The sequence below is a fragment of the Klebsiella sp. MBT K-1 genome, assembly GCF_002556465.1.
GTDB lineage: Bacteria > Pseudomonadota > Gammaproteobacteria > Enterobacterales > Enterobacteriaceae > Klebsiella > Klebsiella grimontii.
The window spans coordinates 57,672-115,342 of record NZ_PDEL01000004.1; the positions used below are offsets into that span (position 1 = coordinate 57,672).

52 protein-coding genes and 1 pseudogene are annotated in these 57,671 nt (G+C 54.4%); 14 read left to right on the forward strand and 39 right to left on the reverse strand.

The window, feature by feature from the left end; genetic code table 11:
* The first annotated feature begins 168 nt into the window (after nt 1-168).
* From CMQ96_RS06795 to CMQ96_RS06825, 7 genes are read left to right on the forward strand one after another with little or no spacing between them, the layout of a single operon-like run.
* A complete protein-coding gene (locus CMQ96_RS06795) occupies nt 169-1,119 on the forward strand; it encodes a branched-chain amino acid ABC transporter permease (protein WP_004135279.1) in 951 nt (316 codons plus the stop codon).
* Nucleotides 1,120-1,129: 10 nt separating this feature from the next.
* Nucleotides 1,130-2,236: a branched-chain amino acid ABC transporter permease gene (locus CMQ96_RS06800; protein WP_004135278.1), complete on the forward strand. Its 1,107-nt coding sequence runs from the start codon at nt 1,130-1,132 to the stop codon at nt 2,234-2,236.
* Nucleotides 2,233-3,000 (forward strand): ABC transporter ATP-binding protein, encoded by a 768-nt coding sequence (locus CMQ96_RS06805; RefSeq protein WP_098066342.1) that lies wholly within the window; start codon nt 2,233-2,235, stop codon nt 2,998-3,000. Before CMQ96_RS06800 ends, CMQ96_RS06805 begins: the two co-directional genes overlap by 4 nt.
* The gene (locus tag CMQ96_RS06810; protein WP_098066345.1) at nt 2,993-3,712 is read left to right on the forward strand and encodes an ABC transporter ATP-binding protein; all 720 of its coding nucleotides are present in this window, start codon (nt 2,993-2,995) and stop codon (nt 3,710-3,712) included. The genes CMQ96_RS06805 and CMQ96_RS06810 overlap by 8 nt, the downstream gene beginning before the upstream one ends.
* Before the next feature lie 27 nt (nt 3,713-3,739).
* Nucleotides 3,740-4,897 (forward strand): branched-chain amino acid ABC transporter substrate-binding protein, encoded by a 1,158-nt coding sequence (locus tag CMQ96_RS06815; protein WP_064411389.1) that lies wholly within the window; start codon nt 3,740-3,742, stop codon nt 4,895-4,897.
* Between the two features lie 17 nt (nt 4,898-4,914).
* Nucleotides 4,915-5,397, forward strand: a complete 483-nt coding sequence (locus CMQ96_RS06820; protein WP_004137832.1) for an L-2-amino-thiazoline-4-carboxylic acid hydrolase — start codon at nt 4,915-4,917, stop codon at nt 5,395-5,397.
* Nucleotides 5,394-6,635 (forward strand): Zn-dependent hydrolase, encoded by a 1,242-nt coding sequence (locus CMQ96_RS06825; protein WP_064371467.1) that lies wholly within the window; start codon nt 5,394-5,396, stop codon nt 6,633-6,635. Before CMQ96_RS06820 ends, CMQ96_RS06825 begins: the two co-directional genes overlap by 4 nt.
* A 44-nt stretch (nt 6,636-6,679) precedes the next feature.
* On the opposite strand, the gene CMQ96_RS06830 is transcribed toward CMQ96_RS06825, so the two are convergent.
* The 4 genes from CMQ96_RS06830 to CMQ96_RS06845 form a co-directional block, all read right to left on the reverse strand.
* Complete coding sequence (locus CMQ96_RS06830; protein WP_170873311.1) at nt 6,680-7,702, reverse strand: ABC transporter permease; 1,023 nt, start codon at nt 7,700-7,702, stop codon at nt 6,680-6,682.
* 19 nt (nt 7,703-7,721) lie between these two features.
* Entirely contained in the window at nt 7,722-9,206 is a 1,485-nt protein-coding gene (locus tag CMQ96_RS06835) for a sugar ABC transporter ATP-binding protein (protein ID WP_004130130.1), read from the reverse strand.
* Between the two features lie 24 nt (nt 9,207-9,230).
* On the reverse strand, nt 9,231-10,154 hold the full coding sequence (locus CMQ96_RS06840) for a sugar ABC transporter substrate-binding protein (protein WP_004848507.1): 924 nt from the start codon (nt 10,152-10,154) through the stop codon (nt 9,231-9,233).
* Nucleotides 10,155-10,604: 450 nt separating this feature from the next.
* Nucleotides 10,605-11,624 carry a LacI family DNA-binding transcriptional regulator gene (locus CMQ96_RS06845; RefSeq protein ID WP_049088998.1) on the reverse strand — a complete coding sequence of 340 codons (1,020 nt, stop codon included), beginning with the start codon at nt 11,622-11,624 and terminating at the stop codon, nt 10,605-10,607.
* A gap of 99 nt (nt 11,625-11,723) precedes the next feature.
* Here CMQ96_RS06845 and CMQ96_RS06850 point away from each other — a divergent pair, with 99 nt between their 5' ends.
* Nucleotides 11,724-12,731: a Gfo/Idh/MocA family oxidoreductase gene (locus CMQ96_RS06850; protein WP_024358906.1), complete on the forward strand. Its 1,008-nt coding sequence runs from the start codon at nt 11,724-11,726 to the stop codon at nt 12,729-12,731.
* A 39-nt stretch (nt 12,732-12,770) separates the two neighbouring features.
* Here CMQ96_RS06850 and CMQ96_RS06855 read toward each other — a convergent pair whose 3' ends face one another.
* Nucleotides 12,771-13,802, reverse strand: coding sequence for a Gfo/Idh/MocA family protein (locus tag CMQ96_RS06855; RefSeq protein WP_098066348.1), 1,032 nt, complete (start codon nt 13,800-13,802; stop codon nt 12,771-12,773).
* Nucleotides 13,803-13,964: 162 nt separating this feature from the next.
* Between CMQ96_RS06855 and CMQ96_RS06860 the strand changes: the two genes are divergently transcribed.
* Nucleotides 13,965-14,840, forward strand: a complete 876-nt coding sequence (locus CMQ96_RS06860) for an extended-spectrum class A beta-lactamase OXY-6-7 (protein WP_098066351.1) — start codon at nt 13,965-13,967, stop codon at nt 14,838-14,840.
* 270 nt (nt 14,841-15,110) lie between these two features.
* On the opposite strand, the gene CMQ96_RS06865 is transcribed toward CMQ96_RS06860, so the two are convergent.
* The 12 genes from CMQ96_RS06865 to CMQ96_RS06925 form a co-directional block, all read right to left on the reverse strand.
* Nucleotides 15,111-15,524 carry a hypothetical protein gene (locus tag CMQ96_RS06865; RefSeq protein ID WP_004130120.1) on the reverse strand — a complete coding sequence of 138 codons (414 nt, stop codon included), beginning with the start codon at nt 15,522-15,524 and terminating at the stop codon, nt 15,111-15,113.
* A gap of 148 nt (nt 15,525-15,672) precedes the next feature.
* Nucleotides 15,673-17,190 carry a lysine--tRNA ligase gene (lysS, locus tag CMQ96_RS06870; protein ID WP_024358908.1) on the reverse strand — a complete coding sequence of 506 codons (1,518 nt, stop codon included), beginning with the start codon at nt 17,188-17,190 and terminating at the stop codon, nt 15,673-15,675.
* A gap of 267 nt (nt 17,191-17,457) precedes the next feature.
* Entirely contained in the window at nt 17,458-18,942 is a 1,485-nt protein-coding gene (dtpD, locus tag CMQ96_RS06875) for a dipeptide permease DtpD (protein WP_098066354.1), read from the reverse strand.
* A 59-nt stretch (nt 18,943-19,001) separates the two neighbouring features.
* Nucleotides 19,002-21,149: a lysine decarboxylase CadA gene (cadA, locus tag CMQ96_RS06880; protein ID WP_004130111.1), complete on the reverse strand. Its 2,148-nt coding sequence runs from the start codon at nt 21,147-21,149 to the stop codon at nt 19,002-19,004.
* 81 nt (nt 21,150-21,230) lie between these two features.
* Entirely contained in the window at nt 21,231-22,568 is a 1,338-nt protein-coding gene (gene cadB, locus CMQ96_RS06885) for a cadaverine/lysine antiporter (protein ID WP_024358910.1), read from the reverse strand.
* 364 nt (nt 22,569-22,932) lie between these two features.
* Nucleotides 22,933-24,465 carry a lysine decarboxylation/transport transcriptional activator CadC gene (gene cadC, locus CMQ96_RS06895; protein ID WP_098066357.1) on the reverse strand — a complete coding sequence of 511 codons (1,533 nt, stop codon included), beginning with the start codon at nt 24,463-24,465 and terminating at the stop codon, nt 22,933-22,935.
* Nucleotides 24,466-24,805: 340 nt separating this feature from the next.
* On the reverse strand, nt 24,806-25,669 hold the full coding sequence (locus tag CMQ96_RS06900; RefSeq protein WP_098066360.1) for a PfkB family carbohydrate kinase: 864 nt from the start codon (nt 25,667-25,669) through the stop codon (nt 24,806-24,808).
* Nucleotides 25,670-25,671: 2 nt separating this feature from the next.
* Nucleotides 25,672-26,529 (reverse strand): MurR/RpiR family transcriptional regulator, encoded by an 858-nt coding sequence (locus CMQ96_RS06905; protein ID WP_098066363.1) that lies wholly within the window; start codon nt 26,527-26,529, stop codon nt 25,672-25,674.
* On the reverse strand, nt 26,529-27,497 hold the full coding sequence (locus tag CMQ96_RS06910; RefSeq protein WP_098066366.1) for an ABC transporter permease: 969 nt from the start codon (nt 27,495-27,497) through the stop codon (nt 26,529-26,531). Before CMQ96_RS06910 ends, CMQ96_RS06905 begins: the two co-directional genes overlap by 1 nt.
* A gap of 32 nt (nt 27,498-27,529) precedes the next feature.
* Nucleotides 27,530-29,029 carry a sugar ABC transporter ATP-binding protein gene (locus CMQ96_RS06915; RefSeq protein WP_098066370.1) on the reverse strand — a complete coding sequence of 500 codons (1,500 nt, stop codon included), beginning with the start codon at nt 29,027-29,029 and terminating at the stop codon, nt 27,530-27,532.
* 16 nt (nt 29,030-29,045) lie between these two features.
* Nucleotides 29,046-30,086 carry a substrate-binding domain-containing protein gene (locus tag CMQ96_RS06920; protein ID WP_098066373.1) on the reverse strand — a complete coding sequence of 347 codons (1,041 nt, stop codon included), beginning with the start codon at nt 30,084-30,086 and terminating at the stop codon, nt 29,046-29,048.
* Nucleotides 30,087-30,149: 63 nt separating this feature from the next.
* Entirely contained in the window at nt 30,150-31,130 is a 981-nt protein-coding gene (locus CMQ96_RS06925) for a TIM barrel protein (protein ID WP_098066376.1), read from the reverse strand.
* A gap of 496 nt (nt 31,131-31,626) precedes the next feature.
* On the opposite strand from CMQ96_RS06925, the gene CMQ96_RS06930 reads away from it, so the two are divergent.
* A complete protein-coding gene (locus CMQ96_RS06930; protein WP_098066379.1) occupies nt 31,627-32,493 on the forward strand; it encodes a GNAT family N-acetyltransferase in 867 nt (288 codons plus the stop codon).
* An 8-nt stretch (nt 32,494-32,501) separates the two neighbouring features.
* Here CMQ96_RS06930 and CMQ96_RS06935 read toward each other — a convergent pair whose 3' ends face one another.
* The gene (locus tag CMQ96_RS06935; RefSeq protein WP_098066561.1) at nt 32,502-33,377 is read right to left on the reverse strand and encodes a LysR substrate-binding domain-containing protein; all 876 of its coding nucleotides are present in this window, start codon (nt 33,375-33,377) and stop codon (nt 32,502-32,504) included.
* Between the two features lie 138 nt (nt 33,378-33,515).
* Here CMQ96_RS06935 and CMQ96_RS06940 point away from each other — a divergent pair, with 138 nt between their 5' ends.
* From CMQ96_RS06940 to CMQ96_RS06950, 3 genes are all read left to right on the forward strand, one after another.
* Entirely contained in the window at nt 33,516-34,058 is a 543-nt protein-coding gene (locus CMQ96_RS06940) for a sugar ABC transporter (protein ID WP_098066383.1), read from the forward strand.
* Nucleotides 34,059-34,067: 9 nt separating this feature from the next.
* Nucleotides 34,068-34,895, forward strand: a complete 828-nt coding sequence (locus CMQ96_RS06945) for an MBL fold metallo-hydrolase (protein WP_098066386.1) — start codon at nt 34,068-34,070, stop codon at nt 34,893-34,895.
* Between the two features lie 172 nt (nt 34,896-35,067).
* Complete coding sequence (locus CMQ96_RS06950; protein WP_098066389.1) at nt 35,068-37,044, forward strand: glycosyl hydrolase family 28 protein; 1,977 nt, start codon at nt 35,068-35,070, stop codon at nt 37,042-37,044.
* 90 nt (nt 37,045-37,134) lie between these two features.
* On the opposite strand, the gene CMQ96_RS06955 is transcribed toward CMQ96_RS06950, so the two are convergent.
* Together CMQ96_RS06955 and CMQ96_RS06960 are read right to left on the reverse strand one after the other, a co-directional pair.
* Nucleotides 37,135-38,340, reverse strand: coding sequence for an MFS transporter (locus CMQ96_RS06955; protein WP_098066392.1), 1,206 nt, complete (start codon nt 38,338-38,340; stop codon nt 37,135-37,137).
* 391 nt (nt 38,341-38,731) lie between these two features.
* Complete coding sequence (locus tag CMQ96_RS06960) at nt 38,732-39,346, reverse strand: FMN-binding negative transcriptional regulator (RefSeq protein ID WP_098066563.1); 615 nt, start codon at nt 39,344-39,346, stop codon at nt 38,732-38,734.
* 329 nt (nt 39,347-39,675) lie between these two features.
* On the opposite strand from CMQ96_RS06960, the pseudogene CMQ96_RS06965 reads away from it, so the two are divergent.
* A pseudogene (locus CMQ96_RS06965) lies at nt 39,676-39,811 on the forward strand (integrase); the annotation flags it as partial.
* A 198-nt stretch (nt 39,812-40,009) separates the two neighbouring features.
* On the opposite strand, the gene CMQ96_RS06970 reads toward CMQ96_RS06965, so the two are convergent.
* From CMQ96_RS06970 to CMQ96_RS07060, 19 genes are all read right to left on the reverse strand, one after another.
* Complete coding sequence (locus CMQ96_RS06970; protein WP_098066395.1) at nt 40,010-41,068, reverse strand: hypothetical protein; 1,059 nt, start codon at nt 41,066-41,068, stop codon at nt 40,010-40,012.
* A gap of 86 nt (nt 41,069-41,154) precedes the next feature.
* On the reverse strand, nt 41,155-42,081 hold the full coding sequence (locus CMQ96_RS06975) for an arabinofuranosidase catalytic domain-containing protein (RefSeq protein ID WP_098066398.1): 927 nt from the start codon (nt 42,079-42,081) through the stop codon (nt 41,155-41,157).
* Nucleotides 42,082-42,090: 9 nt separating this feature from the next.
* The gene (locus tag CMQ96_RS28845) at nt 42,091-44,613 is read right to left on the reverse strand and encodes a hypothetical protein (protein ID WP_316497553.1); all 2,523 of its coding nucleotides are present in this window, start codon (nt 44,611-44,613) and stop codon (nt 42,091-42,093) included.
* A gap of 365 nt (nt 44,614-44,978) precedes the next feature.
* Complete coding sequence (locus tag CMQ96_RS06985; RefSeq protein WP_098066402.1) at nt 44,979-45,746, reverse strand: lysozyme inhibitor LprI family protein; 768 nt, start codon at nt 45,744-45,746, stop codon at nt 44,979-44,981.
* The gene (locus CMQ96_RS06990; RefSeq protein ID WP_098066406.1) at nt 45,739-46,443 is read right to left on the reverse strand and encodes a hypothetical protein; all 705 of its coding nucleotides are present in this window, start codon (nt 46,441-46,443) and stop codon (nt 45,739-45,741) included. The genes CMQ96_RS06985 and CMQ96_RS06990 overlap by 8 nt, the downstream gene beginning before the upstream one ends.
* 1 nt (nt 46,444) lies before the next feature.
* Nucleotides 46,445-47,863, reverse strand: a complete 1,419-nt coding sequence (locus tag CMQ96_RS06995; protein WP_098066409.1) for a ubiquitin-activating E1 FCCH domain-containing protein — start codon at nt 47,861-47,863, stop codon at nt 46,445-46,447.
* Entirely contained in the window at nt 47,860-48,192 is a 333-nt protein-coding gene (locus tag CMQ96_RS07000) for a hypothetical protein (RefSeq protein WP_098066412.1), read from the reverse strand. Before CMQ96_RS07000 ends, CMQ96_RS06995 begins: the two co-directional genes overlap by 4 nt.
* Entirely contained in the window at nt 48,189-48,905 is a 717-nt protein-coding gene (locus tag CMQ96_RS07005; RefSeq protein WP_098066415.1) for a hypothetical protein, read from the reverse strand. The genes CMQ96_RS07000 and CMQ96_RS07005 overlap by 4 nt, the downstream gene beginning before the upstream one ends.
* Entirely contained in the window at nt 48,902-49,939 is a 1,038-nt protein-coding gene (locus CMQ96_RS07010; RefSeq protein ID WP_098066418.1) for a hypothetical protein, read from the reverse strand. Before CMQ96_RS07010 ends, CMQ96_RS07005 begins: the two co-directional genes overlap by 4 nt.
* Complete coding sequence (locus CMQ96_RS28770) at nt 49,936-50,214, reverse strand: hypothetical protein (protein WP_021543263.1); 279 nt, start codon at nt 50,212-50,214, stop codon at nt 49,936-49,938. The genes CMQ96_RS07010 and CMQ96_RS28770 overlap by 4 nt, the downstream gene beginning before the upstream one ends.
* The gene (locus CMQ96_RS07020) at nt 50,211-50,921 is read right to left on the reverse strand and encodes a hypothetical protein (protein ID WP_021518669.1); all 711 of its coding nucleotides are present in this window, start codon (nt 50,919-50,921) and stop codon (nt 50,211-50,213) included. Before CMQ96_RS07020 ends, CMQ96_RS28770 begins: the two co-directional genes overlap by 4 nt.
* On the reverse strand, nt 50,921-52,801 hold the full coding sequence (locus CMQ96_RS07025) for a lytic transglycosylase domain-containing protein (RefSeq protein WP_098066421.1): 1,881 nt from the start codon (nt 52,799-52,801) through the stop codon (nt 50,921-50,923). Before CMQ96_RS07025 ends, CMQ96_RS07020 begins: the two co-directional genes overlap by 1 nt.
* A gap of 123 nt (nt 52,802-52,924) precedes the next feature.
* Nucleotides 52,925-53,527 (reverse strand): hypothetical protein, encoded by a 603-nt coding sequence (locus CMQ96_RS07030; RefSeq protein WP_098066424.1) that lies wholly within the window; start codon nt 53,525-53,527, stop codon nt 52,925-52,927.
* A gap of 3 nt (nt 53,528-53,530) precedes the next feature.
* Nucleotides 53,531-53,968 carry a hypothetical protein gene (locus CMQ96_RS07035; RefSeq protein WP_047935517.1) on the reverse strand — a complete coding sequence of 146 codons (438 nt, stop codon included), beginning with the start codon at nt 53,966-53,968 and terminating at the stop codon, nt 53,531-53,533.
* Nucleotides 53,969-53,971: 3 nt separating this feature from the next.
* Nucleotides 53,972-55,366 (reverse strand): hypothetical protein, encoded by a 1,395-nt coding sequence (locus CMQ96_RS07040; protein WP_098066427.1) that lies wholly within the window; start codon nt 55,364-55,366, stop codon nt 53,972-53,974.
* Nucleotides 55,367-55,370: 4 nt separating this feature from the next.
* Nucleotides 55,371-56,309: a hypothetical protein gene (locus tag CMQ96_RS07045; RefSeq protein WP_047684919.1), complete on the reverse strand. Its 939-nt coding sequence runs from the start codon at nt 56,307-56,309 to the stop codon at nt 55,371-55,373.
* On the reverse strand, nt 56,293-56,727 hold the full coding sequence (locus CMQ96_RS07050; protein WP_047684922.1) for a hypothetical protein: 435 nt from the start codon (nt 56,725-56,727) through the stop codon (nt 56,293-56,295). The genes CMQ96_RS07045 and CMQ96_RS07050 overlap by 17 nt, the downstream gene beginning before the upstream one ends.
* Nucleotides 56,724-57,152 (reverse strand): hypothetical protein, encoded by a 429-nt coding sequence (locus CMQ96_RS07055; RefSeq protein WP_047935513.1) that lies wholly within the window; start codon nt 57,150-57,152, stop codon nt 56,724-56,726. Before CMQ96_RS07055 ends, CMQ96_RS07050 begins: the two co-directional genes overlap by 4 nt.
* Entirely contained in the window at nt 57,149-57,631 is a 483-nt protein-coding gene (locus tag CMQ96_RS07060; RefSeq protein ID WP_098066430.1) for a hypothetical protein, read from the reverse strand. Before CMQ96_RS07060 ends, CMQ96_RS07055 begins: the two co-directional genes overlap by 4 nt.
* Between the last annotated feature and the right edge of the window lie 40 nt (nt 57,632-57,671).

The following is a 57,671-nucleotide window of genomic DNA, read 5'->3' on the forward strand; positions in this document are numbered from 1 at the left end:
TTGATTTTCTTAGCGCATTACGCTATCCAGCGATTTATTAAATTATATTTAAAATCATAATGTTAGTTAACCACACATTTATAATAAGAAAGAATATATGCGTATTTTACAATTTAATTCATTTGTTGGATGGTAGCTATTATTTGAGCATCTTGTCGGAACAATCAGTTGGACACACTCATACAACAAATCATCAACGGGGTCATGCTCGGCAGCATCTACGCCCTGATCGCGCTCGGCTATACCATGGTGTACGGCATCCTGCGCATTATTAACTTTGCCCACGGCGACATTCTGATGGTCGGCGCGTTGACCACCCTTTCCGGGATGCACGCCCTGAACGCGCATTTCCCCACTCTGCCGCCGCTGGCGCAGCTCGGGCTGGCGCTGCTGCTGGCCATGACGGTCTGCGCCCTGCTGGCGATGGCGGTCGAACGCTTTGCCTACCGCCGCCTGCGCAACGCCCCGCGCCTGGCGCCGCTGATCTCCGGGATCGGCGTCTCGGTGCTGCTGCAAACCGTGGCGATGATCGTCTGGTCGCGCAATCCGCTGATGTTCCCGCAGATCCTGCCAATGGATCCGATCGCCGTGACCCACGGCAGCGCAGCGCATCCTCCGGCTCTCATTACCGTCACCGGTATCGTCACCGTCGCGCTGGCCCTCACGGTGATGCTTGGCCTGTGGCTGCTGGTGGAATACACCCGCTTAGGCCGCGGTATGCGCGCGGTAGCGGAAAATCCACGCATCGCTACGCTAATGGGCGTTAACCCTAACGCGATTATCGCCCTCACTTTCGCCATCGGCGGCGTATTCGCCGCGCTGGCTGGCGTGATGATGGCCAGCAACTACGGCAGCGCTGGTTTCTCCATGGGCTTTCTGCCCGGCATTAAAGCCTTTACCGCCGCGGTGCTCGGCGGCATCGGCAATATTCGCGGCGCGATGATCGGCGGCCTGCTGCTGGGGCTTATCGAATCCCTCGGAGCGGGCTATCTCGGCGACCTGACCCACGGCGTCTTCGGCAGCAACTACCAGGATATTTTCGCCTTTATGGTGCTGATCCTGGTGCTGGTCTTCCGCCCGGCCGGTTTGCTCGGCGAACGCGTCGCGCACCGGGCTTAGGAGAAAAATCATGACAACGCTACAACTCGATACTCCTGCCGTCTCCCGCCGCTTCTGGTCCGGGATGACCCTGTTGGTCTGCGCGCTGCTGGTGGCGCCGATGGTCGCCAGCCAGCTCGGCGGCAACTACTGGGTGCGGGTCATCGACTTCGCCCTGCTCTACGTTATGCTGGCGCTGGGGCTGAATATTGTGGTCGGCTATACCGGCCTGCTGGATATGGGCTTTATCGCCTTTTACGCCGTCGGCGCGTATTTGGCGGCGCTGCTGGCTTCTCCGCATCTGCTGGACGTCTTCCCGATTTTAAATAGTTGGTTTCCGGACGGCCTGCACACCTCCTGGCTGGTGATTATTCCGCTCGCCGCGCTGGTGGCGGCAGGCTGCGGTATCGTGCTGGGCGCGCCGACGCTGAAGCTGCGCGGCGACTATCTGGCGATTGTCACCCTCGGGTTCGGCGAAATTATCCGCATCCTGATGCGCAACCTCGACCGTCCGGTCAACATCACCAACGGCGCAAAAGGCATCTCCGGGGTCGATTCGCTGAATCTGTTCGGCCTCAAGTTTAGCGGCGTTTATCACTGGTTCGGCTTTAAAGTCCCGGCGCTGTGGCTGTGGTACTACCTTCTGATGCTGGTGATTGTGGCGATTATTTTCGTCTGCCTGCGGCTGCAGCATTCGCGCATTGGCCGCGCCTGGCACGCCATCCGCGAGGATGAAGACGTCGCCCGGGCGATGGGCATCAACCTGCGTAACTACAAACTGCTGGCTTTCGCTATCGGCGCCTCATTCGGCGGCGTGGCGGGCGCGCTGTTCGGCGCATTTCAGGGCTTCGTTTCGCCGGAATCCTTTACCCTGCAGGAGTCGATTGCGGTGCTGGCGATGGTGGTGCTGGGCGGGATGGGGCATATCCCCGGCGTGATCCTCGGCGCGGTGCTGCTGACCGCGCTGCCGGAGCTGCTGCGCAGCCAGGCGGCGCCGGTACAGCAGGCGCTGTTTGGCGAAGTGCTGATTGACCCGGAAGTGCTGCGCCAGCTGTTCTACGGCCTGGCGCTGGTGCTGGTCATGCTTCTGCGCCCGCAGGGCATCTGGCCCGCGCGACATCAAGGAGCGAAAGCATGAGCCTGTTAAGCGTATGCCATATGACTAAGCGTTTCGGCGGTCTGAAGGCGGTCGACAACGTATCGCTGAGTATTAATCAGGGTGAAATCTACGGCCTGATCGGCCCCAACGGCGCGGGGAAAACCACCTGCTTTAACCTGATTACCGGCCTCTACCCGGCGGACAGTGGCGAGTTCGCTATCGGTGGCGAAGCCTATTTTCCGAGCAATATTGAGAAAGTGACCGCCGCGGGCATCGCCCGCACCTTCCAGAACGTGCGGCTGTTTAACAACATGTCGGTACTGGAGAACGTTATGGTGGGCCGCCACGTCCGCACCCGCAACGGCCTGTGGGCCGCGATCTCCCGTCATAAACGCGCCCGCGCCGAGGAGACGCAAACCCGCGAGCTGGCCTGGCACCTGCTGGACTATACCGGCATCTCGCAGTTCGCCCACTATCGCGCCTGCGACCTCGCCTACGGTCACCAACGGCGGCTGGAGATTGCCCGCGCGCTGGCCACCGAACCGCGCCTGCTGGCGCTGGATGAACCGGCGGCCGGAATGAACGCCGCCGAGAAGATGGCCCTTGGCGAACTGCTGCTGCGCATTCGTGACGACGGCAAAACGCTGCTGATGATTGAGCATGACGTCAAGCTGGTAATGGGGATCTGCGATCGCCTGATGGTGCTGGATTACGGCAAAACGTTAACCAGCGGCACGCCGGATACCGTACGCCGCGATCCGGCGGTGATCGCCGCCTGGCTGGGAGGCAATATCCATGTCTGATTTATTAACCGTCAACCAGCTTAGCGTCCACTACGGCGGCATCCAGGCGGTGCGCGACGTCTCATTCAGCGTTAAAGAGGGCGAGCAGACCACGCTTATCGGCGCCAACGGCGCGGGCAAAAGCTCCACCGTGCGCGCCATTACCGGGCTGGAACCCTTTAGCGGTGAAATTTTGTTTAACGGCAAGCCGATCCGCAAACATCGGGCCGAATCCCTGCTGCGCGAAGGACTGGTGATGGTGCCGGAAGGACGCGGCATCTTTGCCCGCATGACGGTGCTGGAAAACCTGCAAATGGGCGCCTGGCTCCGACGCGACGCGGCGGCGGTAAAGCAGGAGATGGGCGCCATCTTCGCTAATTTCCCGCGCCTCGCCGAACGCCAGCATCAGCTGGCGGGGCTGCTCTCCGGCGGTGAACAGCAACTGCTGGCGCTCAACCGCGCCCTGCTCAGCCAGCCGCGCCTGCTGATCCTCGACGAGCCGTCAATGGGCCTGGCGCCGCTGATGGTCGAGAACATTTTTCGCGTTATCGCCACCCTGCGCCAGCGCGGCGTCGCGCTGCTGCTGATCGAGCAGAACGCACGTCTGGCGCTGGAGGCGACCGACAGCGCCTGGGTAATGGATAGCGGCAGCATCGTCGAGCGCGGTCCGTCGCAGACGCTGCTGGCCGACGATCGTATTGCACAGATTTATTTGGGCGAAATGTCCGTTTAACACACCAACCAGCATCAGGGAAAAACAATGAAAACCGTAAAAATCAGCGCGCTCAGCGCCGCTATTCTGCTCAGTGGTTTTGCCTCATCCGCCGCGTGGTCCGCGGCCAGCGAAACCGTTATTATCGGCCTGGCTGGCCCGCTCACCGGCCCTTCCGCGCGTATCGGCAAGGATCTGGAAAACGGCGCGCAGCTGGCGATTGACGATATCAACAAGCAGCACCCGACCATCGGCGGCAAGGCGGTAACCTTCAAGCTGCAGTCGGAAGACGATCAGTCCGACCCACGCACCGCCGTTGCCGTCGCCCAGCGTCTGGTGGACAGCGGCGTCGCGGGCGTCGTCGGCCACTGGAATACCGGCACCAGCATTCCCGCTGCGCGGGTTTACCACGATGCGGGCATCGCCCAGGTCGCGCCGGTCGCCACCGGGCACGCCTACACCAAACAGGGCTTCGACACCAGTTTCCGCGTGATGGGCCACGACGATGACGGCGGCCAGTTTGCCGGACAGTACGCGGTACAAACCCTGAAGGCCAAACGCATCGCGGTCATCGATGACCGTACCGCCTTCGGCCAGGGGCTGGCGGATGAGTTTATTAAGTCGCTGGAAGCACAGGGAATCAATATCGTCGATCGCCAGTACGTCGATGACAAAACCGTCGACTTCAGCGCCGTGCTGACCGCGATCCGCAGCAAAAACGCCGACCTGATTTTCTTTGGCGGCGTCGATAGTCAGGCCGCCCCGCTGGCGCGCCGCATCAAACAGCTGGGCATGAACGCTACCCTGATGGGCGCAGGTGGCTTCGTTAGCCAGACCTTCCTCCAGCTGGCGCAGAAAGAGGGCGACGGCGTGGTGGCGCTGGAGCCGGGACTGCCGGTCGAGCGGATGCCGGGCGGTAAAGCCTTCGAGCAGGCCTACCAGTCGCGCTATCACACCCATATCGAACTGCACGCGCCGTTCGCCTATGACGCTACCCGCGTGCTGGTCGCGGCGATGGAAAAAGCCGACTCCGTCGATCCCGCCGACTATCTGCCCGCCCTGCGCGCCATTAACTACGCCGGCGTGACCGGACAAATCGCCTTTGATAAAGAGGGCAACCTGAAATCGCCAACCTTTACCGTTTATAAAGTCGTCGAGGGCAAATGGCAGCCGCAAACCGTACTCGGCGGCGCAACAACGCAGTAACGCAGTGAGGCAATGTGATGAGTGATCATAATGAGCTGGGCATTCTCGCCCGCCGCAAAATTGAAGCAGAAATAATCAAGCCGATTTACGACATCCTGGTACGCGAGATAGGTAAGGCTCGCGCCCAGGCGGTCATCGGCGAAGCGATTGAAAACGCCGCCATTGAGGCGGGAAAAGCGTTTGCCCGCCAGGAGCCTGACGGCGCGGATATTCGCAGCTTTGTCGCGCTGCAGTATCTGTGGGAGAAAGATAATGCCCTGGAGGTCACGGTGCTGGACGCCGACGACCAGCAGTATAACTACAACGTAAACCGCTGCCGCTACGCCGAGATGTATCACGAAATGGGCCTCGGCGAGATTGGCCACCTGCTCTCTTGCGCCCGCGACGATAAATTTATCGTCGGCTACGCCCCGGACGTGGAGCTGACCCGCACCACCACCATCATGGAGGGCGGTAAGTGCTGTGACTTCCGCTATCGCGTGCAAAAGGACAAGTCATGATAACCGTCAACGGCGCACGTCTGTGGTCGACGCTCAACGAGATGGCGCTGCTCGGCGCCACGCCGGCAGGCGGCGTGACCCGGCTGGCGCTCAGCGAAGAGGATCGTCAGGCGCGCGACCTGCTGCGCCAGTGGGCGCGGGAAGCCGGCTTTCCCTGCGAAGTCGACAGCATGGGCAATATGTTTATTCGCCGCGCCGGTAAAAATTCGCAGTTAGCCCCGGTGCTGACCGGTTCCCACGTCGACTCCCAGCCGCTCGGCGGCCGCTATGACGGCATTTACGGCGTCCTCGCCGGGCTGGAGGCGCTGCGCACGCTGAACGATCGCGGCATTGAGACCGAACGCGATATCGTGCTGGTGAACTGGACCAACGAAGAGGGTGCGCGCTTTGCCCCGGCGATGCTGGCATCCGGCGTGTGGGCCGGGCAGTTTAGCGAAGATTTCGCCCTCGCCCGTATAGACCGCGACGGCATCAGCGTTAGCGCGGCGCTGGAGGCTATCGGCTATCGCGGGGAATGTCCGGCCGCCGCCTTCCCGCTCCACGCCTGCTACGAAGTGCATATCGAACAGGGGCCGATTCTGGAAGAAGAAGGCGTTGATATCGGCCTCGTTCACGCGGCAATGGGCCAGCGCTGGTTCAACGTCACCCTGGAGGGCTTTTCCGCCCACGCAGGCACCACGCCGATGGGCAGCCGCCGCGACGCGCTGACCGCTTTCGCCGAGTTGGCGCTGGCGGTGGAGCATATCGGTATCGCCCATAATCCCGACGGGCGCGCGACTATTGGGATGGCGCAGGTCATACCGGGCTCGCGCAACGTGGTGCCGGGACGCGTGGCGTGCAGCGTCGAGTTTCGTCATCCGCAATCCCCGGCGCTGGAAGCCATGGAACGGGAACTGCATCGCGCCGCTGAAGCGCTGGCGGCGCGGGGCGTGGCGGCAAACGTCGAGCGCATTTTTGATTACGCGCCCATTGCCTTTGATGGCGAGTGTCTGGCGCGCAGCCAGCGAGCGGCGGACGAACTGGGCTATAGCGCGCGAACCATGGTCTCCGGCGCCGGTCACGATACCTGCTATATCAGCAAGGTCGCGCCCGCCAGCATGATTTTCATTCCCTGCGAGAAGGGCATTAGCCATAACGAAGCGGAGAACATTCTGCCGGAATGGGCGGAGAAAGGGGCGAACGTGCTGCTCAACAGTTTACGTCTTGCCGCGGATGAGTCCGCTTGCGGCGCGGCATAAACGCGACATGGCCCACGGCAGTACAGGCCGTGGGCTATTGCCGATTAATGCTTTTTGCGGTTGCGGCGCATATCGATAGTCACCGCCGCGACGATAATGATGCCTTTGATAATATCCTGCACGTAGGCGTCGACGCCGACAAAGGTAAAACCGCTTTTAATCAGGCCGAGGATCATCGCGCCGATTAAGGTCCCGGTGATGCGCCCCACCCCGCCCATCAGGCTGCTGCCGCCGATAACCGCCGCGGCGATAGCATCCAGTTCGTAGGACATGCCCATGCTCGACTGCCCGCTGCTGACGCGCGCCGCCAGCACCACGCCAGCGAGGCCGGAGAGCGCCCCGGCGATGGCATAGACGATCACCAGGTATTTATTCACGTTGATACCGGAGACCTTGGCCGACGTCATGTTACCGCCGATAGCGTAAACGTATTTACCGTAGCGGGTATGCTTCAGGGCAATATGGAACACCGCGGCGACGACGAAGAAAATAATCACCGGCATCGCCCCCTGGCCGATGGCGGTAAAGCTGTCGGATAAGAAGCTGATGGGGTTGCCCTGAGTGTAATACTGCGCCAGACCGCGCGCCGACACCATCATCCCAAGCGTCGCGATAAACGGCGGGATGCCGGTGCGGGTCACCAGAAAGCCGTTGGTTAAGCCGCACAGCAGGCCGACGCCGATACCGGCGCCAATCGGGATAATCGCCGGCATATTGACCAGCGACGGGAACATCGGCGACAGGCTATCGGAGGTTTGCGCAAGGCTTGCCGCCACCACGGCGGCGAGCGCGATCACCGACCCGGAGGAGAGATCAATGCCGGTGGTAATAATGACCTGGGTGACCCCGACCGCGATAATACCGATAATCGCTACCTGTAAAACAATTAATATCAGGCGATTGGTGTTTAATAAAAAGGACTGGTCGCGGACGTACCAGCCGGCAATTTCAAAAGTCAGGGCAATCACCAGCATGACGATAAATATCCCGGTATCTTTCGGCAGCCGGTGGCGTAATTGCCCAAAGAAAGAGGGTTTCTCAGTGATCGGGGTTGCCGTTATTTTCATATTGCTCATTCTCTGTGCCTCAATGGGATGCCAACGACAAAATGGTTTCCTGGTCGGCATCCTCTTTATCGAGGATGCCGGTAATACGCCCTTCGTGCATAACCATCACCCGATCGCTCATCCCGAGAATCTCAGGTAATTCTGAAGAGACCATAATCACCGCCACGCCGCGGTTGGCCAGCTCGCTGATCAGATGGTAAATTTCCGCTTTTGCCCCGACGTCGATTCCGCGCGTCGGCTCATCGAGGATCAGTATTTTCGGCTGCGCCAGCAGCCAGCGGGCAATCAGTACCTTCTGCTGATTACCGCCGCTGAGGTTATTAATAATCTGATCCATGGTGGGGGTTTTAATATTCAGGCGGCGGATCTGCTCCATGCAGTCTTCGGCCATTTTGAGGTGCTGAACAAAGCCGGTTTTACCGATATATTCCGGCATTTTGACGATGCTCATATTCTCCAGCACCGACAGCACGAGAAACAGCCCGGACTTTTTCCGGTCTTCCGTCAGCAACGCCATCCCTTTCTCAATCGCCGTCGAAGGCGAATCAATATTGACCGGCATCCCATCAATCAGCACTTCGCCGCTATCGGCTTTCTCCATGCCGAACAGGCTCTCCATCACTTCGCTGCGCCCGGCTCCCACCAGCCCCGCCACGCCGAGGATTTCGCCGCGGCGGACGCTAAAGTTGATATCGTGAAACGCCCCCTTGCGCGATAGATTGCGGACGGTCAGCACCTCTTCGCCAATAGCGTTATTGAACTTGGGAAAGAGCTGGGTGAGCTCCCGGCCGACCATCTGGGTAATCAGCGACTGGCGGGTAAACTCGGTGGTCTGTTTACTGCCGACCCAGGTGCCGTCGCGAAATACGCTGATCTCATCGGTAATCGCGAAAATCTCATCCATTTTATGGCTGATATAGATAATGGCTTTTCCCTGCTGGCGTAAATCGCGAATAATGGTAAACAGATGCGCCACTTCGCTCTCGGTTAACGCCGAGGTCGGCTCATCCATAATCACAATATCCGCGTTCCACGAAACCGCTTTGGCAATTTCCACCATCTGCTGGGAGGCGATACTTAACTCCCCCACCAGCCGGTCGGCGGATAATCGGATATTCAATTTATCCAGCAGATCCTGCGTCTGACGGGCAAGCTGGCGATGATCGACAAAACCATATTTCATCGGCTCGCGGCCGAGCCAGATATTTTCCGCCACCGTCATGTGCGGCACCAGGTTCAGCTCCTGGTGGATCATCGAGATCCCGGAGCGCAGCGCGTCCATCGTATCCTGAAACTGGACCGGCTCCCCTTTAACGCGGATCGCGCCCTTATCGGGACGGTAGATCCCGATAAGGCATTTCATCAGCGTGGATTTTCCGGCGCCGTTTTCGCCCATCAGCGCGTGCACCGTCCCCGGGCGCACGCGTAATGAGACGTTGTCGAGCGCCTTCACGCCGGGGAAGAATTTGCTGATCCCTTCGGCTTCAAGTGCAAAAGCGTTCATACTTCACCTCCGTACCCTGAGCGACTATTTCTGGTTGCGATTGACGAACTCAGCCATGTTGTCTTTGGTGATCAGCTGGTAAGGGACGTCAATGATCTTTTCCACTTTCTCGCCGTTGGCCAGCTTAATGGCGGCATCCACCGCGCCTTCGCCCTGCCCTTTGGCATCCTGGAAAATCGTGGCGATCATTTTGCCGTTTTTGAGCATTTGCAGGGCATCGGGCGTCCCGTCCACGCCGGCAATCAGGATATGGTTCGGGTTTTTACCCAGCGCCTGCAGCGCGCCGATCGCCATTTCATCGTTGTTGGAGGCGATGGCCTGAATGTCTTCGCCGCTGGTCATCCAGTTGCTGACCACGTCAACGGCGTCGTTACGGGTAAATTTAGCGGTCTGCTTCTGCACGATTTTGATATCCGGGTACTTCGCCACCACCTCTTCGACGCCTTTGGTGCGGTCACGGGTCGATTCATTCGCCAGGTCGCCGAGCAGAATGGCGACGTTACCTTTGCCGTTCATCGCTTTGGCTAACGCTTCCATCTGTAAGCGCCCCGCCAGCACCGAGTCGGAGCCGACGTAGGCCATTTTGTCGGTCAGCTGCGCCTGCGGGCGGCGGTTAACAAAGATCAGCGGAATGCCCGCTTTGGTCGCCTGGTCCATAATCGGTTTGACCGCGTTGGTATCCACCGGGTTGACGATAATCGCGTCGACGCCCTGGCCAATAAAGTTCTGTACCTGCTGTAGCTGCTGGGAGACGTCGCCTTTGGCATCTTCCACCTGCGCCTTAACGCCGTCTTTTTGCATCTCTTTTTGCATGGCGGTGCGCAGAATCGTCAGGAAGTTGTCATCGAAAAGCGCCATCGAAACACCGACCGAAATATCTTTCGCCATCACGACCGCTGGCAGCATGCAGGCTATCAAAGAGGCAACAACCGTTTTCTTGATGTTCATAGTTGATCCTTTATTTTCAGGTGCATCGGTTAGGTAAGGTAAAATGAAAAAATAGTTTCATTAATCGTGCGCTAAGCGCCTGCTTTTTCAGCTTTTCGAAAAAACGGCCTGCGCGCTGGCGCCTTTTTCACGGGTGATCGAAATCACAAAATTCAGTTGTTTTAAAATGGTTTTTTGAAACATCAGTCCATTTGTCGCGAAAGAAAAATTCCAGACCATTTATTTCATTAACAACACATATGAAACTTTTATAAGTAAATAACTGAAATGAAAATTTTAAAACTACGCGTTAACAGAACTTTGACACACATCTAACATTGACGCATAAACGCGCAAAAAATGAGAGGCAGGCGACGGTTTGCCGCGCGGCGCGCCGATAGCGGCAGCGGTTTGAAACGGGGTATCAGATACGGGGTTAAAAGGGGATATTGTCACGCGGACCGCGAGCGTTCAGTCGACGTTTTCAGCGCTGTAAAGGATAAATTCGACCTTGCCGTCGCTAAAGAGATGCGGCTGATAGCCGGTTTCCAGGTGACGCAGAGCCAGCTCCACCGCCAGGCGGGCATGCTGATGGGCATGCTGATCGATCGTCAACGCCATTCCGCCCTGCGCCAGCTGTTCACGGGTGGTGCGGTAACGTTCATGGGTGATCCAACAGCACTCGCCGTAGCGGCGGTGGCGAGCCAGCGCCTGCGCCACCTGCGTGTTGCCCAGCCCGGTATTGTAGATGCCCACCACGTCGCGGTTGCGGCGCAGGGCCTCTTCCAGCAGGCGGTCGATCCGCTGCCGGTTGTCCTCCCCCGCCAGCACCTCGCCGAGCTGCAGATGCGGAAAGCGCTGGGTTATCACCTCGCGGAATCCCTGAATACGCAAACGATGGGCGCTGAAGTCCTGGCGTCCGCTGAGCATCAGCACTTCTCCAGGCCGATGCGCCATTAATCCCATCATCCTGCCCGCGGTGCGGCCAGCCTGCTGCTGATCGATGCCGACGTGGCAAAGCCTTTGCGCGCCGGGCAGATCGGTAACCAACGTAATCACCGGCACGTTCGCCTCGCGGCACTGGCGCAAAGCCTCGTAGACCAGCGGATGTTCGTTGCCAAAGACAATCAGCGCATGGCGCTTTTTGCTGCTGCGGATAATGCTTTTCGCCAGCTTTTCCGGCGCGGACTCCGCCACCAGCGTACGGTGCAGCGTCAGTCGGCGATAGCCAAGGCTATCCGCCACGTCGGCGAAATCCTGCGTCAGGCGGGTGAAAAAGCGCGAATCGTTACCGCTGAGAAACACTTCTATTTGCCACGGGAGACGGCGCTCTTCCGGCAGAATGCGCTTCAGCCCGGCTTCCCGTGCGGCCTGCAGCACCTTACGCGTGGTTTCCGGCGACACGCCGCCGCGTTCGTTAAGCACCCGGTCAACGGTTGCTACGCCCACGCCAATCCGTTTAGCCAGCGCCTCCAGCGACATGCTTTTCATCGTTTCCCCCATGATGGAAATCCATCAAAACGCCTGTGTCGGTCAGTGTAGCAAACGGATTACTTTGGCAACGCTGAATCCCTCTTTCTGGAGAAAAAAATGACCTGCATTCGTTTTGCCTTGTTGGGCAGCGGTTTTATCGGCCAGGTTCACGCCGCCAGCCTCGCTCGCCATGAGCGAACCGTTCTGTCCATGGTGGCTGACGCCGACCCCGAACGGGCGAAAGCGCTGGCGTCCCGCTACGGCGCGCGGGCGGTAACCGTCGCCGAGGCCATCAATAGCGACGCCATTGACGCGGTACTGATCGCCAGCTCGACGCCTTCACACGCGGCGCTGCTGGAGGCTGCCGCCCGCGCCGGGAAAGCGGTCTACTGCGAAAAACCGATCGATCTTTCGCTGGCCCGCGCCCGCCAGGTCGTCGAGAAAGTGCTGCCGCTCGGGGTACCGGTGACCGTTGGCTTTAACCGCCGCTTCGACGCCAGCCACCAGCAGCTGCGCCGGGAGATCGAGGCCGGGGTGATTGGCAAAATCGAACTGGTGCAGATGGTGTGTCGGGCATCGATTATGCCGCCGCTGGAATATCTGCGCAGCTCCGGCGGCCAGATGCGCGACCAGGCGATTCACTTCTTTGACCTGCTGCGCTTTCTTACCGGTGATGAAGTGACAACCGTCGCCGCCATGGGGGATGCGCTGGCGCTGGCGGAAATTGCTGAATTCGACGATGTCGATACTTCCATTCTGATGCTGCGGATGCGCGGCGGCGCAATGGCGCAGCTGGACAACACCCGGCGTACCGGCCACGGCTACGATGAGCGCATTAGTCTGCTTGGCTCGGATGGCGTGCTGGAGTCCGGCAGCCAGACAACGCGCGGCGTCACGCTGTGGCAGGGAGAGCGCCGCATTCAGCCCGGCCTCTACCCGGACTGGTTCAGCCGCGTCGAGGGATCGTACTACGCGCATCTGGACGCGTTTGTCCGCTCGCTAGGCGGAGAAGAGGTGGCGGACCTGCCGGGGCTGCTGGACGGCCTGCGGGCGCAGGCCATCGCCGAAGCCGCCGTGCTCTCGCTGCAGCAGGGGCAATTTGTCAGCGTCGAACCGCTGGCGTAAAAAAGCCCCGTATGCGGTCGGCATACGGGGCCGCTTCGCTTAGCGCTCTTCGTTAAATACCACGCCAATCTGCCGCCGCACTTCATCCATCACGCTCAGGTTTTCCAGCACCCTGGCCAGCGGGCGGATCGGCGAGTCCGTCAGCCCCTGACCGACGCACCAGGCAAAATGCTCGGCCTGATAAAACAGCTGGTCGTAGCGGTTGCGCGGCTCCTCCCAATGCAGCACCTGCCCGCCCTGACTGGCGGCGAGGGTAAAATTCCCCGGCGCGTAGAACTGCCCGTCAAGGGTAAGAGTCGCATCGCGTCCGGCCACCACCGCGCCGCCCGGCGTGTTGCTGAACAGGGTGGTGTTCAATAATCCCTGGAGGCCCTTTTCCCAGTTAAACAGCATCGAAATCTGCCCGTTGACGCCTCTTTGGGCGGGGCGTCCGCGGGCGATAATATCCTGCGGTACGCCGCCGACCATCACGCTGAATGAGGTCAGATAGCTGCCGAGATCCATCATCGGCCCGCCGGCGAGATCGGCATTAAAAATGCGATGATCCGGGGTAAAGAATTCGCCGTGATCGGCGAGCAGCGTGTGCAGGTCGCCCAGAACGCCGTCCTCCAGCAGCTGGCGAATCACGTCATACTTCGGCGCGTAGTCGCACCACATCGCCTCCATCGCCAGCGTCCCCTGCTTCACGGCTTCCGCTTTCAGCGCCGCGCCTTCCCGCCGGTTCAGCGCAAACGGCTTTTCAATCAGCACATGTTTGCCCGCCCGCAGCGCACGCAGCCCGTCGGTAAAGTGGTGGTTATGCGGCGTGGCAATATATACCGCGTCAATATCCGGTCGCGCCAGCATCTCATCCACCTGAGCGTAAGCCTGCGGGATCCCCCAGCGGGCGGCAAAGGCGTCGGCTTTTTGCTGCGTGCGCGAGGAGACGGCAACCACCTGCTGGCGGCTGAGCTCTTTTAACGATTTCACAAAGCGCTCGGCAATCCAGCCGGGGCCAATAATCCCCCAGCGCAGCGTGGGGATCGCCGAGGCGGCGTGGTGGCGCGGTTTTGGTAACTGTGACGGGAACATAGCGGCTCCTGATTTTATTTTGCCGGGGAGGGACACTATAAGCAGGCGCGGAGGAGGACGAATAACGAATTTATGATGGAATTCCATCATCGACATAGTGCTTGTCAAAAGCGCGGGAGTCGCGGATAGTCCGGGCAGCTCATCACTATCAAGGAGTCAGAGATGTTGAAAAGTTCGTGGCGTAAAAGCGCCCTGATGGCCGCCGCCGCCGTTCCGCTGCTGCTGGCGAGCGGTTCATTATGGGCCAGTGCCGATGCTATCCAGCAAAAGCTGGCTAATTTAGAAAAACGGTCCGGTGGCCGGCTGGGCGTGGCGCTGATTAACACGGCGGATGATTCGCAAACCCTTTATCGCGGCGACGAACGTTTTGCCATGTGCAGCACCGGTAAAGTGATGGCCGCCGCCGCGGTGTTAAAGCAGAGCGAAAGCCATCCCGATGTGTTGAATAAAAGGCTGGAGATTAAAAAATCGGATTTAGTGGTCTGGAGCCCGATTACCGAAAAACATCTGCAAAGCGGAATGACCCTGGCGGAACTCAGCGCGGCGGCGCTGCAGTACAGCGACAATACCGCGATGAATAAGATGATTAGCTACCTTGGCGGACCGGAAAAGGTGACCGCATTCGCCCAGAGCATCGGGGACGTTACTTTTCGTCTCGATCGTACGGAGCCGGCGCTGAACAGCGCGATACCCGGCGATAAGCGCGATACCACCACCCCGTTGGCGATGGCCGAAAGCCTGCGCAAGCTGACGCTGGGCAATGCGCTGGGCGAACAGCAGCGCGCCCAGTTAGTGACGTGGCTAAAAGGCAATACCACCGGCGGGCAAAGCATTCGCGCAGGCCTGCCCGCAAGCTGGGCGGTCGGGGATAAAACCGGCGCCGGAGATTACGGCACCACCAACGATATCGCGGTGATCTGGCCGGAAAATCATGCCCCGCTGGTGTTAGTGACCTATTTTACCCAGCCGCAGCAGGATGCGAAAAGCCGCAAAGAGGTGTTAGCCGCGGCGGCGAAAATCGTGACCGAAGGGCTGTAGTCCGGGAACAGGCCCGAACTGCAACCCTCTGCGCTCTGCTCCCGGGGGGCGGCGCTCAACGCGCCTTGCCCGGGCTACAGATTCACCGCCGTCTGCGGACCGGTAGCCCGGACAGATGCGCAGCATCGCCTCCGGGACATTCAGCGACTCTGCGCTCTGCTCCCGGGGGCGGCGCTCAACGCGCCTTGCCGGGGCTACGGGTTCACCGCCGTCTGCGGACCGGCGCAACGCGCCGCCTGCGGGACAGCCTGAATAGACAGCCGCCACATATTAGTCGGTAATTTTAAACGTCAGCGCGTACGCGCTGGTTTTCCCTTCATCACGCGCGCCGCCCATCTGATATACCCGCACAGTATATTTCCCGCTGACACCCAGACGCTGTTCAAAAATATCGCCGCTCATCGAACCGTTAAAAATCGCGTGATTATCCGGGGTAATCACATTAAAAAAGGGATGCGGCCACTGGCTGTTCATACCGATATGCATCATCTGGCCGGCTTTCGCTTCCAGCGTATAGTCATTAACATCGTCGCCGGTCACGGTACTTTTTATTATCGTGCCGTTGCTGCCTTTATCAAAATGAATGGTATTGCTGTTGATATTATCACTTGCCATTGATAATACTGACGTTAATAAATAACTTGCACAGATCACGCCGCCAACAATTAATTTTATTTTTTTCATTTAATTAACACCTTATGTTTTTTATGCGCGCTGTTATAGCACATAAGGTGCCCGGAGTAAGCTTATTCGCCATATCACTCGCCGGGATAAACGCGTCGAAATTAAGGCCCCCCGCTCAAATAAACGAGGGGCTTGGTTTCAGCATGATTTATTTCTGCGGACGCATTGCCGGGAACAGGATAACATCGCGGATGGTGTGGCTGTTAGTGAACAGCATCACCATACGGTCGATACCGATACCCAGACCGGCGGTCGGCGGCAGGCCGTACTCCAGCGCGGTGACGTAGTCTTCGTCGTAGAACATCGCTTCATCATCCCCCGCCGCTTTGGCGTTGACCTGATCCTGAAAACGCTGGGCCTGGTCTTCCGCGTCGTTCAGCTCGCTAAAGCCATTACCGATTTCACGTCCGCCGATGAAGAATTCGAAGCGGTCGGTAATTTCCGGGTTCACGTCGTTACGGCGCGCCAGCGGCGATACTTCCGCCGGATACTCGGTGATAAAGGTCGGCTGGATCAGATGCGCTTCCGCCACTTCGTCGAAAATTTCGGTGACGATACGCCCCAGACCCCAGCTCTTCTCAACGTGAATGCCGATGGATTCCGCCAGCGCTTTCGCCGCATCGAAGTTATCCAGCTCCGCCATCTCGGTTTCAGGACGGTATTTCTTGATCGCTTCGCGCATGGTCAGTTTTTCAAACGGCTTACCGAAATCGAACACCTGGTCGCCATACGGCACTTCGGTTTTACCCAGTACGGTCTGCGCCAGCGTGCGGAACAGGGATTCGGTCAGTTCGATCAGATCTTTGTAATCCGCATACGCCATATAGAGTTCCATCATGGTGAACTCTGGGTTATGGCGCACGGAGATACCTTCGTTACGGAAGTTACGGTTGATTTCGAACACTCGTTCGAAGCCGCCGACCACCAGCCGTTTCAGGTACAGCTCCGGCGCGATGCGCAGATACATATCCAGATCGAGCGCGTTGTGATGGGTGATAAACGGACGCGCGGAGGCGCCGCCGGGGATCACCTGCATCATCGGCGTTTCGACTTCCATAAAGCCGCGCGCGACCATGAACTGACGCATGGTCGCCAGGATCTGCGAACGCACCTTGAAGGTGTGGCGCGACTCTTCGTTGGAGATCAGATCCAGATAGCGCTGGCGATAGCGCGCTTCCTGATCCTGCAGGCCGTGAAACTTGTCCGGCAGCGGGCGCAACGCTTTGGTCAGCAGACGCAGCTCGGTGCAGTGAATGGAGAGTTCGCCGGTCTGGGTTTTGAACAGCTTACCGCGGGCGGCGATGATGTCGCCGAGATCCCATTTCTTAAACTGCTCGTTGTAGACGCCTTCCGCCAGATCGTCGCGGGCGACGTACAGCTGAATGCGTCCGCCCACGTCCTGTAAGGTCACGAAGGAGGCTTTACCCATAATACGGCGGGTCATCATGCGCCCAGCCACGGAGACCTCGACGTTCAGAGAGGTGAGCTCGTCGTTTTCCCTACTATCGTATTCAGCATGGAGCTGGTCGGAAGTATGGTCACGGCGAAAGTCGTTCGGGAACGCCACGCCCTGCTCGCGCAGCGCGGCCAGTTTTTCACGACGGGTTTTCAGTTCATTATTAAGGTCAATTGCCTCATCGGCACCTTGTGCTTGTTGTTCAGACATGTTGGTTCCTCATAACCCTGCTTGCAAACTTGCTTCGATAATTGAACCAGGCCTGTTCCGGCGTCGGCGCCGGAGAACAATCTTAAGGAGCCTGGCTTCAATTGCGGCTGATTTCACTCAGCCCTGTCTTTTGTAACCTCTTTTTATCTTCGGCTTTCGCGCCCGCCAGAATATCCTCCTCCTGTTCAGTAAGGGGTGCAAGGAGCGGCTTTTTGCTCCGTTTAGGGATGCGATAATCCCGGAGGCGGTGCTGCGCACCTGTCCGGGCTACAGATCCTGGGCGTTGACGCCGGGAAGTTCACCGGCGGCCGCGCGGCGTTTGCCGACGCTGAACGCGGCGGCGAAGGCGACAACGACAATGACCGCCACGCAGCCCAGCGTCCATTCGCCCATCTGGGCAAAGAAGTGCTGATACGCGGCAATCGCCGTATTGCTGATTTGCGACTCGGTAGTCTGCTGCGCCACCACGCCCGCCAGCCAGTTGGCTACCGCGCCGGTCGCCAGCATATAAATCCCGGTCAGTACCCCGGTGACGCCGGGCATATTGAGGCGGGTGATCTGCGCCATCGCCACCGGGTCGATAAACAGCTCGGCGAAACCCATCAGCGCCAGGCCGGCCACCATCATGCCCATCGATGCCTGTCCCTGTGCCGCGCCGTGGCGCGCGTTAAGCGCCAGCAGCATAAAGCCGCAGCCCATCAGCACCAGGCCAAAGGCGAACTTCAGCCATACGCGCAGCGCCGAGCGGGTCGCGCCCTCCGGCCGCATCAGCCACGCCAGCACGACGCCCGCCGCCATCACCGCCACGGCGTTAACCGACTGGAACAGCGCGGTCGGCACCTCAATATTCAGCAGGCGGCGGTTAACAAAGTGGTCGATGAACAGGCTGATCGAACTGCCGCCCTGCTGCGCCAGTACCCAGAACAGGGTCCCGGTCAGCATCAGCAGAACGATTTGCCACAGCGCGCGGCGATGCTCCGGGGATTTGACCATAATGCGCGCCACCATCTGGGCGGCGAATACGCAGACGATCGCCAGCAGGTAGCCGGACCAGTTATTCTCCAGCAGCAGCGTGAAAAACACCGGCGCAACGCAGAGCATCACCACCAGCCAGCCCCAGGTCGGCAGTACAAATTTCACCGCCCGCAGCGCCTGTTTATCGACGCCGCGCGCGTGGCGGAAGTAGCGGCTGCCGCTTAAGAAAATCATCAGGCCGACAAACATGCCGATACCCGCCAGCGCAAAGCCGATATGCCAGCCGTACCACTGCGCCGCCAGCCCGCAGGCGATAGGCGCGGCGATGGAGCCGACGTTCCCGGCGGCGTACAGCAGCGAGAAACCGCCGTCGCGGCGAGGGTCGTCAACGGCGTAGAGCTCGCCCAGCAGACAGCTGATGTTGGATTTGAACAGACCGTAGCCGCAGATAATGATCGCCAGCGCGAGGTACAGGCTCCAGGTGGAATCGGATTCGACGCCCAGCACTACGTGGCCAAGCGTCATTAATAGCGCGCCGGCAATGACCGCCGTGCGGTTGCCGAGCAGGCGGTCGGCAAGCCAGCCGCCGAGAATAGGAGTGACGTACACCAGGGAGGCGTAGGCGCTGAACAGACTGATGGCGTGGCTGTCATCAAAGCCGAGCTGATGGGTGAGATAGAGGATGAGTAAGGCACGCATGCCGTAAAAGCTGAAATATTCCCAGATTTGGATCGCAACGATGTAATAGATCGCGCGCGGCTGTGAGGGTGTTTTCATGTGTTCTCCTTGCAGCGTGAAAAAGGGAAGCGGCAAGCCACTTCCCTGTTGTGCATCGATTATTTGTTGTTTTCTTCTCTCAGCACTTTAACGGTGTAACGACCATCCGCCTGACGATAGGCGCCGTGGATATCGGTTTCGAAGCCCGGATAGTGGGCGCCGATTTCGCACAGCATCTGCAGGAATTCCAGCACCGGACGGCTCTCTTCGGTGATCATTTCACCCGGCATCACCAGCGGCACTCCCGGAGGATACGGCAGGATCATGTTGGCGTTGACGCGGCCCACCATCTCTTCGAGATACACCTCTTCGGTCTGACCGTGCAGCTCTTTCTGGAACGCGGCGTACGGCGTGATCATCATGGTTGGCAGCACTTCGAACGCGCGGAACATCAGGTCCGGCAGGTTGTGGTGCTCAATCAGTTTGTGAATGTTCTGCGCCAGTTCCTGAACGCGCATGTTTTCGTAGAATTCAGGATCTTCACGGTACAGCGACGGCAGCATGTTTTTCACCCGCAGGTTCAGGTCGAACGCGCGTTTGAAATCGGTCAGCGCGCGCAGCAGGCTCAGCGCTTTGGTTTTGTCGATACCGATGCTGAACAGGAACAGCAGGTTGTACGGACCGGTTTTTTCGACCACGATGCCGTGCTCATCGAGATACTTCGCCACGATGCTTGCCGGAATACCGAAATCATCCATGGTGCCGTCTTTCTTCATCCCCGGGGTCAGCAGCGTGACTTTAATCGGGTCGAGATACATATGTTCGTTATCGATGTTTTTGAAACCGTGCCACGCGCTGTCGGAGCGCAGCGGCCAGCATTCCGCGCCATCGATATGTTCCGGCTGCCAGACGTCGAAGAACCAGCCGTCGGATTCGCCTTTCAGGCGTTTAATCTCTTTACGGAACTTAATTGAACGTTCGATAGAGCCGTCAATCAGGCGCTTACCGGCGTTGCCTTTCATCATCGCCGCCGCGGTTTCCGTCGAGGCCACCACGCCGTAGTGCGGAGAAGTGGTGGTGTGCATCATGTAGGCTTCGTTAAAGGTTTCTTCGTTTACGTCACCTTTAACATGAATCATTGATGCCTGAGAAAACGCCGCCAGCAGTTTGTGCGTGGACTGGGTTTCGTAAATCACTTTCCCTTCGACGCGGCCGCCGCTCATCCCGCATTTGCCTTCATAAATCGGCGAGAAGTTGGTGTAAGGCACCCACGCGGAGTCAAAGTGGATGGATTTCACATCCAGGGTTTTCTTGATGTAGTCCGTGTTGTACAGCAGGCCATCATAGGTGGAGTTGGTGATCACCGCGTGCACCGGCCAGGTCGCGTTCGGGGTTTCTTTCACGCGCTTCGCGATGGTCGCGTGCTGGAATTCGCTCTGCGGGATACCGCCGAGGATGCCGTAAGCGTTACGGGTCGGGCGGAAGTAGATTGGCGTAATGTCGCTCATCATCATCAGATGGGTCAGCGATTTATGGCAGTTACGGTCAATCAGCACGGTGCTACCGGCCGGGGCGGAATACATACCGACGATTTTGTTGGCGGTAGAGGTGCCGTTGGTCACCATGTAGCTGCGTTCTGCGTTGAAGACGCGGGCGATGTACTCTTCCGCTTCTTTATGCGGGCCGCTGTGATCCAGCAGGGAACCGAGTTCAGAAACTGAAATCGAGATATCGGATTTCATGGTATTGGAACCAAAGAAATCGTAGAAGATGCTGCCGACCGGGCTTTTCTGGAACGCGGTACCGCCCATGTGGCCTGGGGTACAGAAGGTATATTTGCCTTCACGCACGTATTTAAACAGCGCTTTGGTCAGCGGCGGCAGAATGGTGTCGATATACTCGTCGGTATTCTGTTTGATTTTGTTCGCAATATCTTCCGCCGCGCCCAGCGCATATTCGAAGAAGCGAACCTGCATGCGCAGATCGTTGAGGCTCACGTCCAGCGTTGAGTAAGTATTCGCAAAGGCGTACAGCGGCATATATTCGTTCATTTTGCTGATGTCTTCGCACAGTTCGAGATTGTATTTATCCCAGTCGAAGATCACGCCGCACAGACGCGCATTGTTTTCGATCAGTTTTAATAAGTCGTCACGGTCGTTCGGGTAGACAATACGGAAGTCCAGGCGTTCGAGGGCGCGATGCAGCTCACGGATGGGCTCTTCTTTGAAGTAAACACCCATGTGATTCATGATTGCGATAACGTTCATAGTCAAATCTCCAGATAAAGAAAGCCCCTCCCGCCACGTCGTGACAGGTGATGGAAGGAGCCTCAGGAATAGGGTTACGGATTAATGCGCGCTGGCGGTGCTGCTATCAGCGGAGCCGTCGTTACTCTGACGCTGGTGCATTTTGCGGCCGTAGAACATCAGGATGATCAGGCTGACGATAAAGGTGCCGGCCAGTTCGAAGGAGCTTGCCCCCATCAGGGCGATGAAACAGAACCCGCAGCCGAGGACGGAGCAAATCAGGCTGACGAAGTTGCGGACGTTAATGCCTTCGAAGCGAATTAGGTCAACGCAGGAGTAGAAGTAAGGCAGCATGGTCAGCAGAACCGCGATACCGGTCAGCTCGCCGAACAGGTCGGAGGCTTTCCCGCCGGTGGAGTTCATCAGGGTGATCAGCACCATCAGGACGGTCATTTTCACCGCGGCCAGCAGCAGGCCTTTTTTCGGGTTGCCGTTTTTATCCAGTTCACCGTAGATTTTCGGGAAGTTGCCGTCGTTAGCGGCGCGCACGCCGGCCTGGCCGACCAGCATCATCCACGAACCGAGAGAAGTCAGGCAGGCAAAGGCGGTAAAGGCCGACACCATCGGCGCAGCCCAGCCGCCAAGGATAGTCGATGCGCTGATAGCAAACGGCGCGCCGGACGCGGCCATCTCAGACGCAGGGTACATACCGGCGATGACCTGGGTCGCTGCGATATACACGATACCCGCCAGCGCGGTCCCCAGCATGGTGGCCAGCGGTACGGTACGTTTCGGGTTTTTCACCATCCCGGTACTGACGGCGGCAGATTCTACCCCGACAAAGGCCCACAGACAGAGAAGGATACTTTTCACCACCGCATGGCTATCCGTCGTGGCTGAGGTGTTCCAGTTTGCCTGATAGGTGGCAACGTCAAACCAGTGCCAGCCGACCACCGCGGTCATCACGACCGGAATAAGCACCAGCACCAGACCAATAGTCGTCAGGCGGCTTACCCAGGTACCGCCGAGCATATTCACGAAGGTGAATATCCACACGATGGCAATACAGGCAATACCTGCCGGTACCGGGTTATTTAAAATAGGGAAGAATGTTGATAAATAAGAGACGGCGGTAATGCCGATTGCCAGATTGCCGATCCAGTTAGCGTGATAATAAAGCACACCGGTCTGGAAACCGAACGCCGGAGATATTTCGCCGGCGTAGGCGATGGGGCCACCCTGCTGCGGGTTTTTGGTCGCCAGACGGGCATATACATAAGCCAGCGACATCGCGCCAATAATAGATATTACCCAACCCCAAATGGCGATAGAACCGATACTCGCCAGGTTCGCAGGTAATAATGCAATACCGCTCCCCATCATATTACCGGCTACCACGCCGGTACAGGCAAATAGCCCGATCTTCTTGGCAGAACTCATGTTTGCTTTTCTCCTAAGTTTATTTGGGAGGTACAGATCATGATGATGAACCTTTTATTGACCCGACCAACTGCCAATCAGATTACGGATTAGTACGAGATAAGTCCTAAAGATAAAGTGAAATAACTGCAAACATCAGACAAATGATATTTTGACCTTTTTCGCGCAACATATCAGGATGACATGTTGAGGTCAGGAAAAGATAAATATTAATAAATTACATGCATTTACGAACACAATTTCGTGTTGAAGATGTGTTAAAAACAAGCAAGAAAAGGATATAAAATATAACAACAGAGGCGCTCATGAGAAACATAAGTTTAACCTCACCACGGCCAAAACCATGACCATGATGAGGGTTTACTTATTCTGAAGCGAGGAAGTTATCGAGATACGGAACCACGCGGGTCACCGAGGTCTGAAATACCGCGTTTTCAATCCAGTAAAATGTATTCTCACCCGGACGTAAATTAAACGCCGTCAGGTAAGCATCGGCAGCTTCCCGGTTCTGCCCTTTCATTTCGTAGACCTTACCCAGCAGCACATAATTCATCCACGACATTTCCAGGTCAATGCCGCTATTAATCGCGCTGTAGGCTTCATCGACTTTGCCTTTGCCCAGCATATCTACCGTTTTAATCTGATAAAATATTGCCATGTCTTTAATCCCCGGCATATTACCCACCCGGGTTATTTCGCTGTAAAGATCGGCAAGCTGTTTATCATCCAGCGGCTGCTGAGAATGGCGTAATACGTCCACCAGCGCTTTTTCCGCCCAGGCATAGGTAAAGTCCGGCGACTGTTTATTCACGTCGGCAAGCAGGCTACTGGCTTTTCCGAGTGAATCGACGTCTCCATTCATTAATAGCTGATGCGCCTGATAGAAATGGGTAAGCGCGATACTTTGCGACGGCTGATATTGCTTTAACATCTCCTGCATCCGCGCCGGCCACGGCTGCTTCAGCGCCTCAGACAGGCTGCTCAGCAGGTCGTTCTGAATCGACAGCTGGTTGTCGCTGGTGACAAAGTAACGCTTATCCATCATGGTCGAACCGTCGGCGTTATCCACCACCTTCACCGACATAAAGCACTGCTGCGCGCGGTAGTGCCGCTGGTTGACGAACTCAATGGTCAGGGTTTTACCGGAGCTGCTCGGCTCATTGATGTTGTAGTTGGTTTTATCGTGCACCATAAAGGTGGAGAAGGTGTTCAGCGAGGTGGTAATCAGGCTCCCGAGACCAATGGCATAGGAGTGCTGCGATGACCAGTTGTTGCAGGCGCTGCCGCTGAGCAGATGAATATCAACATCGCGTGGGTTGAGCAGCAGCCGCGTTTTCGTGACCGGCGGGCGCGACTCGAGGGTCGATAACGCCACCAGCGCCACGCAGCTCGCGAGGGCCAGCAGAAACAGGCCCCAGACGATAAACGTACTCAGCCGCTTGCGTTTTTCCGGCTTTACCACCGGCGCCATCTCTGGCGCAGCCGCCTCAGGCTGCGGGGAAACCGATGGCGCGTCCACGGCGACCGTCGGCGTTTCTGCCGGGATAACCGGCGTCAGTTCTTCCCCCTCTTCCGTACACCAGATCACCGGCACCGTCAGCTTATAGCCTCGCTTGGGTACGGTCGCGATATATTCAAGGCTGCCGTCGTCGCCATCTTTCAGCGACTTACGTAGCTCGGAGACGCTTTGCGTGACGACATGGCTGGTGACAACGTTGCGGGTCCAGACATTATCGATGAGCTCATCCCGGCTGAGTACTTCCCCAGGATGACGGGCAAAGAAAACCAGAAGATCGATTAAGCGCGGTTCGAGAGTTAGCTGACGCCCCTTGCGGCTAATTTGGTTAACAGAGGGAGTAACCAGCCATTCTCCAACGCGAACAACAGGTTGTTGCATAAAAAAGAGCCCCAGGACGAAACGGGAAAGGCGCGATGATATCACATTTACCCTACCTGATTATGATAGGGGTCATAACCTTGAACGCGATATATTCCTCTGCGTTTTTAACTTCTGACAAAATTTCATTTGAGAATGATAAAATTCAGATAATCCAGATGAATATTTATAAGCACTTTAAACAGTAGCAACAAACTGGGATCAGGGCTGCTGGCGAGGAAGGAAAATGGCGGATTAATAAACATGTTCTCATTGCCAGGTAGCAGGAGCCCTTCCCTGGTGCTGAAGTTCAGCAAGAAATAGCTGAACTTCAGTTGTTAGAGGGCAATACAGAGGAAGATTAAATATCCGATTGCGAGACGTGCCGGGCCGCGGCAGCATTGGCGCTCGCCACCGCTTGCGCTAATGATTTGCTGACCGTCAAAGATGCGCAAAACGCCCCAACAAAGCAGTCACCTGCCCCATGGGTGCTGACCAGCTTAACCTTTTGAGCGGGCAAGGCTTGCGCGGCTTCGCCAGCCTCACACCAGGCGACGCCATGCTCGCCGGCGGTCACCACCACCTGAGTAAAGCGCTGCGCCAACGCCGTCGCGGCCTGCTGCGCCGAGACCAAATCTTCGACGTTGACGCCGCACATATCGCGGGCCTCAATGGCATTGACGATCAGAATATCGATAAGCGCCGCAAACGACTCGCTCAGAGGGCGCGCCGGCGCAGCGTTAATGCATACCGGAATACTGCGCTGCTTTGCCGCGCTCGCCGCCAGCAAATTAACCGTCTCGGGCACTTCATTTTGTAACACCAGCATGCTGACGTTGTCCCAGAAGCGCGCGTTCTGAAAGACGCCAGCGGGGATTTTCTGGTTAGCGTTGGATACTACTACCGCGCCGTAGTCGCCTTCTTCGTCGGAAATGGCCACGCTCATCCCGGAAGGGCTGTCCACCGCCACCGCAACGGCGCTGGCGTCAACGCCCGCCTGGCGTAAGGTATCAACCAGGAAACGCCCCTGTTCGTCTGCGCCGACAGCGCCTGCAAACCGGACTTCCAGGCCAGATTTGGCCGCAGAGATAGCCTGATTTCCCCCTTTGCCGCCAAACTTATAGCGACAGGCGGTCCCCATTACCGTTTCGCCTTTCTCAGGCCGATGATGCGCATCAATCATGATGTCGTAATGGAGGCTGCCTGCGACTGCAATTTTGTTCATGACTAGAACTCCCGAAGATCCTGAACCGCACGCTGGGTTTTCATCAGGTTTTTCTCTGCCCGACTGAGATCCTTCTTAGCAATAGCCACAAACAGCGCATCCAGTATATTGAGCTGAGCAATACGCGATGCGGCATTTTCGCCAAGCAAATGCGACCCTTGAGATGTTGAATTGAGTACCACATGCGCGTTATGCGCAATAGGCGACTCGGCATAATTAGTGACGACAATAACTTTAGCGCCATTACGGGCGGCAAGTTTTACCGGAGCATTCACCGCGCGGGTCACTCCGGAATGGCTTATGGCAATCACCACATCATCGTCAGATAACACAGCGGCTGACATCAACATAATATGCGCGTCATCATAAACTGAAGACTTGATGCCTATTTTCAGCAGTTTATGCGCGAGATCGCGAGCAACGGTTGCTGAACCACCAACGGCATACAGGTCAATATGACGCGCTTTAAATATAATATCCGCCGCACGATTAAATTCAGAAATATCGAGAATAGACATGGTCTCTTCGATAGCCTGAATTGAAGTGCGAAATACCTTAGCCAGAAGCTGCTCAGAGGTATCATCAGGCTCAATTTCCGCATGCAACCCCGCCACTTCTGATTCATTATAATAAATCAGACTACTTCTGAAATTCCTGAAACCAGTAAAGTTAAGTTTTTTAGTTATTTTAACAATCATGGCTTCCGAAACATTATTTTCCTGAGCGATTTCTTTTAAAGAAGTTTGCTCAGTCAGATCGGTCCGGGAAATTATTGCCTCAATAACACGACGTTCAAGTGGTGTCAGTTGGGGCAAACGCATACGTATCTGAGCGCCAATGGCTCGTGGATCCTGCTTCATTACTTGCCTCGGGTTGCTCTGTCAATTAACATCGCTATGATAATAATAAGGCCCGTTGCAAGCAATTGATAAAATGCCTGAATATTAAGCAGCGTCAGCCCGTTACGTAACGCCCCCAGAATAATGACCCCAATCAGCGTGCCAAATATGCTGCCTTTGCCGCCCATCAGCGAAGCGCCGCCAATCGCCGCGGCAGCAATGGCGTCCAGCTCCCATAGGGTGCCGATTGTAGGCTCCGCCGCGCCCAGGCGGCCAATCAGAATGAGAGAGGCTAGCGAGGCAAGAATACCGGAGATAACATAGACGGTAATTTTTGTGCGTCTGACCGGGACGCCCGCCACCCGCGCGGCCTCTTCATTGCCGCCAATCGCCAGAATATATTCCCCGAGCGGGGTTTTGTTCATCACCGTCCATAATATCAGCGCCACGATCGCCACAATAACAATCGGCGTGGGCACGCCAAACCATGAACTGTTGATGATATCCCTGAATGTTGCGGGGATGCCAAATACCGGATTGCCGCCGGTAAAGATTAGCGCAATGGCGCGGAAAAGCGATAACCCTCCCAGGGTGACGATAAACGGCTGTAAACCGGCCCACGCAATCAGCGTGCCGCTGAAAAGCCCGCAGGCGGCGCCAACGCAGAGAGTCAACACCACGGCAAGCGGCACGGGAATACCGGCGACCATCAGCGCGGCGCCAAAGACGGCGGACATTGCCGCCGTCGGGCCAACCGATAAATCAATGCCGCCAGAAATGATTACCAGAGTCATACCCAGCGCGATTAACGCATTAATTGACGACTGCTGCAGAACATTCAGTAAATTCGGCAGCGTGAGAAATACCGGAGACAAAAATGAAAATGTGATAATAATAATTAGTAATCCAATTAAGGTGCCGGCATCGCGCACATTAAATTTAATCAGCGAAGACGGCAATACGCTATTTTTACCTGCTTGTGTCATCATGGTTATGGCCTTTCAAAATTACTGGTGATAGGTCAGGCAATATGGCCCGCATCATTAATGGCAAAACGAGCGATATTCTCTTCAGTAATAGCATCCCCCGTTAACTCCTGAGTTATTTTCCCTTCCCGCATAACCAGAACCCGATCCGCGATCCTGATAATTTCGGTCATTTCTGATGAAACCACAATAATGGCTTTTCCTGCGGCGGCTAGCTTTTCTATCAGATTATAGATTTCTGCTTTAGCGCCAATATCAATTCCCCGGGTCGGTTCATCAAATAAGAATACCTGCGCATCCGCGGCGACCCAGCGGCCAATAATGACTTTCTGCTGATTTCCTCCGCTTAGGGTACCAATCGTTTTTTCAATATCCAGCGGGCGCAGCTTTAAATCCGCCATCACTTTATTGGCAACCTGATTAAGCCTTGCCGTATTAACCAGCCCTGCGCGAGTAAAGTGACGCATCGACGGTAGCGCCATATTCATCTTTACCGCCCGTTCCTTGATAATCCCCTCTTTTTTACGATCCTCAGGGACTAATCCTATCCCGGCGCCGATCGCCGCTCTGACATCCTGACGCTCAACCAGCCGTTCATTGACCCGAATCGTACCGCCGGTGCGTTTATCTATCCCGGCGATAAGCTTCAGCAGCTCGGTTCTTCCTGCCCCCACGAGGCCCGAGATCCCCAGTACTTCGCCAGCGCAGACGCTAAAACTCACCGGACTGACCACCGTACTCGCCAGGCCTTCAACCGTCAGAACCTTTCGTGCAGTGGCCCAGGAATTATGCGCGATATGCTCAATTTTCCTGCCCACCATTTTAGCGACAATGCTTTCTTCATTCTCATCGCAGATATTCACCACCCCAACCTGCCTGCCGTCGCGCATGATAGTGGCCCGGTCGCACACTTTGAATATCTCGTTCATTTTGTGAGAAACGTAGATGAGAGATACGCCCATCGCTTTCAGGTCAGCAATCAGTTCAGCCAGGCGCTCGAACTCTCTGGGGGTCAGGCTCGAAGTTGGCTCATCCATGGCGATAATCCTGGCATCATCAAGTAGCGCCCGGGCAATCTCCACAATTTGCTGCTGCGAGACTTTGAGGTTTTTAATCGGCTCTCCGGGGTCGATAGAGGGATCAAGCTGTTGTAAAATCCGCCCTGCCCTCTCCTCTTGCTCCTTCTTGTTGAGCCACATTCCTTTCGCTTTGGTAAGCGGGCGCCCAAGAAACATATTTTGCGCCACGGAGAGTTCAGGAACGTGCTGTAACTCTTGATGAATCATAGCGATACCGGCGTGGCGCGCGCTAAGCGGATTTTTTATCTGCACCTGATGACCGCCAACGCTGATATCGCCTTTATCTGCGCTGCGCACGCCGGAAAGAATGTTTAACAACGTTGATTTACCGGCACCATTTTCGCCAATAAGCGCGTGTACTTCCCCTGGTCTGACGCAAAAATCAACATCCTGTAACGCTGCGGTATTGCCGTAAGTTTTATTGATGCCGCGCATCTCTAAACGATACTGTTCCATAAACTCTCCGCTCACCTTATTGTTGAGTCAGTAGCTGGCGTAACGCGTTGTTATCTTTAGTCGAAAAGGCGTCGACGTTTTCTTTCGTGATTAATGCCTGAGGGGTAGAGATGACGCGCGACAGCTTCTGACCGTTAATCAGGCGAATCATCACATCCATTGCCACTTCGCCAGTCAGCACGGGGAAGCTATCTACCGTACCGGTCAGCTCGCCGCGCTTGATCGAGGCATAGGCGTCGGAAATCCCGTCAGTACCGAATACGGCAACCTGCCCGGATTTTTTCAGGGAGCGCACGGCCTCCACCACGCCAAGGGCCATGGTGTCGTTGTTGGAATAGAAGCCTATCAGGTCAGGATGCTGTTGCAGAATAGTGGTTGCCGCGTTGAATGCCTGTTCACGGCTCCAGTTCGCCGGCACGCTGGCGGCAATATTAAATTTGCCATTTTCCGCCAACGTCTCTTTAAACCCGCGGGTACGCTGCCCGGCGGCATAAACCCCCGGCTGACCTTCGATTACCGCCACTTTCCCACCCTGCGGATGGTGTTCGATAAACCACTTAGCTACGCGGACGCCGTTATCTTTCTGCACGTTACCGACATAATACTGAGCGTTGGGCATCACGGCGTCGTTAACGTTAATGACCGGAATATTCTTTTTCTTCGCGCTTTCCAGCGCCGGTGAGAGGTTGATATCTGTCTGCGGCGATACCAGCAGGCCATTGAATCCCTGAGAAATTAGTGTTTCAGCGATGGAAAGCTGGCCAAGCTGATCTTCTTCATTCGCCGCGGCCTGATAGGCCACGGTAAAACCATAACGGCTGGCGACGTTTTTATAACCCTCGCCCAGAGAACGCCAGTATTCATTGGTCAACGTTTTGGATACGCCGCCAATTTTCAGCGACTTATCAGCCGCCGGTAGCGGGCCGTATTTGCTTTCCAGCTGAGACCAGTCGGTACGATCGGGTTCAGTGTCGGATTGCAGCGGCGGTAAATCTGCCGCATAAGCGCTTGAACACAGCAGAGATGAAGCGAGTACAGAGAGTAATATTTTTTTCATTTTTCAGCCTTTATTCTCATTATATTTATCGTGAAGCTGACGGCTTTGTCAGCGCCAGTTGCGCTAGCGGGCTAGCATGATGTCATTAACAATTTGTTGAGAGGCTACAGCGTCCTGGCGGCTAATCGCATCAAGCAGCGGTTGGTTGTTTTCCAGCTTTTCGCACAGCTTCAGCAGCCGCGTGACGGTGGCGATATTAGTCTGCGCCTCACGAATAGGATCTAGACCACTGGCATCCGGGAAGGTGTCGAAGTAATAGGCGCCCTGATAGCCATCGCGGCGCATTTGCCACAAAAACTCGAGCGTCGCGCGCGGGTTAACGGAGCCTGCCATCAGACCATCATCGCGTTTACCCCAGCCGTCATTGAGATCCAGCCCTAACAGGCGAGAACGACGAGCAACCATGGCAGCCGCATAGGCCGGAACTTCATTGGCGAACAGGACGTGGGCAAAATCGAGGGTAATGCCGAGGTTTGGCGCTCCGGCTTCTTCAACCGCCAGCAGGCAGGTGGTTACGTTAGGGAAAATGCTGAACGCGCGCGGTTCATTCGGTTTATATTCGATACTGATATCAATATCTGGCGCATATTCCGCGATCTCACGCACCGCGCCGACTGCGTCTTCCCAGATTTTTTTGTAATCGGCCTGGAAACAGTAATCAAAGCCGTCCTGCCCCATCCACAGCGTCATCAATCTGGAACCAAACTCGCGACCGGTGTCGATACCGCGCTTGGTTAACTCGATAGCCTCCCGACGAATTTTCGCATCCGGGTGGGTAAACGCGCCAATACGAAACTGCGGAGCATCCCAACGCATCTGCATACCGTTAACGGCAAGACCGGCATCTTCGATAGCCCGACGCATCGTTTTGATATCGTCACACATATGTTGCGGGTAGTTCAGGTCGAGATGAGTAAGTCCTTCAACTTTTCCCGCACGTTCAATCATTTGTAAGACGGTTGGCTTTCCTTTTAGCTCCGGCCAATACAGGTAAGCCCCTGATGCAAAAGAGTTCAGGCGAGTGGCAAACTTTAGTTCTGACATGTTATGCAATCCTTAAATCACCATTGTGATGTACTTTATGTTTTCACGATTTTCTGTGAAGTTGTTTTAAACATACTCACCCAGGTTTAATAAGCAAGCGCAATTGCTAACCGGCATTACGTTTTGGGATATTGCTCACGAAAGCCTTTTCACGCCATAGCATGCAACAGTTCTTCGCTGGCGGATCCGGTAGCTGATGGGTTGTACAACGATCTGATAGAAGATTTAACTTTACAGAAATTAATTTATTCGTGAAAAAACTTGGGAATGGAGACTTTGGCGCAGGGGTACTTCTCTGAGCGGGAGGGGATTTATCCTGCCTGGTTTAGCCGCCATCACCTTAACTGTGAGCGAGCCAACGTCCTGGAAGATGCCTTGAGGCCGGAACTGTACAAACGGGATAAAAACACCATACTCAACGCAAAATGAGTGCCAAAAGAGATCTCTTACCTGCAGTGATGGCGGATTTTAGAACGGATAAGAAAGGAACAAGACGATGACCTGGAAATTAGTTAAGCAAATTGTCCAAAATGACGTTTTGAGAAATAGCTTCATTGACCTGGCGATTAAAACCTTCGATCTCTCCTTTAAAGAGTGGTACCGCAAAGGCTACTGGACCGACGCCTATATTCCCTACGCCCTGGTCAGCAACAATAAAGTGATTGCTAACGCCTCCGCCAATATTATCGACCTGATCTGGCAGGGCGAACCCCGCCGCTATATCCAAATCGGCACCGTAATGACCGATATCGATCATCGCAATCGGGGCCTCGCCGGGCAGCTTGTGAATGAGATTTTGGCGGACTGGCAGGATAAAGCCGACGCCTTCTTCCTGTTCGCTAACCCGACAACCGTTGATTTTTACCCGAAATTCGGCTTCGAGCGCACCGACGAGCATCAGTATATTATGCCGGTAGTACCGGTTACGGGCGATTTCCGCAAGCTCGATATGGATCGGCCGGAAGACGTTGCGCTATTGCAGCGGTATTATCAAAAATCGAATCCGTTTTCGCAGCTGCGGGTGCAGAATAACTTCGGTTTATTGATGTTCTACTGCTCCGCCTTTATGCAGCACTTCGTCTATTATTCCGAGAAAAACCAGGCGATCGCGATTGCGATGCAAAACGGTCCGGCGCTGATCTGTTTTGATATTTTCTGCGACAGCGGCCGCTCCCTGTCGGCCATTATCAACCAGCTCGCCGATGACAATACGTACCAGGCTATCCTCGGCTTTACCCCCAAAGAGAATCGGACCGGCGAGTATGAGAAAATCGAAGGCGAAGATCTTCTGTTTATCTACGAGCAAAAAGAAAATATTTTCAAAGAGAATAAGCTGATGTTCCCGCTTTTATCCCACGCCTGAGGCTGCGCTTATTGCGTCAACAGCCACTGCTCGAACGCCCATAGCGCCGATTCGTTGACGCCGTTTTCCAGCGGCTTCACCAGGCAAAAGCGCTTGCTCAGGCTGCGGGCCTGCGGCCAGGGCGCAGCCAGTAGCCCGTTTTCGATCGCGTTTTCGACGTACACATGGGGCACCAGCGCAACGCCCTGCCCGGCCAGCGCGGCGGCTATCGCCATCTCATGCAGATCGTAGCGCCCCCCCTGCGCCGGATTATCCAGCACGATCCCGCACTCTTCAGCATAGCGCTGCCAGGCGTCGGGATTCTGCCGTCGATGAATTCGCGGCAGCGCGTTCAGTTGGCTGACGAGATCTTCTTCCGTGAGTAGCCCGGCGTGGCATACCGGTACCAGCCTCTCTTCAAACAGAAACTGCATACGCATTCCGGCCCAGGCGGGGTGTTCAAAGTGAAGCGCCGCGTCAAAACCGCTGCCGGTGAGGATAAACGGGTCGGTTCTGACCGCGATATTCAGCGTGATATCCGGATGCCGGTGCTGAAAATCCCCCAGCCGGGGAATGAGCCAGCGGCTGGCGAAGGTCGGCGGCGCGGCGATTTCCAGGCTTCGGCTGCCGTCCGCGGCCCCCATCAGATATTGAGTGTCCCGTTCAAGGCGCTCCAGCGTTTCGCGCACATGGTGCGCATAGCGCGCGCCGTTAGGATTCAGCCGTACCCGGCTCCCCGTCCGCTCAAACAGCCTGCAGTTCAACAGCGATTCCAGACGGGCGATTTGCCGACTGATCGCCCCTTCGGTAAGCGACAGTTCTTCCGCCGCGCGGGCAAAGTTACCGTGCCTGGCGGCAGCCTCAAAAGCCTGCAAAGAGGCGCTGCTGGGGAGTTTTTTTCGCACGATGACCACCTCTGCTGGATTTTGCATTAATGACAAAATGTCATTGAGGGATGAAATAATATCGTTTCAGAGCGCTCAATACACAACGTAGCATGATCAAACGTCAATATCATCACGCCATCATGCAGAGGTCAGCCCATGTTATATATCGTTGAGTGCAGCTACGCCGACCCGGAAAGCGAAGCCGGCTGGAATCGATTTTACAGCCAGCACAAGCTGCCGGCGCTGGTATCCGTCAGCGGGTTCCGCGCTTCGCAGCGCTTCCGGGCGCTCTCCTCCGGCTGCCCGGTCTATCTTGCCATCCATACTATCCATGATGCTGACACCCTCGCCAGTGAAGCGTATCGCCATAAAGGCGGCGGCGACTTTGCGCGCTGGCAGGCGCATATTCGCGACTGGCGGCGAAACCTGTATCGGTACAGCGGGGTGTTCCCTGCCGTCTCTGAGGAGGATGTTTTGCTGCTGAGCCCGGAGCCGCTGGACTTTGTGGACTCGGAGCTGGGGTATCAGCCGACAAGACTTCCGGCCGCCGGGCTGGATAATAACCCGTCGCTGCGCGTGGTATACGTTCTGCCGCGCCGGGAGGCGATGCTACTTGCGGGACGGGAAAAAGCCTGGATCTATGAACCCATGGCCGGTCAGCTGCAAAGCCCGGCTGAAAAACAGCCAGCATCACGCTAAGAGGTTTTTATGCGCAATTCATCTTTTGTCACCCGCCAGATTGGCGATTTTCAGGTGACTGCCCTTAGCGACGGCAGCATGGCCGCCGGCCTGGCGCTGCTGTCCGGCATCGATAGCGGCGATGCCGCACAAATCCAGCGCGATGCGGGCGTCATTGACCCCGGCACTATTGACATTAATGGCTATCTTATCCGCGGCCGGGGAAGAACGATTCTGATCGACGCGGGGACGGGAGGCGGCGTGCTGGAAACCAGTCTGCGGGCGGCGGGAAGTGCGCCAGACGACGTTGATACCGTCCTGCTGACCCACGCTCACCCGGATCATATCGGCGGCCTGCTGGATGCCAACAGCGCGCCGCGCTATCCCAACGCTCGTCTTCATCTGCATCCTCTGGAAGCGGAGTACTGGCAGGATGACGTCATGTTAAGACGGGCTAATGAGCGCGGGCAGCGAAACTTCGCTCTCGCCCGCCGCACCCTGGACGCGTGGTCCCGGCGCCTCGGGTTTCTGGAGGATCGCGAAGTCGTCGCGGGTATCCATCCGGTCTGGTTACCCGGACATACGCCGGGCCATAGCGGGTTTCGCATTGACGCCGCCGGGCAAAGCCTGCTGATTTGGGGCGATATTGTTCACTTTCCGCATATTCAGGCCGCGCGACCCGCCGCCGCTATCGCTTTTGATTGCGATCCTGTACAGGCCAGAGCGACGCGGGAAGCGATTCTCGCCCAGGCCGCCGGCGAAAACCTGCTGATTGCCGGTATGCATCTTGGCGGGTCGGGGTTTGCCCATATTGTACCGACTTCGTGCGGCTATCGTATCGATGATTCTACGCAGTAGAAGGGAAGCTGGGCGGTGAGGTCCGCCTTTGCTTATCCGATTAAGTTTTTTTTCGCCTGATGAAAGATTGAACTGACTCGCGTTTATTTTCCCACATAAATATAAAATGATGTTTTATTTTAAATGAATTTGAATTTTATTTTCCCATAAAATATGACATTAAGGAAAATCTATGCGCAATACCTTCAGACCTGCACGCGGCATGCTGGCGTTGGCAATCGCACTAGCCGGGCTCGCAGGCGGCTGTAATGACAGCGGCGGAACCGTCGATAACCAGCACGATGCGCCCGCCTCCGCGCCACAAAATGTCATGGTTCCGATACTGTCTGCCGATGAAAACAGCCTGGTGCTGGTCTGGGAAAAACCGGAGTCTGAGACCGAGCAGGTGGTGGACTACGCCGTCTATCGTCAAGGCAAGCGGCTGGGCCTGGCGCGTGAAAATCAAAACCATTTTTCCCCGGCAAAGCCCTATATTGATAACTTCTATCAGCGGATCGCCAGCGACGGCTGGCAGCAGAAAATCGATCTGCGCAGCTTCACGGCCACCAACCTGCAGCCGGATACGGAGTATGCCTTTACGGTGCGCGCGGTCTACGCCAATGGCCAGGAATCTCCGGACAGCGCAGTGGTTAAAGCGCAAACCCGCAAAACGCCGCACGTCATCGAAGCCAGCACATTCGGCGCGAAGGGTGACGGCACCACGCTGAATACCCAGGCGCTGCAGCGGGCCATTGATAGCTGTACCGTCACGCACTATCCTCAGGGCTGCAGGGTGCTGATTTCCGGCGGCGAATTCAAAACTGGCGCGTTGTTCCTGCACAGCGATATAACCCTGGAGATTGCGGCTGGCGCCACCCTGCTGGGTTCGGACGATCCGGCCCAGTATCCGCTTGATAAAGGCTATTACCTCTATCCCTATAGCGATCATCCGCAGCCTCGCCGCCCGCCGTCATTAATTAACGTGCTGGGCGCGGACGATAAGGGCGAGTCTCCGGCCGGAACGTTTCGTAATATTCGCATCGTTGGGAAAGGCACGATTGACGGCAACGGCTGGACCCGCGGCGTCAAAAGCGGCGGCGATGCGACAATTAGCGACGAATTGGGCAACGCGCTGCCGCAGTACCGGGCCAGCAATGCCAAAAAAGTCGGCGCGGATGGTATTCTGGCAAAGCATCAGACCGAAGCGGCTATCGCGGAAGGGATTGAAAACAATAGCGCCTATAAAAACCGCCGCTCCAGCCTGATGACCTTGCGCGGCGTGCAAAATCTCTACCTTGCCGGACTGACTATTCGTAATCCCGCTTTCCACGGGGTGATGGTGCTGGAGTCAGAAAATATTACCCTGAATGGGCTTGTGCATCAGACCTTTGACGGCAATAACGCCGACGGCGTCGAGTTCGGCAATAGCAAAAACGCGTTGGTCTTCAATAACTTCTTTGATACCGGAGATGATTGCGTTAATTTTGCCGCCGGGTTTGGTAAAGGCGCGAAAACGTTTCATCAGCAGCCGCAAAGCGCGGCGTGGATTTTTAATAACTATTTCCGTAAAGGCCACGGCGCCGTGGTGACGGGTAGCCATACCGGCGCGTGGATCGAAAACGTTCGCGCCGAGGATAACGTCATGTATATGACCGACGTTGGCCTGCGCATGAAGAGCCGCCCCTACTATGGCGGTGGCGTGCGGGAGGTGCTGTTCCGTCATAACGCGATGAAAGATATCGCCAAAGAGCCGTTTGTTTTTACTATCAAATACAGCGCCGACGTAAATGATACGACCCCTGCCGACGAGCCCGCTCAGTTCCGCGACGTTCAGGTGCAGGATGTGACCGTCGATGGTACTTCGGCTAAGCACAGCATCCTGATTGACGGCATGACGGTAGCCGAAATGGCGGAGTCGTTTGGTATTCACTATTCTCGCGATGCCTATCATCAGAATCTGCGTTTTTCCAACGTCAGCTTCCGTAACACCAAAGCAACCAATATCTCTTTCCTGCACGACAGTCAGTTCGATGAGGTAACCTTCGCCAACACGCCGCAGGCCTGGGAATTTTTCGCCGTCAATGACGTAATGCTCGCCGACAGCCTTCATCAGCAGAGCATCACCCGTGGGGAGAACGACAAGGTTATCCTTGAGGGCGCAACGAAGTAATGCCGTTTCCGGCTGCGGGGTTTATCACAGGCTTAAAATCGGCTGATATCGATTAAGATTAAAGCCCTCTTTAAGCCTTACTTTAGTCGATTATTTCGTCGCCATAAAAGCCGGCGCAGAGAGCGTCGGCGCGCTGCGCCACCAGATAAGCAGCGCCGCCAGAGCGATAACGCTCAGCACGCTGAACGCCGTCGCGAACGAGTAATAACCGGCAATCATTCCCGTCAATGCCGGACTCATCGCCGCGCCGGCACCCTGCATCAGCATTACCACGCTTTGGCCAGCATTGACGTGCCCGCTGCCGCGCAGCAGCGCCACAATAAAGCTCGGCACCACTACGCCCAGTACCCCTGCGGCGCAGCCGTCCAGTATTTGCACCGGTACCATCATCCACGGTGCCGCCGTGCTTGCCGCCAGCGCAGCCCTGATTGGCATGATCAGCAGAGCCAGCATAATCAGTCGCCAGTACCCATATTTATCGATTCGACCTACGGTCCAGATGGCCACCGGGATCATCACCAACTGGGAAATAATCACCGTCGCTGCGGCATACAGGCCGGGATTGATCGCGCCTGGTGCCGCAGCGATCCGCATACTGAGCATGGGCAGCAACGCTGCATTCGCTAAATGAAAAAGCAGCAGCGTCAACCCAGTAATTAAAAGCGCCCTGTTTTTGGTCAGCACCGAGAAGTCAGGTATCTGGGGGGAGTCCGTCGTTTCAAGCCCGCGCGCCCGAGCGTTGTCGATATCATCACGACGAATTGCCGTCAGGGCAAAGAGCGTGAGCAGCATTGTCGAGGCCATCAGGATGAAAATACCGCCAATACCCCAGCGCCAGGCGATCCCGCCCGCAATCAATGCGGTCGTAAAATTACCCGCATGGTTGAAAGCCTCATTTTTACCCATCTGGGTACTAAAGCCGTCTTGCCCCGTTAGCCCCAGGGTGATCCCGGTAATAAGCGGGCCAATAAATGCCGCACATATGCCGCTGAAGATTTGCGAGATGGCGACGACGCTGCTGCCCTGGCTGAACCAGAGCAGCAGCGTCGTCCCGGTAATCATGATGCACAGTATCGCGAGCATAAGACGCTTGTTCCGCGAAGCATCGGTGATGAACCCTGCGGGAAGCGTCGCCAGCAATCCGGCAACGCCGCCCGCGGTCATCAACAGACCGATGTCATCCGGTCGCCACTGATGTTGCGTCAGGAAAATTCCCAGAAAAGGCCCAAGTCCATCGCGAACGTCGGCAATAAAAAAGCTGGTCAGGCATAGCGCCTGCAATGAACGAAGAGACATACTTTTCACCCTAATACATCCTTAACCCACTTCATCCGGTCACCTGTAAAACAAACTCTTCCCCGCAAAGGACATCACTCGGGGCTATCGATTTTCTCCGTTAAGGAATGGGTTAAAACGCCCCGATAAAGGGGCACCGTTCCATCAACGCCATTGTTTATAAATTTAAAAGCGATCTTTATCAATCTCTAAGGGTTATTTTATTATTTTGGTACTGTTAAAGCTGGCCGTGTTGCTTATATTATTTTAGTGCTCATAGATGACGCAATATCATTTTCTTTGCTTCAAGCGTACAGCACGTCTTCAAACATGCCAGGATAATATTATTTAATATATGACATAAATTATGGGTGCCCCCTCCGACATAAATATTATATTAGAGAGCAAAATTTCAAGCGCCAATGCCTTTCTTCACCTTAAGCATATAGTCAGCCAGCACTACGGACTCTGAAGATTGGCTGTTGATTAACCCCTGCAACGTTCCCCGCTGATCGGCCTGAGAACGATGCTGCCCAAGCTTTTCTTTGGCCTGAAACTCCTCAATTTCAATTTTGAATCCAATAATACCTTTCAATTTCCCTTCAATAAACGTCTCGGGCATAATTTCTTTCTGGGCCTGAAGCGTCGGTTCAAATTTATGGACCAACGCGTCCATCACAATGCGTAATTCATCGACAGATAAAAGACTTACGGTGCCATAACAGTGAACGGAAGTATAGTTCCATGTGGGAACCGCGGGAGCAGTTTGATACCAGGTAGGGGAAACGTAACTATGGGGCCCTTGAAATATGGCGAGCACCCTCTTTCCTTCAAATTCTTTCCAGAGTGGATTCGCGCGCGTCATATGGGAAAGAAGAATTCCCCGCGATGAAGAACTACGATCGAGGATAAAAGGAAGATGACTGGCATTGAGGGAAGGCGAAACAACTAATCCAAAGCTATAAGCGTCAATAAAATCAAAAATATGTTTTTTATCTGATAACTTCATTGTATCAGGTGTATACATTTTTACCTCATAATGTTGATCCGCCTGTAGTTTCTTTGAAAAAGATAACTCCTCCTTTTTATTAAGCAATGATTTAGTGTATCAAAGCGTTGGTGCCAGGGAACGTCATCCACTTCGCTTCCCCTTACAGTACTCGTTAGTAATATTTTTAGTTGTTTTTATCGTTTTGATTAGAACTGTATAATGTTTTTATGTATTTTCTAATGATATTAATTATTAACATCTTTTTAACTAATTGAATACACTGATCTTACACAGATGTACACATTCTGTGTCCGTATCATCTACATATTGATCTCTTGCCAGACTATTGTGTTTTTTTGATGTACTGGGAAAGCATCGAGATGCTTCGCCGTTATGCTCACCTGCCACCAAACCATTTAACAGAGCACGCACGGAAAATTGACGTCATTTTTGGCGCTAGCGACACAAGGAGGAAATCAGGCTGGACTAAAACTGGCGTAAGTAACTGTTTCTTAATGGTACGCCCTACAGGGTTCGAACCTGTGACCTACGGCTTAGAAGAAAGTAGAGCGTTAAATAACACACTGTAAACACATATGTTTTCCGCGTTCGCATCCGGTTTTGTGTCGTTACGTGTCGTTGTGTGACTTCCTTGTCCTTATCGCGCTTTTCAGTTACGCCACAATTGCGACACATCGATCAGGCCAGTTCCTCAATAATAACGATCCCATTCTGACCATCTGCACCAGGATTAACCGGCCTTGAAGGACCATTGGAACATCCAGACGCCCCACCGCCATATCCACCGCCATTGTTAGCTGGATTGTTTATGGCCGGAATGGAGCCCCCTACGCCAAGTTGACTATTTGCTCCGCGCGACGCGATGGCATATTCAGTTGAAATAGCTGATGCACACTCAGATCCCGGCCCACTTATCCCGACAATATTCCATCCGGTAGGGCTGTTCGAGTTTGTGTTCGCCACCGGCTGAAATGGAGGATTAGCCGGACCAGCAGGCAGGCCAGCTTTGCCGCCAGGAGCGGAAATCAGCGTTCCTACGGAGCTGGCACCGCCATCTTCCCCATAAATTGAGGATGCAGTCCCACCTTTCCCGCCCAGGCCAATAGTGATCATTACTGAGGTTAATGCGGATACGTCATAAATTCCCTCGGCGTATGCGCCAGCCCCGCCACCATTGCTAATCGAAACCTGACCAGCACCGGTCGCCGGCGCAGCAGAACTACCGCCCCCGGCCCCTAAAATTCTAATCCTCCATTTTGTTGCGCCAGGTGTTTTTGTGAGCATCCCGCTGCTCGTAACGACGCGCGGAACGCCCATAAGGCGACCATTGATCGTGCCATCTGACGAGCCGAGATTTAATAACGCCTGTCTTACCGCCTCACTTCCTTCAGCTGCAATTTCAGAAAAATTATTTGCGATCTGCAGGCAGGAAAGGAAAGACCCCGCGGTCAACATATTTGCCACAATATCATTCGTTGACCAGACTCTTGCAGTGGTACCTTCACGACCTCGCTGTACAGTCATCACATCACCGGAGACAGATGTAACGTGCATGATTTCCGTAATTAATTTAGTCGCGGCATCAACAATGGTTAATTTGAAATAGCTTTGACCTGATACGGGATGAGGAAATAAGCCACCTGTTCCGCTACTAACTGTAATAACAGTAGCAGATGCGCTAATTCCTGACGCGAGGACGCTTTTAGCATTGTTATTTGCCAGTAGTTTTAGCGCCATGAAGCCTCCAAAAATAAAAAGCCGCGATTAAGCGGCATTTTATTAGTTTATGACGTATGTATATGTATGTGTTAGGTACTGAACAGTTAATCAGTAAAATAATTTTGCTGGTTAGTCACGATATTATTCAGGAAAAAATCGTTCTTTGAGTCAACCAGGATGAACTCACCAACATTCAGGAAAGATACTTCGCTTGGGTTACCCGCCGCCCACGGTCCTCCGCCCAGCAAAGCAGAATCGAATGAGCCAGTAGCACTGCCACTTGTTCCTCCTGTCACCCATGCGCTGCTGTCTAAAGCGATACCCTGGATGCTGTTGGTCAAATCAAGATATGAGCGTGCCACGATGTTTTTATTCACAGTAACCGGCGTTGGCTCGGTCACTATATCCGCATTACCGGTTGCTGCCTGAGTGGAGATAACCTGTAGCAGATTCTTATCCTGGTTCTGGAATCCTGCCCCCAGGTTATACCGGCGCCTTACCGTATCTCCCGATGAACTCGCAGACTTATAAAATGTGAAAAAACTCGCGGCTGCTGTCGGAACGGCACGCAGTCTGAAGGCAAGAGAGGATGAAAGTCCTGTTTTTCCGGCCAGAGCAGCGACAGCGGTCACCATAGACAGCGCATCATCCGTACCATCGAATCTTACACCGGGCTTTGTTCCCATCAGGTCCACCACGCCGGCGGAGACAATTCGCGGCTGCCCTGCCGCACCACTGCGTGTAGCATTGAATCCATTCCCGGATTGATCGTACCAGACACTGACGAAACCATTTCCGGAGCCGCAGAAAGACAGTAAAGCCGCAGTATCCAGATCGCCAGAAGAGGTAAATCCGATGTCAGTCTCTGCGTTATCCGTAGAGCGGCGAACTCTTATCGCCGGACCGGAATACGATGAAGACAATTTACGCAGAGACAGCGCGATAGCAGGAATGTAACCGAAGACAGGCCAGTAACCCGGCAGATCTTTTTTATCACCGGTATAGGCAGTATTAGAATTCAGAACAAGCATGGAGGCCCCTTAATTCAGAGTGAGATTAATTTTTTGACTGGCAACCTGGCCGACACTGTTTCGGCAGGCACTGGTAATTACGTAGCTGCCTGCAGCGGCCCCGAAATTAATCAGGCGGCTACTTTTCGAATCGAATACCACGCCGTCCGGAAGTGAGTAGCAGCCAATGGTTTTCGTGCATTTCACGCCGTCAGTGACCAGCACGCCACAATCCCACAAGGGATAAAGGTCTGTGCTCTGTCCGGAGGACAGAGACAATGATGTGCCGGTGTAATGTGGGCCGATATTCGCCCAGGTGCGGGCGGGTTCGCAGCTTGAACCATCCTGCAGATAACCATAGATAACGAAGTTCAGACGCCCCGCTTTCGTGTACCCGTTGCCGATAGTGATGGTTCTCGCTACTGCGTCGTAGGTAACGAATGGAGGCAATGTGTTGTAAGGAACGGTGTGACTGCCGCCAGGCTCATTCTCTTCCGTCATGACAACCTGAACGTTTTCCAGTACATCCTCTCGCCCCCACAGCGCCGATTTAGCCGGGAGTAAAATTGTGCCGCTGTTACCGTAATCAATGTTGACAGAAGGAACAGAAACGAGCGGTTTGATATGACTCAATCCGGTTTTGCGCCAGATACGGCACCAGTCCACGTTTATCGTTGCACCCTTCCAGAGTTGTTCCCACGCCAGCGCGGAATATGCCTCACCGTGGAAGGTGCCGTTGTAGACATGGCTGCTCATCAGCAGATAGCCTGGCTCACGCACGGCATTAGCATCAATCGCGGTGGTGCTGCTCAGGACGTCATCGATATAAATCCTGACCTGGCTCTGATTGAGAACTGCAGTGACCTTGTGATACTTGCCGTCGAAAATATCCTTGTCTGGTCCAAGCGAACCGCCTCCCGTCCGGCTGCCATCACTCCCCCAGATGTTATAGTTTGATGTTGCGAACTGGCTGGTACCCTCAACAATATCCATCTCATCAGAATTGTAGGTGTAAGACGGCAGGGAACTCTGCGTCCACAGAGACGGATGCCATCCTGCAGGGTTCTGCGATTTATGCGTGAACATCGCATACCATTCGATGATACAGTCGCCTGATCCGGCAGGCCCAGCATAAAATGAGAAGGCCCCGACAGAACTCACCATCGCCGCCAGTTCATGGCGGGATCCCTGCATAAAAACCTTTTCAGCGTCAGTTGCAGTGCGCGCCTGAAGCCGCAATACACCGCCAACAGCTCGCATGTTATCAAACCCGACAGGAATCCCACGGTTGGAGTCGTTGAATCCTGTAAATGCCGGGTCAGTATCGTACATCGTACCGAGTAACGTGTCAGAACCGCGCGGCGGGTTCAGGTAAGTTCGGGTGGTAAACCATCGTCCAAGTGGGTTAGCTGGAGTGATAATATCCAGGGCATTGAAATCATCACCGGCAGACAGGGTAAATCCTTCGTAGAGTGAACCGTTAGGCCCGGCGCTTTCCAGGGCAATGCCGCCTATCTGCCCGGCAGTCTTATCGGATACCCGATTACCGCCCAGAAGGCTGCCAATTGTCATCGTGATTTTTTTCATCATATCGGCAGAGGTTAATACATACGCATACCCTGTTGCACCCGGTATGACGACCCCATCACGCAACCATTTAATCTGATCAACCAGATACCCTTCCGGCACCACAATATACGCAGCAGTGCCAACCTGATTACGGGTGTCCACTGAGGCTATAGACGGCGACGTTGAGGCGTTTTTTTTCAGCTGGTTTATTTCTTCCTGTACCGATAATTCGAGTAAAGGTATGTACACCTGACCATCACTGGACTGGATGAATGTGTCATTTTTCCCGTCGCCGAAGCGAAAAATATCTGTTCCGCTCCGCGAAGACAGTAAACCAGACAAAAGGTTAAGGATGTCCTGCACTGAATTACTGAGATACGGAAGGAACAGGCGACCATCTGCGGCCAGATAACCGATAATATTTCCGGTTTCGTCGTGGACTTCAGTGATATTTACACCGTCAACCTGACTTATACGCTGATCGATATCGGCCACCAGTTCACCGGATGCCATTGTCCGGCCAGTAGGTTGCATTATCCCGGAGTTATTGATGAGCTCGACAGCAAGCTTGCTGTCATCTGAGCTGCGGTAATAGGCGGTTGATCCGGTAGGTATATTGCCAGCATCTGCATCGGCCTGCGCTGCCGCCAGAGTAGGGAACTCGCGAATAGTCCCTGTGATCGCTGCTGTGCCTGGTTGCTTAGCCTGAAGAACAGCAACGCCAGCGACGTTTTGATACTGCCACGCGGCAGAAAGCGCATTAGGACCCTGCGCAACCCAGAATGACTGACCATTAGTCGTAGCAGCCAAACCAGCAATAGTGCCATCTGGATCGCTTGGAGTTTTAAAGAACGTGAATTTGTTCTGTGCGTACTCAGAGGCATTATTTGCATACTCTTGGGCCTCCTGTGCTGAACTGGCTGCCTGATTTGCAAAATCAGCGATAACATTTAACGTATCGGCCGTCATCATGTTGGCGACCATATCATTGGCCGCCCATGCACGTGCTAATGTCCCTTCCTGCGCGCGCTCAATAGTGAAGATATCGCCAGCCTTGGCTGTCACGTTCACGATCTCAACCTGTGAGCCTGTAGCAGCATCGGTGATAGTCAGCTTAAAGTAACTCTCACCGGCCACGGCGTCAGGGAACTCGGCACCAGTTCCAGCGCTAACGATCAGCGACGTGTCGGTTGCGCTGATAGCAGAAGCCAGAACGCTTTCTGCGTTGTTTGTAGCCAAAAGGGTTAGTGCCATGTCTCCTCCGGGATATAGGCATAAAAAAACCCGCCGAAGCGGGTTTGATGTTATCAATGAGTTATTTATGAAACCCCACTGGCGTGGGCTTTGAGTTAATTATCCACAGAAACAGAGACGTTGCCGCCGTTATTTTTAATTTCGTATTTGTAGCTGAATTTATTACATGCGAGCGTAAAGCCATTCGATGAAACCATAGGTATGAAAGAGCTAACAGAGTCACATTTGTAAGAGCTTTGTCTAACAAACCCAACAAGGGTATCTATAAATTCGAATGCCTCTGGAGTGTCTTTATATAGTATTGCGTTATGTTCAACTGGAGCCGCCCTTTTCTTAGAGTCGTATAAGCTAAAATCTCTTTTGCTTTCCTTAGGCTTCTTGGCTGACGGAGTTGTAATCTCATCAGGTTTTTCTGTAATTTCTGAAGGTTTTGTTGCACCTTCATTCTTTAATATATCATTTGCACCATTTGATTCTGGTATGCCAGTTTCCTTTATTGCGCCGTAAATTGCGAACGCAGTATCATACCATTCATCAACACATTTTAGGTCACTGCATCGTTCTCTTGAATCCCAAAGAGCTTTAGTTATCTCAGAAAATGCCTTTCGGTCCTGGGTGTACGCCTTAGCATTTCCATATAAATATTTTAAATCATCATCATCTTTTGAAAGTTGTGGGTTTGTACATATCGTTTTCTCAGCAAAGCTTTTTGCCTTAGCACAATCAAATGATGCTGCATATGAAACCCCAGCGCATAGTGAAACTGATAATAATATAAGAAGGGCTGATTTTTTCATTTTAATCATAACCATGCTGTGGTGGATACCGTAAAGTTTACACCACAGCCATTTAGCTTCAATCAATAATTTCCACCTGGATGGACTGATAGAAAGGCATGTGCAGCAGTCCACTATCCATAGCCTGCTTGAAGAAAATGGCGAACTCGAAATCCTCGGTGATCACAAAGGCCGTGTCCTTCTGGTTGTACTTCCTTGAGTTATAAGCCGAAGCGTTGTAGATGGCGCTCCGCGTGAACTGCCGGCGCCCCTTGTAGATGGAAATCACGATGCCTCCATCCACAAACTGGATCGAGATACTCCATCGCTGGTCATTGAGGATGTCGGTGCCATTCACTCCCAACAGGAACCGCAGAATACGCCGCTTTATCCATGGGATAGAGAAATAGAAGCCGTCACCTTTGTAAAAATTCCAGGTCATGATCCGCTTAAAAAGGTCATCGGAGACAACGACCTGGTTTGACTGGTCAATCACCCGGTACTCATTGAATGCCAGCTGGTTAAATTCGAAAGTGTTATATGGGCCAATCTCCTGCTGATCGCTACTGGAAATAACCGGCGGCAATACGCCATAGATACCATGGGCAATCCACCGGAGCTGGTCTCCGGTGTTGTAGTCACCGATGAAAATCGGCAGGTTGGCATTCACCATCCAGTCATAAATGCCCTGCGCCATCGAGTTATACGCAGTAAAAAACGCCCGCAGATTGTCATCGTCGTTGTATTGCGTATACATATACGAACGAATGATATCGTCAAGCATGCTACGCTCCGTTTACGATCACGCCATCCGACGCAATATAAAAATAACTGAACCGATCGCCGCTGATGATGTTTGTCCCGGAATCCGGGGGCGTTATCACACCGTTGATGGTGACCACGACGTTTAATGTGCTGATCAGCCCCATATCGATTGTCGAGTTAACCGCCTGCAAAAACGCGTCTTTCAGATTGTTAACGTTCAGTGGTTTCCCGGCAAATATGCCGTTCACATACTGAATGGTGGGCGCTGAGACCAGCGAGGCGACGGTGGCGTCTGTCAGGTAGTTAACACTTTCGGTCCCCCACTGATACGTCACTGTGACGCGCTGCAGTAATGGGGTCACGAATGGGATCACGTAGTTATCAGGCCAGTCATTCACCGTGACGGTATTGTTTCTGACGTTCGGCGTCACCTCTCCGCCACCTCCCCATGTTCCGGATGAGGTCGTGTCAATCCCGATGGAAAACGTGTGAGGAGACAGTACCGTCACGGTCAGAGGGACGTCATTAATACCTGTCATCCCGGTAACGCCAGTAATCCTGATAACCTGGCCGTCAGTGTAACCATGAGTCAGGTCTGTACTGACAACTCCAGGGTTTGCATTCGTGATCCCCGTGACGTTCAGTGAACACCCTTTCAGCCGGCTGATATCCCCTGCTGACTTATAGAGTGCGCCAGCAATATCATAAATATCACCGCCCGCACACATGACTATCCACTTATCTCCGTCCTGAATGACAGAAACCAGGCGCGCCTGCACGTTATCAAGGCTGGTGAGATATTGCCGGATAAATCCAGGATATCCCTGAACTGTGGCCATCTGCGCCTGCCATACGCGATCACGAAACTGATAATTCGTTTCCGGGTCAGCACCAGGAGTGCCAGCGATTGGATTCGTGCAGGTAATGATGATGTCAGACGGAAGACTAGTAATGATCTGGTTAACTGTATTCACCGGTACAGCCCAGGTCCCGGTCTCCGTTCCTTCGCATGACACGCTGGCAGACACGCCAGATGACGAGATAATCGTCGCATCGCTGACTGAATAGGTATAGGTCCCATCAGAAACAATAAACCCCTGTGGGATAACAAACCCAGCCGGGCCGGAAAACTGAATCGGGACCGTTGTCGTGCCAGCCGTTTTCTGAGCGGGAATACCGGCCTGCTGCGCGAGAAGTTCCAGCATGGCGAGGTTAGCCTTTAGCGGCCCCACTGAGTTAATCAGGTCAACCCTTGCCTGATCACAAACGATGAGCGCGCCGACATCGGTACTGGCCACATCCTCAATCAATGAGCCTGGTAATTCTGTTGTTAGTCCCGGAGATAGCGCAATAGCCTGGGAAACTAGCTGTGCTCGTAGCTCTTCCGCCGTCAGAGGTACCGGGCCTGCTGACGTATAGCTGACCGATAAATCGCTCATATGGCCACCTGAGTAATAATTTTTGAACCTGCGTTTGTGATTGCCGAGATGTTATAAACAGGCGGGTCATCGCTGATTAACGCAATCTGCAACGAAGAGAAATACTGGCTGAATTGTTTCTGAATGCGATTAACGTAATACGTCGGCAGGATTTGCTGTATCACAGACCCGGCAGCCGGGATGCCGTTGTTTGCGTAAAAAGGTGATTCCTGTGGAGCCAGTTTCAGATTCTGGATCAGGGTGGTCAAATACACCGAGTCATTAAACCCATTTTCATCTGTTTCCACCAGTACCCACTTTCCCTCAGAGTTTCGGCCATAGGTTCTCACTCGGTGATACTCCCGTTAAACGTTGAAGTCGGCCCCCCGGTATCATTTCCATCGTTGCCGTTTGAATGTTTATGGCTGTTAAGCCACGCCAGAAGCGATTGCCAACCGGCATGCATGATTGCGGGGCTTGTGCTGGCATCAGAATCCTGCAGGTGACCAACCTCCCCCGAAAGGCTCCATTTGCTACCGGTCAGTGAAAAAACTGTCCCGCCAACGTTTACAGTGAAGCTGTCAGGTGTGGAAATGGCGATGCTGTCAGGCTTCAGGAGAAACGTCGTGTTGCTGCCGCTGTCGCGCAGCGTTACACCCTCCGGACCGTATACCGTCACCACCTGCCCGTCGACGCCCTGCCACTCGGTATTACTGATCGGCAAGAAAACGAGGGCGCTTAAGTTTGCTGGCGGAGTCATATCTGCAATGCCGCCTCCCTGACCGCTAACCCCGCCAATGTAAGTATCTGCGGGGATAACAATCCCCTTGTCCCCCGGCTGCATAGGGTAACGAATATATTGAGGGCCGAATAAGGGGATAGTCACTTGCGGCAAAACATATGGGATATCCCTTAGCTCAAAGGAGACGGTGATCATATTCCCTGTTTGCTTAACCACGCTCGCCGGAAGAACTTTCCCTGATTTTTGAAGCGCATTTTCAATCTTTCTTTCAGTAAACCTGTTCATGCTTGAGGCAAAATTAAGCTTGTTGTCGATGCTCATGCATTACCTGCCTTAATGAAAGGGGAAGCCTCAATAATTGTTACCCATGCTTCTGCCGTTGGTTGCCTGCTATTCCCTAACAGGCGAACGGAGTTCACAATAAAGTCGCCAGTAAAGGCAGAGTCTTCTCGATACTGAGAGTACGAAGATGCCTGTATCAACGGAGTGCTTTTTTTAGGCATCAGGATGTGATCGCCAACCTGAATATCACCGCGCATTACGCACGCCATACTGATTGTATTAAATGCCACCCATGTTGGCTGCCCTATCAAATCCTTGAAATCTATTTGGGTTGGGCTGTTACTTCTGGCTACGGCGCTGGAAACAGAAGTCTTATCCGGGTGGTTATCATAATCGTTATCCCATACCCGGATCTCATTACCATTCACTATTGCGATCTCTACACCAGAGTACCCGCTATCGCGAATTCTGGAACGTGAAAAAGCATTAAGGTCCTTGGCCAGGGTGACAATGTCATCACAAAACAGCCCCCGGTAATGATTAAGGATTAGCCGGTCGCTTATGTTGATATTGAACGTATACCCTCTGATGTTCATAAAACACTGCGTGAGGGCTACAGAAAGCTTCTGCCCCTCCTTCCAGTCAAAGGTTAAAGGAAGGGGTACGGGTTTGTTATTTGACACGTTCTGGACAGGACCAACCACGATTATGAAGTCGAGTCGTAACTCAATACCCTGCCAGTTACCAAAGACCTGATTTATCACGCCATCCAATACCAGTTTTGGCGCGGTAACCTTTCCAGCCAATGGCAGCCCGTCTTTCATCCCAAGGAATATTTTAATTTTTTTGCCAAAGAAATTCTGGCGAGCCTGCTGCATTTCTTTTGGGCCAATACCCCAGATGGTCAGGTGAGTCTCGCCCTGGGGAGTCGATTCACCGTACCTGAGGATATCAAACTCAATCATCAGGGCGCCTGGGTTGTAAACTCCGTTCTTATGGCTACTGTATTTTATCGTTCTTTCCGGAGAGGCGCCTTCAGCAGGAATGGTTATCTCAATATCATAATATCTCATGAGCTGTTTACCTCAATCTGTCCATTCTGTTCGCGCCAGTACATGGAGGACGAATTAAACACTCCGGAGATAATATTTATTCCACCGTTAAGCACGGAGCCAACGAGCGGGGTATTTAGAATGGTATTCCCAGAGCCATCTGTAATGAGGACATACCACCTCATCCCGGCAATGTTCCATTTGACCTGGCAGTTATAGACGGTGCCATCAAGGATCGGTGTAAATGTCATGCTTTGACGATCATTGCCGGTAAACGGATAATTCTGGGTTGTCATGGCCCTACCCCCAACTTACCCAACAGCCCGGTGATTGCTTCCGAAACAGAGCTCCCGAGAGGTGTATTGCCAAGAGCATTGGCTGTATTGGTCCAGGATGGGTCTGTTACCATATCCCCGGCTCCAATCTTGTTTAAAAAATTGTTCACGGCTTGCTCTGCACCATTATCGGTTATCAGTGGTTGCTCGAAATCCCATATCCATGAACGCTGTGGTAGTGGATCGTTACCAGAAGTGATGTCCCTCACGACACGCAAAATGCAGTTGCTATAGATAACGGACGGGGTGGCGACGATAAACGTGCCGCCTAAGTTAGAATGCGCCTGAAGGACAGACTGCAGAGCACTCATAGTGACGAGCTTTGTCATCGCCCCGGTGTTTTCATTGACCGGAGCCTCCATTACCAACGAAACGCGCAACGGCTGAGCAAGCAAGGCGTTCGCAGCTACTACCTGGTTGGCGAAAGGGTATCTGGCAATTTCATAATCAACCATTGTGGCGCCCTGTACCGGGCGCCAGTGGCAGAAATATTTATCCAGATCGGTTAGGTTTATGGCGCCTCCAAGCAGTCCCGTGACAAAGCTAGCGCTCTGCGTCAAAGCGACTATCGGGAGCATTCCTCCAGGAATGGCCTGCGCTATCCCTCCGCAAAGTATTACCGGGGATATTTCAAAACCCAGCTTATACATTTCACGTGTGAATCCCATTACCTCGCCCCCAATTGCGCTGAAGTTACCACGGCATTCCCGCCGGTGTTGTTATAAATAACAACGTCACCGCTCCCGCCTCTGCCGCCTTTCCCATCTACAATCTGCTGTAGAAGCTGATTAGTTTTCTGGGTATTTTTAGCAACCTCAGAGTTATCATTGCCCGCAGGTTCATTGTTCTTCGGTGCGCCGTACATAGCAGCGTACTGCTCTCTGACGCGTCCAGGATAGGCTATATTTTCACTACTTCCCCTGCGATTACCCCCGTTGTAATAACGCAGGGCTTCGTCAAAGTCACCGCCTGACTGCTGCATGGCCCATGAGAAAACCCTGGCTCCGGCCATGATATTATCGCGAGGTTCAAAAGGTTTTTCTCCCGGCTGGAAATTGCCAGGCATTACCTGCATGAGACCCTTTGCACCGGCCTTGCTAACAGCATTTTGATCCCATGAGGATTCCGCTGCTGTGATAGCTTTAAGCCATCGCGGGTCAACGTTGTATTTTTCAGCCGCTTCGGAAAAGTAATCATCGTACTGAGTAGGTGCAACTCCGGATGCAGATTTCCCCCACTTCAGAACGCCCCACACGCGCGGGTCACTTTCGCTACCAGGGACATAGTCTGGACCACCATTTGGGTCTTTCACTGTCTCGTTACCGAGCATGGTTGAATGCTTTTTAGCAAAATCCCCCACGCTTATTTCGCCGGTAAATACCCTGATAACATCCATGACAGCCAGAGCCATCTTTTTGACGCCAGACATGAAGTCATTTACGTCACTGGTAAAATCGGGCGAAGCAAGATAATCGCCAAATTTCTTAATACCTCCTGCCAGAGCATCAATCCACTTACCCAGTTCGGGGGATTTCAGAAGGGTATCGATCGCGCCTGACAACGCATCAGACAGTTTGCTCAGCTGCGGCGTAAGCGGCCCTAGTCCACGCACAAACGTGTTTCGGATACTCTGGCTGCTGTAGTCGAGCTGGACGTTGAAGTCCTGCCACTGCCGCGCCTGCTGGTCGGTAATTTGCAGCATTCGCGAGTCTTGCTGCGCACGCTTCTCCATGGCGGCGATCTCTTCATCGCTCATGTTTTTGAAGCGGTTCAGGTCATCCAGGGTAAAGAAGTTGGTCAGGCCGTAGGCGTTTGCCCCCTGTAGGGTGCTGCCGTTTTTTACAAAGATTTCTCGCGCATTGCGGATCATCTGCGGGAGCAGTTTGGCCGGGTCCTGGTCGGGATTGTTAATCCCCATCGCCTGAAACGTCCAGCGCTTCGACAGGTCCATTTGGTTGTCGCGGATAGCGCCCAGCGTCCCCGCCGGATTACCCAGCACTTTCTGGTAGTTTATGGCGGTGGAATCAAGCGCTCCGATGCTTGTTCCGAGTCCGAGAGAGGTAAACCGCTGGGCGCCGGTTGTGGCCGCCAGGCGGTTGATGCCAAACAGGCCACCGACACCGAGAACGCCGGTAAATATCCCGACAATGCCGCCCCAGGACAGAAGGCTGGCGGTCGCTTCTTTGATATGCCCAGCCAGCGATTTCGCGTCTTTCGTCGCATCGCTGAGGAAACCTTTTGCGGATCGGGTGCTTTTGTTGAACTCATCCTGCTTTTTCTTCGAGTCGTCGAGGTTGTTATTCAGCCGGTCGAGACCGCTGTTAATGGTCAGGATGGCCTCTGCAACGGCATTAAACTCCGCGCCTAATTCCTTCGCCTCACCTTTGGCCTTTTCGGTCTCTTTGCTGCCCTCGCCAATGCCGACGGCGGCCACGCGCCACGCTTCCGGCAAATCCTCCAGCGCGCTCTGGTATTCGCGAAACCGCTCCATAAACGCGACAAACTTGTCGTCATTTACGTCAATGTCGACGATCGACTTAGCTACCATTGAAAAAACCTCTTTCTTTGAGCGCTGACAGAATGAAACGCTGGCGATACTGAGCCGGGCTGGCGTACTCCTCGCCAGTTATTTCCCGTATCACTCGCCAGAATCCCTCATTCGACGCCCAGTCTAAGAGGGTATATATGACGTTTCCGGCTGGGCATTCTGGGTCGGGGTATCGATATCCGGCTTCGACGTCTGCAACGAATCGCGAAACGCCGTAACGCTCGATGAGGTAAGTTGCCCATCGTACATTTTGATCACCGTTCCCACGGTTGGAGCGATCAGGTTCGCTTTCTGAATGGCAGAGGAAACCATAAAAAAAACCACCTCCCCCTCAACCTCGCGGTATTCGTCAGGGTCAATAATCCCCTGCTTGAATGCCACCTCAAGCGGCGCAGTCTTCCACTGGCCATCGTCGCTATAGACAACCACGGTCAGGCGCTGAATCTCGTCGACGATGGTCAGGGTTTGCGGAGGTTCAGACAGATTCTGATTGTCCTGTTTTCTCGCTTCCATGTCCTGCCTGAGCCTTTTTCTCAGCATCATGGCGGCTACGCGCGCAGAGCCGAGAGGGCCAACCTGTGCAATGAAGTTGGTAAACAGATTACCCAGCAATACACAGTATTCTTCTACCACTTCATACGGGAACGGCGTGACATGCAGATAGATGATAGAACCATCACTGCGGGTGATGTTGCTAACGAGATTCAATTTCTTATCGATTTTCATGCATTACACCCACATGTTGTCGTTGGTGTTCATGTAGCCGCTGATGGTCACCACAAACGCCGGGTCCATACCGCTGAAAGTCAGTTCGTTGAAGTTGACCAGATAGCAGTTAAGCAGCGTCAGGTTGCCGAAGGTGTTCGCATCCGGCGTCACCACGACTTCACCGAGCGCGGTATCAGTCAGGAAGCGCTGGCGATAGCTTTCACCCAGCCCCTGGGTTTTGAGGAGATGCACGGTCAGCGTAACCTGCTGATACGGCGCCTGACTGCCGACAGTGCCGGTCAGCGTCGGAATAATATCGGTCGCCGGGCCGTCCGGGCGCAGACTGATGGCGTCCTTTGCCAGGTATGAGGCAGAGACGTTAAGCGCGGGGGTATCCGTGACAGAGATAGCCCCGCGAACGCGATTAAGAAAGCCCTGCGGTACTAATGGGTTGCCCATTTTTTACGCCCCTACAAAGTTCGTTACGTTCACGTTGAACGTGATGGATTCAAAGCCGCGGCGAGGAGTCATGACGGCGCTCAGTCCGTTGTACTTCCCTTCCTGGTAATCTGACGGGTTCAGGCTGGTATAGTTGCCGAATGGAACGGCGTTGATTACGGCGTTACCGGCGTAGGTGCCTTTATCGTACTCGGTGTTGAAATCCTGCTGGATCAACTGCGTGTCAATGACACGTCCGAGGATCAGGCCGTAACTGATGCCGTTACGCATCGTTTTAAGCGCCCGGCGCTGCAGGCGGTCGATACCCTTCTGCTCATAGTAGAGCGGGTTAACCGTCGTGTTAGAGCCGTTGATAATCTCGTTTGCCAGATCGAGTTCAAGGTTAATCGCGGTCCATGCCACTGAGTACCAGTAGTTGAACGGGTTCCCGTCCAGCATGCGGCCGGAGAACAGGACCTTGTTGCTTAGGCCGCCTTCCGCGCCAGTGCCGATATAGTTGATGTTGCTGTCCTGCAAAGATTTCAGCAGCGCGCTGTTGCCTTCAAGAGGATATTCAGTCAGGCCGTACATGAAGCGGTACGCCATCGGCGGCACCATATTGCTGGAGCCAGGGTCGTTAGCCAGAGACGACTGAAACGGACCGGCCATGGAAAACTCGCTGGCCGGGATATCCGGTGACTCTACGCCCGCGCACACCGTTTTATTTTTCGTTTCTACCCATGCCTGATAGGTGGCGATCGTCGTGGTAACGAAGAAGTAAACCAGACTGCCCGGGGAGGTATAAAGTCCGGTCAGAGTTTTAAAGCTGGCGTTAGACTCCCACTCCCGAGGGACGAGATAGGAGAAGAATTTCTGATAGGTATTGCCAAGAGACACATCCTCGGCAATGAAGGCGGCCAGAGCAGTCACGGCGTCAGCAATGGAAACATCGCCCAACTCAAGCACATACACTGACCGGGTTTTCCCCTGCGACCAGAACGAGGTGTTCATTTGCGAAATTTCGTTCGAAACGACTGTTTTCACGGAGCCCATGGTTGTCGCGGTGCCGGGATTGGTCGTCAGCGGATAGGTGAAAGTATTAGCCCCCGTAACCGTCGCTGTATAGGCGCCGTTGTAGCCTGCCGGCGCTGAGCCAGAAATAAGAACAGGGACCTGCGAGCCGTTCGTCCAGCCATGCGCGGCGGAAAGCGTCACCGTCACCACACCGGTCGCCCAGGCAAGAGAAGAAATTGATTTTGCCGGGGCCAGAATGCTGGCAAGGTCGCTTTCATTGGTCAGCAGCTGATATTCACCTGCATTCAGCGTGGTGCCACCCATGGAAATCATCGCCCCGGACTTTAACAACTGCGAGGGCTTCGGCGGATTCGTCACCGACACGTTAATATTAACAATTGCCATTTACTTATTTCTCCGGGTAAATGTTCGGAATTGCAGATGTGATCAGCCGGCGCGACAGGTCACGCATCCGTTGCTGGTAGTAGTTAATTTTGAATTTGATGGTTTTGCGCATGGCGATGATGTTCAGCTCGTTCTGCGTGACACGCTCATCCTGCACAACGGGGATGTTCATGATCCCCATCTCCGGGGCATCGCCGGTAGTGTAGTCCTGCACATACCGCACAAAGTCTTCAATGCTGGCGTTACGCAGGCCGGTGACCGATAGCGTCACATCTTCCGATACCAGCTGATACTGATTTTGCTTTTCGTCCAGATAGAATGCGCCGGCGATCGGAGACGTGTTGCTGCATTTCACCGTCGCATAGGGCGGCGAAAGGTTTTGCGTTGAGAGCATTGCCGGAAACATCGGCATGTACTGATTCAGGGCCAGCCAGATCGGCAAAGAACTCGACACCACCACGTCAGAAAGGTCTATGTCATCCGCAGAGTTGATGATCTGCGACCGCATGTGCGGGAAAATCGCCTCTCCGGTGTAGTGGTACAGATTCGCCGGCTCATTCAGCCCAGTACGCCGGGAGAAAGAAAACTGAACGCCAAAAAACTCGCCGATGTAGAGCACCTCTGACCCGATATCGTTGAACGGGTCAATGTCCGCCTGCGCGGTGAATGTCACCACATTGCGGTCGTACAGTTGCTCATCGTCCTGAATGGTTTCGGTCGTCAGGTGCAGATAGCCCTTAACATTCACAGTGGCAGGCTCATTGCTGGGATCGTCAGACAGAACCGAGGATTTCACCCAGAATACAAAGCCATCGAGCGGAAGCACCTTTCTGATGTACTTCGTGAAGGTCACCACCTGAAACCGGCTCAGGTCATCAAGCCCTTGCGTCAGGGTCGCATTAAGCTCGGTTTTGGCGTTCTGTAATTCACTCAGGGAAGGCATTCAGCACCCCGCTTACCCAGGCGCGCATTGCTGCCTGATAGGTTCCGGTGTCAATGAACGAGGGGCGCGGCGGCCCTTTTTTGCCCTTGAAGCGCTTCGATATACCATCAAGCGCGCGGCGTGTTGGCACGCCTGGGAGGCCGTTCATTTCTGTGTTATCGAGGAAGCCCACAAAGAGATCATGAACTTTTGACATTGACTCGGCGAGCGGGTCCTGCGCCGGCGGAGCGCCTGCGAACATGTTCTCAAGCGATGCGGCGAGGTCTTTGCTCATCAGGTCAGCAATGTCATTGCCGTAGCGGTCAAAGAACGTCTGCATTATCTGGTACTTTTCTTCCAGATACTCGGCAACATCCCCGGTCGTGGTGTCTTCATCCTCGTATGGAATGTCGATAACACCCAGATGAAAGGTAATCATGACAGGCCCCACAGACTCCCGAACTGCTGAGCGATCATCAGGTAGCGACGCCCCCATGGGTCCTGCAGCATCTGGAGGTCAGCCAGAGACAGGTCTTTGAAGAAATCAGGCACCAGCCGCTGTGCGTTGGTTGAGTTATCGCCCGCGCCAGTAATAACCCCGGCTTTGAAGTCATTCAGACCATGCTCTTTGCGGAAATCAGAAAATACAGCCTCTGTGCCGTAGTTGATGAGAAACGAGGCACCAAGGTTATAAACCGCGATGCTATACATGTTCGGCATAACCGAGGCGATATCAGGGTTTACCCACTCAACCGCGCCGCCATAGGCGAGAGAAAAAGACGGCGAGTCGTCGGGAACCTGGTCGGGGGTAATGCCCATATCAGCTCGAACGAATTCGATAAATCCCGACAGACTGGTTGTCATTTTTTCTTGCTCCCGGCTTTCGGCGTGACAATTTTTTCGTTAATGGTCGGATCGTCAGAGTGGTCATCGCGACCCTTGGCCTGCTCTGCGCTGAATTCCATATCACCTTCGTAGCCGATCCCGCTCTCGCGCAGTGTGCTATCCAGAGCGGCGACTGATGCCTGCCGGCGGCTATGTGCGCCGCGGGTCAGATGGCCATCGTTATCGCGAATAGTTTTCTCAATAACGCTGGCGGAAACGGGCTTGTTGATGCTGTAGCACAGGCCGACAAATGCCTGGCTCTGGTCGATTTTGGTTGAGTCAACCAGGCCATAAACCTGATGATGCTGAATAACTGCTTCGACTTCTTCGGTCGAGCCATCCATAACTTGCATCTGTGATCCGTGCTCAATGGGAATCTGGCGGAGTCGCCCGGTTTCCAGCTGGCGGAAAGTAAAGATGTGGCGCTGTTTGGTAGTGTTGGCGATGAACAGTTTCATTGTTTACCCTCGTAAAAAAGCCCCTGCACGGATAGCCATG

Bases quoted from the DNA above. Each gene is read 5' to 3' on its own strand.
- CMQ96_RS06800 (WP_004135278.1), top strand. From the start codon at position 1,130: ATGACAACGCTACAACTCGATACTCCTGCCGTCTCCCGCCGCTTCTGG.
- CMQ96_RS06805 (WP_098066342.1), top strand. From the start codon at position 2,233: ATGAGCCTGTTAAGCGTATGCCATATGACTAAGCGTTTCGGCGGTCTG.
- CMQ96_RS06810 (WP_098066345.1), top strand. From the start codon at position 2,993: ATGTCTGATTTATTAACCGTCAACCAGCTTAGCGTCCACTACGGCGGC.
- CMQ96_RS06815 (WP_064411389.1), top strand. From the start codon at position 3,740: ATGAAAACCGTAAAAATCAGCGCGCTCAGCGCCGCTATTCTGCTCAGT.
- CMQ96_RS06820 (WP_004137832.1), top strand. From the start codon at position 4,915: ATGAGTGATCATAATGAGCTGGGCATTCTCGCCCGCCGCAAAATTGAA.
- CMQ96_RS06825 (WP_064371467.1), top strand. From the start codon at position 5,394: ATGATAACCGTCAACGGCGCACGTCTGTGGTCGACGCTCAACGAGATG.
- CMQ96_RS06830 (WP_170873311.1), bottom strand. From the start codon at position 7,702: ATGAAAATAACGGCAACCCCGATCACTGAGAAACCCTCTTTCTTTGGG.
- CMQ96_RS06835 (WP_004130130.1), bottom strand. From the start codon at position 9,206: ATGAACGCTTTTGCACTTGAAGCCGAAGGGATCAGCAAATTCTTCCCC.
- CMQ96_RS06840 (WP_004848507.1), bottom strand. From the start codon at position 10,154: ATGAACATCAAGAAAACGGTTGTTGCCTCTTTGATAGCCTGCATGCTG.
- CMQ96_RS06845 (WP_049088998.1), bottom strand. From the start codon at position 11,624: ATGAAAAGCATGTCGCTGGAGGCGCTGGCTAAACGGATTGGCGTGGGC.
- CMQ96_RS06850 (WP_024358906.1), top strand. From the start codon at position 11,724: ATGACCTGCATTCGTTTTGCCTTGTTGGGCAGCGGTTTTATCGGCCAG.
- CMQ96_RS06855 (WP_098066348.1), bottom strand. From the start codon at position 13,802: ATGTTCCCGTCACAGTTACCAAAACCGCGCCACCACGCCGCCTCGGCG.
- CMQ96_RS06860 (WP_098066351.1), top strand. From the start codon at position 13,965: ATGTTGAAAAGTTCGTGGCGTAAAAGCGCCCTGATGGCCGCCGCCGCC.
- CMQ96_RS06865 (WP_004130120.1), bottom strand. From the start codon at position 15,524: ATGAAAAAAATAAAATTAATTGTTGGCGGCGTGATCTGTGCAAGTTAT.
- lysS (WP_024358908.1), bottom strand. From the start codon at position 17,190: ATGTCTGAACAACAAGCACAAGGTGCCGATGAGGCAATTGACCTTAAT.
- dtpD (WP_098066354.1), bottom strand. From the start codon at position 18,942: ATGAAAACACCCTCACAGCCGCGCGCGATCTATTACATCGTTGCGATC.
- cadA (WP_004130111.1), bottom strand. From the start codon at position 21,149: ATGAACGTTATCGCAATCATGAATCACATGGGTGTTTACTTCAAAGAA.
- cadB (WP_024358910.1), bottom strand. From the start codon at position 22,568: ATGAGTTCTGCCAAGAAGATCGGGCTATTTGCCTGTACCGGCGTGGTA.
- cadC (WP_098066357.1), bottom strand. From the start codon at position 24,465: ATGCAACAACCTGTTGTTCGCGTTGGAGAATGGCTGGTTACTCCCTCT.
- CMQ96_RS06900 (WP_098066360.1), bottom strand. From the start codon at position 25,669: ATGAACAAAATTGCAGTCGCAGGCAGCCTCCATTACGACATCATGATT.
- CMQ96_RS06905 (WP_098066363.1), bottom strand. From the start codon at position 26,529: ATGAAGCAGGATCCACGAGCCATTGGCGCTCAGATACGTATGCGTTTG.
- CMQ96_RS06910 (WP_098066366.1), bottom strand. From the start codon at position 27,497: ATGATGACACAAGCAGGTAAAAATAGCGTATTGCCGTCTTCGCTGATT.
- CMQ96_RS06915 (WP_098066370.1), bottom strand. From the start codon at position 29,029: ATGGAACAGTATCGTTTAGAGATGCGCGGCATCAATAAAACTTACGGC.
- CMQ96_RS06920 (WP_098066373.1), bottom strand. From the start codon at position 30,086: ATGAAAAAAATATTACTCTCTGTACTCGCTTCATCTCTGCTGTGTTCA.
- CMQ96_RS06925 (WP_098066376.1), bottom strand. From the start codon at position 31,130: ATGTCAGAACTAAAGTTTGCCACTCGCCTGAACTCTTTTGCATCAGGG.
- CMQ96_RS06930 (WP_098066379.1), top strand. From the start codon at position 31,627: ATGACCTGGAAATTAGTTAAGCAAATTGTCCAAAATGACGTTTTGAGA.
- CMQ96_RS06940 (WP_098066383.1), top strand. From the start codon at position 33,516: ATGTTATATATCGTTGAGTGCAGCTACGCCGACCCGGAAAGCGAAGCC.
- CMQ96_RS06945 (WP_098066386.1), top strand. From the start codon at position 34,068: ATGCGCAATTCATCTTTTGTCACCCGCCAGATTGGCGATTTTCAGGTG.
- CMQ96_RS06950 (WP_098066389.1), top strand. From the start codon at position 35,068: ATGCGCAATACCTTCAGACCTGCACGCGGCATGCTGGCGTTGGCAATC.
- CMQ96_RS06955 (WP_098066392.1), bottom strand. From the start codon at position 38,340: ATGTCTCTTCGTTCATTGCAGGCGCTATGCCTGACCAGCTTTTTTATT.
- CMQ96_RS06960 (WP_098066563.1), bottom strand. From the start codon at position 39,346: ATGTATACACCTGATACAATGAAGTTATCAGATAAAAAACATATTTTT.
- CMQ96_RS06970 (WP_098066395.1), bottom strand. From the start codon at position 41,068: ATGGCGCTAAAACTACTGGCAAATAACAATGCTAAAAGCGTCCTCGCG.
- CMQ96_RS06975 (WP_098066398.1), bottom strand. From the start codon at position 42,081: ATGCTTGTTCTGAATTCTAATACTGCCTATACCGGTGATAAAAAAGAT.
- CMQ96_RS28845 (WP_316497553.1), bottom strand. From the start codon at position 44,613: ATGGTCGCCAACATGATGACGGCCGATACGTTAAATGTTATCGCTGAT.
- CMQ96_RS06990 (WP_098066406.1), bottom strand. From the start codon at position 46,443: ATGCTTGACGATATCATTCGTTCGTATATGTATACGCAATACAACGAC.
- CMQ96_RS06995 (WP_098066409.1), bottom strand. From the start codon at position 47,863: ATGAGCGATTTATCGGTCAGCTATACGTCAGCAGGCCCGGTACCTCTG.
- CMQ96_RS07005 (WP_098066415.1), bottom strand. From the start codon at position 48,905: ATGAGCATCGACAACAAGCTTAATTTTGCCTCAAGCATGAACAGGTTT.
- CMQ96_RS07010 (WP_098066418.1), bottom strand. From the start codon at position 49,939: ATGAGATATTATGATATTGAGATAACCATTCCTGCTGAAGGCGCCTCT.
- CMQ96_RS28770 (WP_021543263.1), bottom strand. From the start codon at position 50,214: ATGACAACCCAGAATTATCCGTTTACCGGCAATGATCGTCAAAGCATG.
- CMQ96_RS07020 (WP_021518669.1), bottom strand. From the start codon at position 50,921: ATGGGATTCACACGTGAAATGTATAAGCTGGGTTTTGAAATATCCCCG.
- CMQ96_RS07025 (WP_098066421.1), bottom strand. From the start codon at position 52,801: ATGGTAGCTAAGTCGATCGTCGACATTGACGTAAATGACGACAAGTTT.
- CMQ96_RS07030 (WP_098066424.1), bottom strand. From the start codon at position 53,527: ATGAAAATCGATAAGAAATTGAATCTCGTTAGCAACATCACCCGCAGT.
- CMQ96_RS07035 (WP_047935517.1), bottom strand. From the start codon at position 53,968: ATGGGCAACCCATTAGTACCGCAGGGCTTTCTTAATCGCGTTCGCGGG.
- CMQ96_RS07040 (WP_098066427.1), bottom strand. From the start codon at position 55,366: ATGGCAATTGTTAATATTAACGTGTCGGTGACGAATCCGCCGAAGCCC.
- CMQ96_RS07045 (WP_047684919.1), bottom strand. From the start codon at position 56,309: ATGCCTTCCCTGAGTGAATTACAGAACGCCAAAACCGAGCTTAATGCG.
- CMQ96_RS07050 (WP_047684922.1), bottom strand. From the start codon at position 56,727: ATGATTACCTTTCATCTGGGTGTTATCGACATTCCATACGAGGATGAA.
- CMQ96_RS07055 (WP_047935513.1), bottom strand. From the start codon at position 57,152: ATGACAACCAGTCTGTCGGGATTTATCGAATTCGTTCGAGCTGATATG.
- CMQ96_RS07060 (WP_098066430.1), bottom strand. From the start codon at position 57,631: ATGAAACTGTTCATCGCCAACACTACCAAACAGCGCCACATCTTTACT.